The organism is Mycobacterium sp. (assembly GCF_046091765.1).
Lineage (GTDB): Bacteria > Actinomycetota > Actinomycetes > Mycobacteriales > Mycobacteriaceae > Mycobacterium.
Genome location: NZ_JBJTCF010000118.1, coordinates 1 through 41,497 on the forward strand (window position 1 = coordinate 1; position 41,497 = coordinate 41,497).

Genomic DNA, 41,497 nt, shown 5'->3' on the forward strand with positions numbered 1-41,497 from the left:
TCGCCGATGATGCGCTCGAGGAGCACGTAGCCTTCGCGGAAGTAGTGCTCGCGCTGCGCCTGGGTCAGCACGCGCGGCGGAATCTTGAGGATGGTCTCGGGCGTCATGGGTCTGCTCCTCCCTGCAAGAAGCCAAGTATAGCGGTCACTCAGTCGCCGCTGCGCGCGTTGACGCCCCACAGCAGCCGCCTGATGCTCGCGCCCAGTTTCGGTGCCCGGGACACGGGCTCGGGTTCTGCTTCCGACTCCGGCTCAGCCTCGGCTTCCGGCTCCGGCTCAGCCTCGGCTTCCGGCTCCGGCTCGACCTCGGCTTCCGGCTCCGGCTCGACCTCGGCTTCCAGCTCGGGCTCCGGCTCGACCTCGGCTTCCGGCTCAGCCTCCGCCTCGACCTCGCCGACCGGCTCCAGCACCTCGGTCGCTGCGGCCTGGGTGTCGGCGGCCTGGAATTCGGCCGCTTCGGCGAGGTTCGCGGCGTCCACGTCATCGAGCTCGACGTCGATCTGATCGTCGATCTGATCGTCGATCTGGTCATCGATCTGATCGTCGATCTGGTCACCCGGGGTGTCGGAGTCACCGACGGCGGCGGCATCCTCGGCTTCGTGCTCGCCGGCCACCATGACCGCGGCGAGGATGCCGCTGCCCTTGGCCGCACCCACCAACTCCTCGGCCAGTTCCTCCGCGAGTTCCTCGGCCCGGCCCTCCCGGGTCTCCTCGTCCTCGGTCGTGGCGTGCTCACCGCGCAGGGTGGCTGGATCCTCCCGGCCCTTCGGCGCCAACACCAGGTACACCACCGCGCCGATGAAGACGAAGGTGGCGGTGAAGACGTTGATCCGGATCCCGGCGATCTGGGTCGCGGTGTCGTCGCGCAGCAGCTCGACCCAGAACCTCCCGACGCAGTAGGACGCGACGTAGAGGGCGAAAAGCCGGCCGTGCCCGATCCGGTACCTGCGGTCGACGTAGAGCAGCAGGACGAAGACCAGGATGTTCCACAGCATCTCGTAGAGGAAAGTCGGGTGGACGACTGCGGCGACCTGGCCCGTGGAGACCCCGTCCAGGGAATGGACGTCCACCATGCCCGAGGCGTCGCGGCGGTAGAACACCTCCATCCCCCACGGCAGCGAGGTTTCCCGGCCGTAAAGCTCCTGATTGAAATAGTTGCCCAGCCGCCCGATCGCCTGCGCGAGCACGATTCCCGGCGCGATGGCGTCACCGAAAGCCGGCAGCGGAATCCCCCTGCGGCGGCACGCGATCCACGCGCCCACGCCGCCGAAGGCGACCGCGCCCCAGATACCCAGACCGCCCTCCCAGATCCGCAGCGCGGCGCCGAGGCCCGCACCTCCGTCACCGAAGTAGGTTTTCCAGTCGGTCATCAGGTGATAGAGCCGCCCGCCGATCAGCCCGAAAGGCACCGCCCACAGGGCGATGTCGTAGACGACGCCGCGCTCCCCGCCGCGCGCCTCCCACCGGCGGTCGCCGATCACCAGGGCGACGATGATGCCGACGATGATGCACAGCGCATACGCCCTGATCGGGACGGGGCCGAGGTACCAAACACCCTGCGGTGGGCTCGGGAAGGCAGCCAGCAGCGTTGTGGTCACGCCGTCCCGACCTTCTCCCGGACGCCCTCAGCCAGCGCCTCGGTGAGGTCGTGCACCGCGGTCAGGCCGGTCGACAGCGCCGACACGAGGGCCGATCCGACGATCACGCCGTCGGCATAGTCCGCGATCTCCGCAGCCTGCTCCCGCGAGCGCACGCCAAGGCCCACCCCGACAGGGATGTCGGAGATTGCCCGGACCCGGCGCACCAGATCCGGTGCGGCCTGCGACACCTCGTCGCGCTGACCCGTCACGCCCATCGTGGAGGCCGCGTAGACGAACCCCCGCGACGCGTTGACCGTGCGCGCCAGTCGTTCCGGCGTCGATGAGGGGGCCACCAGGAAGATCCGGTCGAGGTCGTGACTCTCGGCCGCCGCCAGCCAGTCACCGGCCTCATCGGGAATCAAGTCGGGTGTGATCATCCCCAGCCCGCCGGCCGCGGCCAGATCCCGCGCGAACGCGTCGACTCCGTAATGCAGAATCGGGTTCCAGTACGTCATCACCACGGCATTGCCGCCGGCGGCACTGATCTTCTCGACGGCGTGCAGTGTGTCGCGAACCCGCACCCCCGCCTGCAGCGCGGCCTCGGTCGCACTGGCAATCACCGGGCCATCCATGCCGGGATCGGAGTAGGGCACGCCTACCTCGATGATGTCGCAGTCGCCGCTCATCGCGACCATGGCCGCGATCGAGGTCTCGACGTCGGGATAGCCGGTCGGCAGGTAGCCGATCAGCGCGGCGCGCCCCTGCGCGCGGCAGGTCTCGAACAGCGGGCCCAGCCGGCCGGGCGGACTGTGGGCGACGGTCATGAGGCGTTCGGTCCCGCCCCGTCGAACAGTCCGAACCACCGCGCTGCCGTCTCGACGTCCTTGTCGCCACGGCCGGACAGATTGATCATCAGCAGCGAATCCGGGCCGAGTTCGGCGGCGAGATCCATGGTGCCTGCCACCGCATGTGCGGTTTCGATGGCCGGGATGATTCCCTCCAGTTGGCTGAGCGTCCGGAAGGCCTCCATCGCCTGGCTGTCGGTGATCGGCCGGTACTCGGTTCGGCCCAGTTCCTTGAGGAAGGCGTGCTCGGGCCCAACGCCCGGGTAGTCCAATCCGGCTGAGATCGAGTGGGATTCGATGGTCTGCCCGTCTTCGTTCTGCAGGAGGTAGGAGTATGAGCCCTGGAACGCTCCAGGAGAACCGCCGGAGAAGGTTGCCGCGTGCCGGCCGGTCTCGACCCCCTCGCCGGCCGCCTCGAATCCGACCAGGCGCACCCCGGGGTCGTCGATGAAGGCGTGGAAGATTCCGATCGCGTTCGATCCGCCACCCACACAGGCGGTCACCGCGTCGGGCAGCCGACCGGCCTGCTCGAGAATCTGGGCGCGCGCTTCCAGTCCGATGACGCGCTGGAAGTCGCGGACCATCATCGGGAAGGGATGCGGACCGGCCGCCGTGCCGAAGCAGTAGTAGGTGCGCTCGGCATTGGTCACCCAGTCGCGGAACGCCTCGTTGATGGCGTCTTTGAGGGTCTTTGATCCCGATTGCACCGCAACCACCCGGGCGCCCAGTAACCGCATCCGCGCCACGTTCAGCGCCTGTCGGGCGGTGTCGATCTCACCCATGTAGATGATGCACTCCAGGCCCAGTAGGGCGCAGGCGGTCGCGGTGGCGACTCCGTGCTGACCCGCACCGGTCTCGGCGATGACCCTGGTCTTACCCATCTGGCGGGCGAGCAGTGCCTGGCCGAGGACGTTGTTGATCTTGTGCGACCCGGTGTGGTTGAGATCTTCGCGCTTGAGGAAGATCCGTGCGCCCCCGACGTGATCGCTCAGCCGCGCGGCCTCGTACAACGGCGAGGGGCGGCCGGCGTAGTACGTCTGCAACCGGTCGAGCTCGTCGAGGAAGGTCTGGTCGGTGCGCGCCTTCTCGTAGGCGGCGGTGACCTCCTCGATGACCGCCATCAGCGCCTCGGGCACGTACCGGCCGCCGAAGACCCCGAAGTGGCCGCGAGCGTCCGGGTCGTGGCTCGTCGGATCGGCCAGCGCCGCACTGGCGCGGGGCAGGCTGGGGACGCTGGCAGAGCGGGTGTCGGGCATGTCTGCGCTCGGAGAACTCAGCGTGCCGGCTTCGGACACGACGGGTGCGCGCCGGCGGTGACCAGATCGGCGACGGCACCGCGCGGGTCGTCGCTGGTGACCAGACCCTCCCCGACGAGCACGGCGTCCGCGCCGGCGCCGGCGTAGGCGAGCAGGTCGGCGGGACCGCGCACCCCGGACTCGGCGACCCGGATCACCTCGGAGGGCAGACCCGGCGCGATCCGCCCGAAGCAATCGCGATCGATGGAGAGGGTCTTGAGATCGCGCGCGTTGACGCCGATCACTTTCGCGCCGGCCTGCAGGGCTCGGTCGGCCTCTTCCTCGGTGTGCACCTCGACCAGAGCCGTCATGCCCAGCGACTCCGTGCGCTCGAGCATCGACACCAGCGCCGGCTGATCGAGCGCGGCGACGATGAGCAGCAGCATGTCGGCACCGTGCGCGCGGGCTTCGTGGATCTGATAGGGCCGCACGATGAAGTCTTTGCGCAGGATCGGTATCGCGACGGCGCGGCGCACCGCATCGAGATCGTCGAGCGAACCCTGGAACCGTCGCTCCTCGGTCAGCACGCTGATCACCCGCGCGCCGCCGCCCTGATACGCCTTGGCGAGCGTGGCCGGATCGGAGATCGGCGCGAGCTGCCCGCGAGAGGGGCTGGCCCGCTTGACTTCGGCGATCACCCCGATGCCGGGTTCGCGCAGGACCGCCATCACGTCACGCGCGGGAGGGGCGGCCTCGGCGGCGGCCTTGACCTCGGCCATGCTCACCCGAGCTTCGCGAGCGGCGACGTCGGCACGGACTCCTTCGAGAATGGAGTCGAGCACGGTTGCCGAACTCATGACAGCCGGATCCCCTCTGCGGTGTCTGACAATCGCCGGTGTGGGTGAAAGGGTAGCCGCCCTGCGGGCGGAGCCCGTCACCGACCCTGGTTAGAGGGTCGGGTCACGGCCCTCGTCCAGCGCGTCCCAGATACCGCGCTCGGATACCGCCCCGACCTCGCTGTCCCCCGCCGCTCCCGGCGCGGCGTACCGGGCCGGAGCGCTCGCGCCCGACACTGCGGCGCGCATCAGCAACACCGCGGCCGCCAGCACACAGACCGCGGCGATCAGGGTGAGCACGGCACCGCCGATGTGGCGCTCGGCACCGACCAGCGTGACCACCGGCACCGCGGCCAGATCGGCGCCGCGCGGCCCGACGTCGGGCACGACGAACAGGCTGATTCCCAGATACCCCATCACCAGGCAGGCCAGCGCGGTCAGCGCGGCAACCCCCCGCAACGGCCAGCCCCGGACCGCCAGTGCCGCAACCGCGGTCGCCAGCAGCAGCACGGCCAGCGGAAGCAGGGCGTTGGACCACTGGGCCCCGCTGACCATCGATGTCTTCGGCTGACCCAGTCCGTCGGCGGAACGCACCGACACCCACGGAAGTCGTGACGCCACCCACAGCCCACCCGCCGAGACGACCAGCAGCAGCTGCGCCACCCGGATCACGGCGCCGCCAGGGTTTCGGCCGCCGCGATGGCGTTGAGCACGGCCCTGGCCTTGTTCACCGCCTCGGTGTACTCGTATGGCCCGTTGGAGTCGGCCACGACCCCGCCGCCGGCTTGGACGTAGGCGCTGCCCGCACGCATCAGCGCGGTGCGAATGGCGATGGCGAAGTCCGCGTTGCCGGCGAAGTCGAGGTAGCCGACCACGCCGCCGTAGAGACCGCGACGGGTGATCTCCACCTCCTCGATGAGCTCCATCGCCCGCACCTTCGGCGCTCCGGACAGCGTGCCCGCCGGGAAGCAGGCGGTGACCGCGTCCAGCGCGCTGCGCCCCTCGGTCAGCTGCCCGGTCACGGTGGACACCAGGTGCATGACGTGGCTGTAGCGCTCGATGTGGCTGTAGTCCTCGACCCGAACCGTTCCCGGCGCGCAGACCCGACCCAGATCGTTGCGCCCCAGATCGACGAGCATCAGGTGTTCGGCGAGTTCCTTCTCGTCGGACAACAGCTCCTTCTCCAGAAGCTGGTCCTCCTCCTCGGTGTGACCGCGCCACCGGGTGCCCGCGATGGGGTGTGTGGTCGCCCACCCATCGTGGACGGTGACCAGCGCCTCCGGACTGGATCCGACGATCGAAAACGCCGTTGCGCCGGCGCCGTCCGGAATCTGCAGCAGATACATGTAGGGACTGGGGTTGGAGACCCGCAGCATGCGGTAGACGTCGATCGGATCGGCGTCGGTCTCCATCGCGAACCGCTGCGACGGGACGACCTGGAAGGCTTCGCCCGCCTCGATCTCCTTGACCAGACGCTCGACCACTGCCCCGTACTCCTCGGGTGTGCGCTGCGGCCGGAAGTGCGGCTCGGGCCGGTCGAACGTCGCGACGGTCGACCCCAGCGGCTGCCCCAGCGCAGCCGTCATGGTGTCCAGGCGCCCGACGGCGTCGTCGTAGGCCAGATCGATGTGCTCCTCGCAGCCCGCCCAATGCACCGCGTTGGCGATCAGGGTGATGGTGCCCTCGTGGTGGTCGACCGCGGCGAGGTCGGTGGCCAGCAGCAGCAGCAGATCCGGCAGTCCGAGGTCGTCGTCCGCCAGGGCGGGCAGCCGCTCCAGTCGGCGCACGAAGTCGTAGGCGAAGAAACCCACCATGCCGCCCGACAGCGGCGGCATGTCCCCCGGCAGCGGACCGGCCGACAGCAGGTGCAGCGTGGCGTGCAGCACGTCCAGCGGGTCGCCCTCGGTCGGTGCGCCGCTGGGCACCGGGCCCAGCCACACCGCGCGCCCGTCCCGAACCGTCAGCGCTGTGGGGGCACCCGCGCCGATGAACGACCAGCGCGACCACGACCGCCCGTTTTCCGCCGACTCCAGCAGGAAGGTGCCGGGACGGTTGCCGGCCAGCTTGCGATAGGCCGACAGCGGGGTCTCGCTGTCGGCGAGCACTTTGCGGGTCACCGGAACCACGCGGTGCTCGGCAGCCAGGGCGCGGAACTGCTCCCGGCTGGTGGTCGCGGTGGATTGCACGGGGTACATCTTCCCAGACCAAATCCCAGACCAAATCCCAGACCAACTCCCAGACCAACTCCCAGACCAAATCCCAGACCAGCTCCCAGACCGGGGCGGGCCGACCGGCGTAGCGTTGCACCCATGAAACCTGGCGACCGCGTCCCCGACTTCGAACTCCCCGATCAGACTGGCACGATGCGCTCGCTGGCCGGTCTGCTCGCCGACGGCCCGATCGTGCTGTTCTTCTACCCGGCGGCAATGACCCCGGGCTGCACCAAGGAGGCCTGTCACTTTCGCGATCTGGCACCGGATTTCGCCGCGGTCGGCGCCGCCCGGGTCGGGATCAGCACCGACCCGGTGGCCAAGCAGGCGAAGTTCGCCGACTCCCAGCGCTTCGACTACCCGTTGCTCAGTGACTCCGACGGGAAGGTGGCCGAGATCTTCGGCGTCAAGCGCGGGCTTCTCGGCAAGTTCATGCCGGTCAAGCGCACCACCTTCGTCGTCGACACCGACCGCACGGTGCTCGACGTCATCGCCAGCGAGCTCAACATGGACACCCACGCCGACAAGGCGCTGGAGGTGCTGCGGGGACGCTAGTGCCCCGCTTCGGGCCCGAGCAGCAGGTCGGCGTCGAAACAGGTCTGCGCCCCGGTGTGGCAGGCCGGACCGGTCTGGTCGACGTCGAGCAGGATCGTGTCGCCGTCGCAGTCCAAGCGGACCGCGTGCACGTACTGGGTGTGCCCGGAGGTCTGGCCCTTGACCCAGTACTCGCCGCGCGAGCGTGAATAGTAGGTCGCCTGCCGGGTGGCCAGCGTGCGTGCCAGGGCCTCGTCGTCCATCCAGGCCACCATCAGCACCCGGCCGCTGCCGCGCTCCTGGGCCACCGCGGCGACCAGGCCGTCGGGGTTGCGCTTGAGACGCGCGGCGATCGTCGGGTCGAGCATCATCTGACGGTAATGCCCGCCGCGGCCATCGCGGCTTTCACCTCGCCGATGGTCAGCTCCCCGAAGTGGAAGACGCTGGCCGCCAGGACCGCATCGGCGCCGGCGCGCACCGCCGGTGCGAAGTGCTCCGCGGCGCCGGCCCCGCCGCTGGCGATCACCGGCACCCCGACAGCCGCCCGTACGGCCCGCAACATCGGCAGGTCGAACCCGGCTTTTGTCCCGTCGGCGTCCATCGAGTTGAGCAGAATCTCTCCGACACCGAGCTCCGCCCCGCGCGCCGCCCACGCGACGGCGTCGATCCCGGTGCCCCGCCGCCCGCCGTGGGTGGTGACTTCCCAGCCCGACCGGGTGGGCTCGCCAGCAGGGGGCACCGTGCGGGCGTCGACGGAGAGCACGATGCACTGGGACCCGAACTGGCGGGCCAGTTCGGCGAGCAGCTCCGGGCGTTCGATCGCCGCGGTGTTGACCGAGACCTTGTCCGCACCGGCGCGCAACAGCGCGTCGACATCCGCGACCGACCGCACGCCGCCGCCGACGGTCAGCGGGATGAACACCTGCTCGGCGGTGCGCCGGACCACGTCGAGCATGGTGGCACGGCCCGAGGACGACGCGGTGACGTCCAGAAAGCACAGTTCGTCGGCACCCGCCGCGTCGTAGGCCGCGGCCAGTTCCACCGGATCGCCGGCGTCGCGCAGGTTGGCGAAGTTGACGCCCTTCACCACCCGGCCGGCGTCCACGTCCAGACAGGGGATGATGCGCACCGCCAGTTGCGCGGGCGTACCCGTCACCGGTACTGCTCCGGCTGATCCAACTCGGACAGGATCTCCAGTACCTGCCGGTGCACACCCGGCGCGGCGGCGAGCGCCGAGCGCGAGGTCAGCGTCCAGGGCTCGCCGGTGAGGTCGGTGACGATACCCCCGGCCGTTCGCACCAGAGCGACCCCGGCGGCGTGATCCCAGACGTGGTGGCCGAAACTGATTGCCGCACCGAGTATCCCGGCGGACACGTAGGCGAGGTCGATACCGGTCGCGCCGTGCATCCGTATCTTCGCGCAGACCCGGCTGAGGGCCTCGAACACCGCCAGCCGGTAGCGGCCGGGGAACCGTCCGCCCCATCCCGCGTTGAAGGTGCCGACGCCGACCACCGACTGCGCCAGTTCGGCGCGCTGAAGCGACGGCTGCGCGACACCGTTGCACCACATCGGGCCACCGATCGCGGCGGTGTAGCGCTGGCCGACGAAAGGCAGCCACGTCAACCCCGCCACGGGTTCACCGTCACGCAGCAGGCCGAGCAGAATGGCCGCCATGGGCGATCCGGCCGCATAGTTGAAGGTGCCGTCGATGGGGTCGAGGACCCACACCAGCGGCTCGGTCAGGTCGGCACCACCGAATTCCTCGCCGTGCACGCCGATGCCGGTGGCGGCTTCCAGTTCGCCGACCACCTGCCGTTCGATCGCCAGGTCGATCTCAGTGGCGAAGTCGTTGCCGCGCTTGGCGACTGCCGAACCGGCCCGGTGACCGGCGACGAACGCCTCGGCCGCCCGGTCGAGGATCTTCGCCGCCTGCGCGACCAGTTCAGCGGGATCGCGCACGTTAACGGCGCACCGCCGCAAGCGCCTCGGGGAGGGTGAAGCGACCGGCGTAGAGGGCCTTGCCGACAATGGCCCCCTCCACCCCGCTGCCGGTGAGGGTGGCGATGGCCCGCAGATCATCCAGGCTGGAAACCCCACCGGAGGCGATCACCGGAGCGTCGGTGCATTCGGCCACGCCCTCGAGCAGGTCGAGGTTCGGACCCGTCAGGGTGCCGTCCTTGGTCACGTCGGTCACGACGAATCGCGAACAGCCCTCGCTGTCGAGCCGTTCCAGAACCTGCCAGAGGTCTCCGCCGTCGGTCTCCCAGCCGCGGCCGCGCAGGCGGTGCTCGCCGTCGACGATCTGCACGTCGAGCCCGACCGCCACCCGTTCGCCGTGCGCGCCGATCGCCCGGGCGCACCACTGCGGGTTCTCCAGAGCGGCGGTGCCGATGTTGACCCGGGCGCAGCCGGTGGCCAACGCGGCCCGCAGCGACTCGTCGTCGCGGATGCCGCCGGAGAGTTCCACGTTCACCGTGACCGCATCGACGATCTGGGCGAGCAGCTGGTGGTTGCTCCCCCGCCCGAAGGCGGCGTCGAGATCGACGAGGTGAATCCACTCGGCGCCGTCCCGCTGCCAGGTCAGCGCGGCGTCGAGGGCCGAGCCGTAGCCCGTCTCACTGCCGGCCTTGCCCTGCACCAGCCGCACGGCACGACCGTCGACCACGTCCACGGCGGGCAGCAGGATCAGCGGCACCGCCGGCGAGCCGGGGCTCACAGGCCCCCGACCCAGTTGGCGAGCAGTTCCGCGCCGGCATCACCGCTCTTCTCCGGATGAAACTGAGTCGCCGACAGCGCGCCGTCCTCGACCGCCGCGAGGAAACGGTCGAGGTGGACGGCCCAGGTCAGCAGCGCCCCGGGATCGCCCTCCCAGCGCTGGGCGGCGTAGGAGTGCACGAAGTAGAACCGGGTGCCGGGATCGATCCCCTTGAACAATCGGCTGCCCGCGGCGGCGTCGACCACGTTCCAGCCCATGTGCGGGACCACCGGGGCATCCAGGCGGGTGACCGAACCCGGCCACTGCCCGCACCCGCGGCTTTGCACGCCGAACTCCACACCGCGGGCGAAGAGGATCTGCATGCCGACGCACACCCCGAGCACCGCCCGGCCCGCGGCGATCCGCTCGGCGATGATCTGGTCGCCGCCGATACCCCGCAACCCGGCCATGCAGGCCTCGAACGCCCCGACACCGGGGACCACCAGCCCGTCGGCGGCCAGCGCAGCCGACCGGTCGGCGCTCACCGCGACCTCGGCACCGACACGTTGCAGTGCGCGCTGGGCGGAGCGGAGGTTTCCCGAGCCGTAGTCGAGCACGACGACGCGTGCTGTCACAGAACACCTTTGGTGGAGGGAATCCCGACCACCCGCGGGTCGGGTTCGACAGCCTGCCGCAGGGCCCGGGCCACCGCCTTGTACTGCGCCTCGGTGATGTGGTGCGGGTCGCGGCCGTAGATGACCCGCACGTGCAGCGCGATGCGCGCGTTGGCGGCCAGCGACTCGAAGACGTGGCGGTTGATCACGGTGTGATATGGCGCTCCGGTGCCGCCGATGGTGAACTCCTCCAGGTACGCGGGTTCTCCGGTGTGCACGAAGTACGGCCGCCCGGACACGTCGACGGCGGCGTGGGCCAGCGTCTCGTCCATCGGGATGTAGGCGTCGCCGAATCGCCGGATCCCCTTCTTGTCGCCGAGTGCCTCGGCGAGCGCGGCGCCCAGCACGATCGCGGTGTCCTCCACGGTGTGATGCGCCTCGATCTCCAGATCGCCGCGGGCGATCACCGACAGGTCGAAACCGGCGTGGCTGCCCAGTGCGGTGAGCATGTGGTCGAAGAACGGCACACCGGTCTGGATCTCGACCTGGCCGGTGCCATCGAGGTCGAGTTCGACCACGATGTCGGATTCCTTGGTCGTGCGTTCGATCCGGGCGTAGCGGGCGCGGCGGACGGAGGTGTCGGTCATGGTGCTCCTAGGGGCTGGGCCAACTCGGTGGCGGCCAGCGTGCGGCTGACGGCCAGGAAGGCGTCGTTCTCCTCCGCCAACCCGATGGTGACACGCAGGTGGCCGGGGATGCCGACGTCGCGGATCAGCACGCCGTCGTCGAGGTAGCGCTGCCACGCCTCGGCCGCGCCGCCGAAGGTCCCGAACAACACGAAATTGGCGTCGCTGGGGATCACCCGGAAACCCAGATCCCGCAACGCGGCGCTGACCCGCTCGCGTTCGGCCACCAGAGCCGCGACCGAGGCCAGCGTCTCCGCGCAGTGCCGCAGTGCGGCGCGGGCCGCGGCCTGCGTGATGACCGACAGGTGATAGGGCAGCCGCACCAGCAGCACCGCCTCGATGACCGCCGGTGTCGCCACCAGATAGCCGAGGCGGCCGCCGGCGAAGGCGAACGCCTTGCTCATGGTGCGGGTGACGATCAACCGTGCCGGGTAGTCGGCCAGCAGCGTGAGCGCACTCGGACGATCGCAGAACTCCCCGTAGGCCTCATCGACGATCATCACCCCACAGGTCATGGCATCGAGCAGCCGGCGCAGGTCTGCCGGCGGCACGCTCTGCCCGGTCGGATTGTTCGGGCTGGTGACGAAGACGACGTCGGGCTGCTGCGCGCGGATCGCCCCGATCGCCGCGTCGGTGTCGAGGGTGAAGTCGGATCCGCGGGCCACCTCGATCCACCCGGTCTGGGTGCCCTCGGCGATCAAAGGGTGCATCGAGTAGGACGGCACGAAACCCATCGCGCTGCGCCCCGGGCCGCCGAACGCCTGCAGCAGTTGCTGCAGGATCTCGTTGGATCCGTTCGCCGCCCAGATGTTCTCGACGCCCACCTCGACCCCGGTTCGGGCGGTGACGTAGGCGGCCAGATCGCTGCGCAGTGCGACGGCGTCGCGATCGGGGTAGCGGTGCAACCGCCCGGCCGCCTCGCGCACCGACTCAGCCACGTCGTCGACGAGGGCGGCGCTGGGCGGGTGCGGATTCTCGTTGGTGTTCAGCCGCACCCCGACATCGAGTTGCGGCGCTCCGTAGGGCGACTTGCCGCGCAGTTCCTCCCGCAGCGGCAGGTCGCCGAGGCGCACGCCGTCCCCGGCGCTCACCGCTCGAACCTCCGCCGTACCGCCTCGCCGTGCGCGGGCAGGTCCTCGGCGTTGGCCAGGGTGATGACATGCCCGGAGACATCCTTGAGCGCCGCCTCGGTGTAGTCCACGACGTGGATTCCGCGCAGGAAGGTCTGCACCGACAAACCGCCGGAATGCCGAGCGCAGCCGGCGGTGGGCAGCACGTGATTGGAGCCGGCGCAGTAGTCCCCAAGGCTGACCGGCGACCATGGGCCGACGAAAATCGCTCCGGCCGAACGGATCCGGGACGCGACGTCCGCCGCGTCGGCGGTCTGAATCTCCAGATGCTCGGCGGCGTAGGCGTTGACCACCCGGATTCCCTCGTCGATGTCGTCGACCAGCACGATGCCCGACTGCGGACCGGTCAGCGCCGCGGTGACCCGCTCGCGGTGCACGGTGGTCTGCAGCTGCGCGCTGAGTTCGGCGTCGGTGGCCTCGGCCAGTTCGACGCTGTCGGTGACCAGCACGCTGGCCGCCAGCACGTCATGCTCGGCCTGGCTGATCAGATCGGCGGCAACGTGCACCGGGTCGGCGGTGTGGTCGGCCAGGATGGCGATCTCGGTGGGACCCGCCTCGGAATCGATGCCTACGCGGGAGCGGCAGATCCGCTTGGCCGCGGTGACATAGATGTTTCCCGGACCGGTGATCATGTCGACCGGGTCCAGTTCGGCACCGTCGGTGTCGGTTCCGCCGAAGGCCAGCAATGCCACCGCCTGCGCTCCCCCGACCGCCCACACCTCGTCGACTCCCAGCAGCGCGGCCGCGGCCAGGATGGTCGGGTGCGGCAGCCCGCCGAAGTCGGCCTGCGGCGGACTGGCCACCACCAGCGAATCCACCCCGGCGGCCTGGGCCGGCACGACGTTCATCACCACGCTCGACGGGTACACCGCGGTGCCGCCGGGGACGTAGAGGCCGACCCGCTCCACCGGCACCCAGCGCTGCGTCACCGCCGCCCCGGAGCCGACCAGGGTGGTGGTGTCGGTGCGGCGCTGCTCGGCGTGTACCGCGCGGGTGCGGTCGATGGCCACCTCCAGGGCGGCGCGGACGTCGGGGCCCAGCCGGTCCAGCGCTGTTCGGGCGTGCGCCGGGGGAACCCGGACGGTGTCCGGTCGAACCCCGTCGAACCGGGCGCCGTACTCCAGGGCAGCAATCGCGCCCCGGCCGGCCACATCCTCGACGATCGGGCGGACATCGGGCACCACGGCGTCCACATCGACCCCGCCCCGGGGCAGCGCAACACGCAGCTGCGCGGCGGTCAGGGTCCGGCCGCGCAGGTCGGTCCGGGTCATGGCGAAGTGGCTCATCAGCCCAATTGTCGCCGATGGGCGTATCCGATGGAAAATCGTTTCCCCGTCGCCTGTGTCGTGACCGGGCAAGATGGTCCTGTGCGGACTCAGGATCACCCCAATAACGCCCCCGGCGTCCCGATGCGGTTTCCGGTCTGGCTGGAAAACTTCCAGCTCAGATACATCAACCCGGTGGCCGTGCCGATCGCCCGCTTCGTGCCCGGGATCACCGTCATCCGCCACCGCGGGCGCACATCGGGCCGGACCTACCAGACCGCGGTGTCGGTCTACCGCAGGGGCGACACCGCGGCGATCATGCTGGCCCACGGCAAGACCAACTGGGTGAAGAACGTGCTGGCCGCCGGCGAGGCCGATGTGCTGCTGCGCGGCCGCTTCGTGCATCTGGTCAATCCCAGGATCGTTCCGGCGGGCACCGGGGACCCTTCGCTGCCGTGGATGGCGCGGATGGCGGCGCGGCGCGGCATCGGCGTGTTCGTCGCCGATGCCACCACCTCCACCTGAGGGCGGGCGGACCGGCTAGCCCGGCGGGATCTGGCCCTCGGCAGCGCCGCGGTGGGCGGCATGAAAGGCGTACCCGAAGGGCAGCGCGACCAGGAACGCGCCGCCGATCATGTTGCCGATACCGACCGGGATGACGTTCCACTCCAGGGCCACCCGCCAGCCCGGACCGTCACCCTGGGCCGAGAGCAGTCCGAAGTAGGCCATGTTGGCCACGCTGTGCTGGAAGTTGGCCGCGCAGAACAGCGTCACGGCCAAGAACACCGAGATGTACTTGCTGATGATCGTTCGCGCCATGGTGGCGAAGAAGGCCGCCATGCCCACCATCCAGTTGGCCAGCACACCGGACAGCATCGCCTGGAACCAGGCTCCGGTCGTGCCCACCGAGTGGTAGTACATCTTCTTCGCGACGAACGCCGCCAGGGTGTCGTGCATCTCCGGCGGGTAGACCTGGGCGCGGCAGATCAGCCAGCTGGTGAGCACCGCCCCGATGAAGTTCCCGACCAGGGCCAGCACCCAGAACAGCACCAGCCGCCGCGCGAACACCCTGGGGTGCTGCAGCAGCAGAGTCGAGGGCAACACCACGTTGGCCTCGGTGAACAGAATGGCCCCGGACAGGATCACGAAGAAGAACCCGGCCGAGAAGCCGAGTCCCTGCAGCAGATACCGCGGGCCCTGGCTCTGCACCTGCTCGGACAGCAGCACCGAGAACAGCGCACCCATCGTGATGAAGCCGCCCGCCATCACCGAGAGCACCATGATCTGCGGCACCGTCGTGTCCCGGATGCGGCGGATGCCGTCGCGGGACAACTCCTCGATGACGTACTGGGAAGACAGGTACTGGGCCCGGGGTTGGGCGTCGGCGTCTGTCATGCGCGGGGCCTGTCGTTGGTGGTGGGCCGAAGCGTGTGCGGCTGCTGACGCTACCGTCCCGACAGGGCGGGCGTCACAGATCCAAGCCGACGTCGAGCACCCGCACCGAGTGGGTCAGCGCCCCGACCGCCAGGTAGTCCACGCCGGTTCCGGCGTACTGCGCCGCGGTTTCCAGGCTCAGCCCTCCGGAGGATTCCAGCTTGACCTCCGGTGCGCGGGCGTCGCGGCGCTGCACGGCGATCTGGGTCTGCCACACCGGGAAGTTGTCCAGCAGGATCAGTTGCACGTCCTCGCCGAGCACCTCGTCGAGTTGCTCGAGGGTGTCGACCTCGACCTCGCACGGCAGCTCGGGTGCGGCCGCGCGCACCGCGCGCAGCGCCGCCACCACCGAACCGGCCGCCGCGACGTGGTTGTCCTTGATCAGCGCGGCGTCCCCGAGACCCATCCGGTGATTCACCCCGCCGCCGATCCGCACCGCGTACTTCTGCATCGCCCGCAGCCCGGGCAGGGTCTTGCGGGTGTCCCGGATCTTTGTCGCGGTGCCCTCGACGGCATCCACCCACGCCGCGGTCGCCGTGGCGATACCGGAGAGGTGACAGACCAGGTTGAGCACGGTGCGCTCGGCGGTGAGCAAGCCGCGGGTGTCGGCCTGCAGCCGCAGCAGCGCCTGCCCGGGTTGGAGCCGGGTGCCGTCGCGGACCTGCTCGAGCACGCGATAGTTGTCCGGCCCGAGCACCTCGTCGAAGACCATCAGGGCGATGTCCACCCCGGCGGCGACCCCGGCTTCCCGCGCGACCAGTGCCGCGTCGGCGACCGACCCGGCCGGCACCGTGGCGATCGTGGTGACGTCGGGGCCATAGCGCAGGTCCTCCTCGAGACCGCGGCGAATGGCCGCCAACGCCTCGGCCCGCTCGTCGGCGGTGAGCGTCACAGCAGTGGCGCGGTCGCAGCCGGCTGCTCGTGAACGGTGCGGCTGACGGCCTGGGCCGGGTCGGTGTCGGGATAGTCACCGCGGTGGTGGCAGCCGCGGCTCTCGGTGCGGGCCAACGCTGCGGCGCAGACGACACGCGCGGTCGCCGTCAGGGCGACGTCCTCGAAGTCGGCCCGGGAGCGGATCTGCCGTACCGGGGCGTCGTGCAGCACGGCAGCGAGGTCGTGCAATCCGCCGTCGCGGACCACCGACGCCCATCGCGACATCGCCTGCTGGAGCTCCGGCCGGGCCAGCGAATCATGCTGGGCGGCATCGGCTTTGGCTGTCGGCGATCCGGCTGTGCGGGCGTGCCCGGCGGCCGCACGCCCGGCACGTGCGCCGACCACCAGTCCTTCCAGAAGACTGTTGGAGGCCAGCCGGTTGGCGCCGTGCATACCGGTTCGGGCCACCTCCCCGGCGGCCAACAGACCCGGCAGCGAGGTTCGGCCGAACACGTCGGTGCCCACCCCGCCGCAACTGTAGTGGGCACCCGGGACCACCGGGATGGGCTGGCGGGTCGGGTCGACACCAGCGGCACGGCAGGCGGCCGTCACCGTCGGGAAGCGCTGCGCCAATCGCTGCACGGATCGGGCGTCGAGGTAGACGCAGGCGTCGCCGGTGGCCCGCATCCGGGCATCGATCGCCGCGGCCACCACGTCGCGCGGTGCCAGGTCGCCGAGCGGGTGCACCCCGGCGGTGACTGATTCACCGCGGGCGTCACGCAGCACCGCACCCTCCCCGCGCAGCGCTTCGGTGATCAGCGGACGGCGGCCCGTGCCCCGCGGGTCGAACAGCATGGTCGGGTGGAACTGGATGAACTCGATGTCGGTGACACCGACGCCGGCCCACAGGGCCAGCGCGATGCCGTCGCCGGTGGAGCCCTCCGGATTGGTCGTCGCACTGTAGAGATGCCCCAGTCCGCCGGTGGCCAGGATCACCGAGGACGCGTGGATCACGCCGAGGCCGTCGGCGTTGCGGACCAGGACCCCGGTGACCGCCGAGTCGTCGTGCAGGATCTGCAGCGCGACATGGTTGCGGCGGATGTCCAGGGTGTCCGCGGCGTGGTCGAGTGCGCGCTGCACCTCCGCGCCGGTGGCATCCCCCCCGGCGTGCATGATGCGACGCCGCGAGTGGCCGCCTTCGCGGGTCAGCGCCCACTGGCCGGGAGCGCTCTCGTCGAAGCGGGCCCCGGCGGCGATCAGGTCGGAGACGGCCTTGAATCCGTCGGCGACGATCGAGCGCACCGCGTCGGGATCGCACAAGCCCGCACCGGCGGCCAGGGTGTCGGCGACGTGGGAGTCGATGGTGTCGTCGGTGAACGGCAGCACCACGGCGATCCCGCCCTGGGCGTAGAAGGTCGCGGTCTCCGGGGCCTTGCTCAGGATCACGGTGTGGGCACCGCTTCGGTGCGCGGCCAATCCGGCCGCCAGCCCGGCGACTCCGGTTCCGACCACCACCACGTCGGCGCGCTGCTGCCAGTTCATTCCCCACTCCCCGGCTGGCCGATCTCGATCATCCGCGCCACGCTCGCACGGGCGCGCCGTGCCGTGTCCGGGTCGACGTCGACCTCGTCGGCGCCGTCGACCAGACAGCGCAGCAGCGCCGCCGGCGTGATCATCTTCATGTACTTGCATGACGCCCGATCGTTGACCGCCTGGAAGTCCACGCCCGGGGCGGCCTTGCGCAACTGGTAGAGCATGCCGACCTCGGTGGCGACCAGCACCTGCGTGGCGTTCGAGGTCCGCGCGGCGTCGAGCATGCCGCCGGTGGACAGGATCTTCACCCGCTCCGCCGGAAACGCCCCCTCACCGGCCAGGTAGAGAGCCGACGTGGCGCAGCCGCATTCGGGGTGGACGTAGAGCTCGGCTTCGGGGTGGCTGCGGGCCTGGGCGGTCAGTTCATCGCCGTTGATGCCGGCGTGGACGTGACACTCGCCGGCCCAGACGTGCAGGTTCGTCCGCCCAGTCATCCGCCGCACGTGCGCACCGAGGAACTGATCCGGGCAGAACAACACCTCGCGGTCGGCCGGGATGGACTGGACCACTTCGACGGCGTTGGAGGAGGTGCAGCAGATGTCGGTCAGCGCCTTGACCGCGGCGGTGGTGTTGACGTAGGACACCACGACCGCGTCGGGGTGCTCGTCGCGCCAGGCGGCCAGATCCTCGGCGGTGATCGAATCCGCCAGCGAACAGCCGGCCCGCTGGTCGGGAATCAGCACCGTCTTGTCGGGAGAGAGGATCTTGGCGGTCTCCGCCATGAAGTGGACACCGCAGAACACGATGGTGTCCTCGGGCGCCTCGGCCGCGATGCGCGACAGTGCCAGCGAGTCGCCGACATGGTCGGCGACGTCCTGGATGGCCGGGACCTGGTAGTTGTGCGCCAGGATGGTGGCGTTGCGCAGCCGGGCCAGCCGGCGAACCTCGGCGGCCCACGCGGCGTCGGCGGCGACCCCGCCGTAGCCCGCCGGACCGTCGGTGATGCGGGCGGCCAAGACCGCCGCCGTGCCGTCGCCGGCCACGGTGTTCACCACCGCCTCCCGCTGCGGGGAGGTTTTCGACTTACAATCGAAAACATGACTCATACTAGCACCCAACACGAGGTGCTGGCGGTGGTATTCCAAGTCCGCGATCTGGCGGTCGGCAAACCCAGTCTGAACGTGCTGTTATGGCAGCGCGCCCTGGATCCCGAGCGGGGCAAATGGTCGCTGCCGGGCGGCCGGCTGCGCGACGCCGAGGACCTCATCAGCTCGGTCCGTCGCCAGCTCGCCGAGAAGGTGGACCTGCGCGAGATCGCCCACCTCGAACAACTCGCGGTGTTCTCCGAGCCGGCCCGGGTGCCCGGCGCGCGGGTCATCGCCTCGACCTTCCTGGGTCTGGTGCCCTCCCCCGCGACGCCCGCGCTGCCCCCGGACACCCGCTGGCATCCGGTGGCCCAGCTGCCGCCGATGGCCTTCGACCACGGGCCGATGGTCGACTACGCGCGCTCCCGGCTGGCCGCCAAGCTGTCCTACACCAATATCGGGTTTGCGCTGGCCCCCAGGGAATTCGCACTGTCGGCGCTGCGCGACATCTATGGCGCGGCGCTGGGCTACCAGGTCGATGCCACCAACCTGCAGCGGGTCCTCGCGCGACGCGGGGTGATCACCCGCACCGGGACCACGGTGCACCCCGGCCGCAGCGGCGGGCGCCCGGCGGCGCTGTACCGGTTCACCGAGTCGCGGCTGCGGATCACCGACGAGTTCGCGGCACTGCGCCCACCCGGCTGATGCCGCGAGTGGATTCTTAGACCTTTCTTAAGGCACAATGCACAGGTTATGACGAGCGCGCACGAGGCGGTCCGTCCGGAATGGATCGGCCGGGCCCCGCATGAGGAACTCGACCGGGGCCGGCCCGAGCTGCCCGCCCGGGATCCGTTCTACCGTCCACCGGCCGGTTTCCACCACGCCGCGGCGGGCACGGTGCTGCGATCGCGCGACGTCCAGCTGGGCTTTCTCGGGCTGATCCCGCAGCGGGTCCGGGCCGTGCAGTTGCTCTACCGCACCACCGACCGGCACGGGCAGCCGCACGTCACGGTCACCACCGTGCTCGTCCCGGCCGGCCATACGCCCCGGCAGACCCGCCACGTGGTGTCCTATCAGTGCGCGATCGACGCGGTGTCCTCGCGCTGCTTCCCCTCCTATGCGCTGCGCCGGCGGGCCCGGGCGGCCGGGGCACTGGCCCAGCTGGAGTATCTGCTCATCGCCGCCGCGCTGGCCGAGGGCTGGGTGGTCACCGTGCCCGACCACGAGGGCCCGGACGGCAGGTGGGGCACGCCGCACGAGCCGGGCTACCGCGTCCTCGACGGTGTGCGCGCCACCCTGGGGTTCGAACCGCTGGGTCTGGCGGCGGACAGCCGGGTGGGGCTGTGGGGCTACTCCGGCGGCGGACTGGCCAGCGCCTGGGCGGCGGAGGTGCACGCCGACTACGCCCCCGAACTCAACGTGGTCGGCGCGGTACTCGGCTCGCCGGTCGGTGACCTGGGCAACACCTTCCGCCGGCTCAACGGCACCTCCATGTCGGCACTGCCGGCGCTGGTGGTGTCGGCTCTGGCCGACGCCTACCCGGGTTTGCAGCGGGTGATCGACGAGCACGCCACCGACGAGGGACGAGCGCTGCTGCGACGTCTGCAGCGGATGACGACCGCCGAGGCGATCCTGCGGCTGCGCAAGACCGACATGGACCACCTGGTGCACCCCCCCTTGGAGGAGGTGTTGCAGATGGCCGAGGTCCGCGAGGTGTTCGACGCCATCCGGCTGGGCGGCGCCGTGCCGTCGCACCCGGTGCTGATCGTGCAGGCCGTCCACGATTCGGTGATCGCGGTGGGCGACATCGACGACCTCGCCCAGCGCTACACCGCCGGCGGCGCGCGGGTGACCTACCATCGCGACGCGTTCAGCGAGCACATGCTGTTACATCCGATGTCCGCACCGATGACACTGCGCTGGCTCACCGACAGATTCGCCGGTGCGCCCCTCGACGCCCACCGTGTGCGCACCACATGGCCCACCCTGTTCAACCCGATCACCTATGCGGGGATGTGGCGTCTGGGCCGCATCGTGGCCCGGGTCGTCCGGGGCGCCCGGGTTCCGTTCCGCCCGCTGTGAACCCGCGTGGTTGGATCGGCGCATGACTGCCGGCATGTCCCCCGACGATGCGCCCCGGCGGACCCGCACCGATCCGGCACGCCGGGAGGCGGCGGCGCTGAGACTCTCGGTCGTGGGGGCGCTCGTCCTGGCCGTCGTCGGGATCGTGTGGGGGCTGGTGGTGTCCTCCCAGGTCATCCTCTTCGACGGCCTGTACTCGGTGATCGGCTTCGTGCTGGCATGGCTGAGCCTGCGAGCCGCCGACCTCGTCGAGCGGGGTCCCACGCCCACCTACCCGTTCGGCCTGGAAGCCCTGGCACCCCTGGTCGTCGCGGTCCAGGCGCTGGTGCTGCTCGGCACCTTCGGCTACGCCGCCGTCGACGCGGTCGGCGTGCTGCTGCGCGGCGGGTCGCAGACGGAGTTGGGCCCCGCCCTGGCCTACGGAATCCTGTCCCTGGTCGCCTGCACCCTCGCCTACGTGGTGATGGTGCGCGCGCAGCACGACTCCGAACTGGTGGCCGCCGAGGCGATCCAGTGGCGGGCCGCGGTGGTCCTCGGCGCGGCGATGACGATCGGGTTCGGCATCGCGGTCGCGCTGACCAGGACCCGGTGGGCGGGAGCGGCCCCCTAGGCCGATCCCCTGCTCGTGCTCGTCGCGGCCGCACTGATCCTGCCCGCACCGGTGCGCATGCTGCGCCTGTCGTTCCGCGAGCTGCTCGAGGGCATCCCCGACGCCGAGGTCGCCGGCCCGATCAACGCCGCGATCGCCAAGGTCCACGCCGACTTCGGCCTGCCGGAACCCACGGCGCGGATGGGCAAGCTGGGCCGCAAGATTTATCTCGACCTCGACTTCCTGGTCGGTGAGGACGAGGGCTGGACGGTGGACCATGCCGACCAGGTACACCGACAGCTGCAAACCGAGCTTTCCGAGCCGGGCCGGCTGCTGTGGATCAACGTCGAGTTGCACACCGACCCGAACTGGGACGACTGAACCCACGTTCGCGTTCGCTGTACAGTCCCGGTATCCGTGTGCCCGACGCGCCTCAGGAGGCAGCGGCGTGATCGCTCTGAGTTTGTGCATGATCGTCAAAAACGAGCAGGACACCCTGGGGCGTTGCCTGGAATCGGTGGCCGGGGTCTTCGACGACATCGTGGTCGCCGACACCGGCTCCACCGACGACACCATCTCGGTCGCACCCCAATTCGGGGCGCGGGTGATCGACTTCGGATGGATCGACGACTTCGCTGCGGCGCGCAACTTCTGCTTCCGGCACGCCGCCCATGACCATGTCATGTGGCTGGATGCTGACGACGTGCTCGCGGCGCAGGACCGGGAGAAGCTGCTCGCACTCAAAGGCAGTCTCGACGCCGGGATCGATGCGGTGTCGATGCTCTATCACACCGAGTTCGACGCCGCGGGCAACGTCACCGCCAGCAACCGGCGGTTTCGCATCGTGCGCAGATCGAAGGGCTTCACCTGGGTCGGTGTGGTCCACGAGGATCTCGTGACGAACGAGAACTTCACCTACCACGACTCCGACATCGTGGTGACGCACCGCAAGCCTGCCGAGGAGTCCGGCCGGTCCCGGCGCAATCTGCTGATTCTGGAAAAACTGATCACCGAGGGCCGCGCGGTGCGACCGATCGACATCCTCAACTACGCCCGAGAACTGGAGATGCACAGGGAGTTCGACCGCGCGATCCCGTTCTACGAGCAGTTCCTCGCCAGCGCGGAGGGCACCGTCGACGTTCGGGTGTTCGCGCTGCACAAGTTGGCCACCTGCTACTACATGACCGGCAACCTGGACGGCGAATGGCAGTGCACCCTGCGGTCGCTCGAACTCGACGTTCCGCGGCCCGAGTTCAGCTGCCGCGTCGGCGAACGATTCCTGGCCCGCAACCAGTTCCGCCAGGCGGCCTTCTGGTACGAACTGGCGCTGCGCGAGGAGCACACCATCGGTGCCTGGTCGATCGACAGCCATCCGGTCCGGACGTGGCTGCCGCACAAGCAGCTGGGCCTGTGCTACTACCAACTCGGCGACTACCGGCGCTCGCTGCACCACAACCAGCAGGCCGCGCGTTATCTGCCCGACGACGCGGACGTCGCGACCAACATCGGCGTGCTGGAGGACCTGCTGCGCCAGACACCGACCGCGCCGCCCCGCTAGCAGCGGCGGAGGTGCCGGTGGGTCAGCCCAAGTCGTCCCGCGGGGTGGCCACCGTCAGCAGCGCGTAGACCAGCGCCGCCACCGCGGCCGGCAGCAGCAGCGTGACGCAGACCTGCAGCGGGCTGTGCCCGAAGAACACCGGCGGCGCCTCGGTGAAGTAGTGCACCCGGTTCTCCGGGCTCAGCGGCACCGCGCGGTCCGGGGTGCCGTAGCGCCGGTGCGCCAGCGCCGCTCCGATCCCGGCCGCCGTCGCTCCCGCGGCGATCTGACCGATCCACAGCGCGGTGGCCTGCAGTGGGCCGCGGTGCGTGCGCCACTGCCACACCGCCACCGCCGAGACCACCGCCAGCAGGGTGAGCAGGCCGAGCAGCATCGACGCGGCGACGAACAGGTTGTCGGCCTCGCGACCGAGGAAGCCGTCCACCCGCTCGCCGTCGCGCCGCAGCGCGACCAGGGTGTGGATGGGCGGGGCGATCTGCGCCCAGACCGCTCCCAGTGCGGCCCCGCACGCGGTCAGGCCCGCGACGGTGACCGCGCCGGCCCGCGCCGAGCGGTACGGGCGTCGCACCGGTGCAGCGGTCACCGGTGTTCCTCCACCTCGGCGGAGTCGATCCGGCCGTGCCGCGAGCACGCCGCCCACCACCCGTCGGGGCGCACCTGCACCACCATCCGCCGTCCGCACCCGGCACAGAACCGGGGCGGCTCCAGACCCAGCCGGGCCGCCGCGGGGGTGTCCCCGCCGGCCGGCTCACCGGTGTAGACGTTGAACATGCCGGCGCCGACCACCGCCGGCAGCTGATCCGCCATGTCCTACAGGGTCCTACAGGGTGGCGTTGAGGGCCTTGAGCGGCATCCTCAGATCGCTGAGCAGTTCCAGGTCGGCCTCGGCGGAGCGGCCCAGCGTGGTCAGGTAGTTGCCGACGATCACCGCGTTGATCCCGCCGAGGATGCCCCGCCGTGCGCCGAGATCGCCGAGGGTGAGCTCCCGCCCGCCGGCGAAGCGCAGCATGGTCCGCGGCAGCGCCAGCCGGAACGCGCCGACGGCCTTGAGCGCCTCGGCGGCCGGCATCACCTGGAGGTCGCCGAACGGCGTGCCGGGGCGGGGGTTGAGGAAGTTCAGCGGCACTTCGTGCGGATCGAGTTCGGCCAGTTCGGCGGCGAACTCAGCGCGCTGCTCCAGCGTCTCGCCCATGCCCAGGATGCCGCCGCAGCAGACCTCCATCCCGGCCTCGCGCACCAGGTGCAGGGTGTCCCAGCGCTCCTCCCACGTGTGGGTGGTCACCACCTCGGGGAAAAACGATCGCGCGGTCTCCAGGTTGTGGTTGTAGCGGTGCACGCCCATGCCGGCCAGCCGATCCACCTGCTCGGCGTCGAGCATCCCCAGCGAGCAGGCGATGTTGATCTCCACCTCGTCGCGGATGGCCTCGATGCCCGCGGCGACCTGAGCCAGCAGTCGCTCGTCGGGACCGCGCACCGCCGCGACGATGCAGAATTCGGTGGCACCGGATTTCGCGGTCTGTTTGGCGGCCTCGACCAGGCTGGGAACATCCAGCCAGGCGCTGCGCACCGGCGACGCGAACAGCCCGGACTGCGCACAGAAGTGACAGTCCTCCGGACAACCCCCGGTCTTGAGGCTGATGATGCCCTCGACCTCGACCTCGGGCCCGCACCAGCGCATCCGCACCTCGTGGGCCAGGCCCAGCAGGTCGTCGAGCCGCTCATCGGGCAGCCGCAGCACCTCGAGCACCTGCTCGCGGTCCAGTCCCCGGCCGGCCTCGAGTACCTGCCGGCGCGCCACGGTGAGGATGTCGGACTGTCCGGTGTCGCTGGTATCGCCGGTCACGGCCATCAGGTTAGTGCAGCAGATGATCGGTGCGCGCATCGCTGTCCCAGCGCCGCAGCTGCACGGCACCGCCCGCCAGTTCTGCGCCCTGCCCGTCGGTGACCGCGAGTGCGGCACCGATCTCGGTCTGGGCGAACCGCCGGCCCAGCGTGACGTGGGGAGTCCAGTGACCCGGCGCGCAGTGACCGAAGGGCGTGTCGGTCCACGGCAGACAGCGGCGGTACACCTCTTCGTGCAGCGTCAGCAGCGCCGCCGAGGGCACGACCAGCCGGGCCAGGGTCATCCGCGGCCCGCCGAACACCAGCGGGGCACCCAGCACGCACGGCAGCGGCAGCAGGTCGCGCAGGTCGCGCAGCGCGTCGTCGACGACGGGATCGAGGGAGCGCGCCGCCAGCAGGGTGAGGTGCGGCCGATTGGTCGACGACGTCACCCGCTGTTGGCTGGGCAGACCCGCGTCGTCCAGCGCCCGCCACTGTCGCCGGATCGCCGCATCGGTGTCGGCGTCGAGCAGCAACTCGATGGAGTGCGCCACCTCAGGTCAGCCCCGCAACCCACCCGGGATCGAAAACCCGACGGCTCATTTCGGCGAACTCCGGTGGCGTCAGCCCGCCTGATCCCGCGGGCAGCACGGCGCGCACCGGTGCGAACCGGCCCAGCGTCGCGCGGTTGTAGCTCTCGGCGGCGCCGGGAACCGGCGGCCAGGCACCGATCACCAGTCCGGCACAGCCCACCCGGTGGCGGGCAAGGGCTTCCACGGTCAGCGCGGTGTGGTTGAGGGTTCCCAGACCGGCCCGGCAGACCACCAGAACCGGGGCCCGCAGATCGTGGGCCACATCGCGCAGGGTCGCCCCGCCGGCGGCGATTTCGACGAGCAGCCCACCGGCACCCTCGACCAGGGTCAGCCGGCCGGGCCGGTCGACGGCCCGCACCGCCGCGACGAGTTCACCGAGACCGGGCAGCGGCTGGCCGTCGACCGCCGCGGCAGCGGCCGGTGCCAGCGGCTCGCGGTAGCTGGCCACCCCCACCAGCTCGCCCACCCCGGCCAGCCGGCCGATTTCGGCCAGATCGCCGTCGTCGCCGCCCGCGGTCACGCCGGTCTGCACCGGCTTGCACACCGCGACCTCCCCGCCGGCGGTCCGTACCGCGCTGGCCAGCGCGGCGGTGGCGATGGTCTTGCCGACACCGGTGTCGGTGCCGGTGACGACGAGGATGCTCACGCTTCGGCGGACGGCGCCCCGGAGAGCACCCCGGACAGCACCCGGCGAGCGAAGTCCAGCTCCCCGGCGGTGAGCGAGGCCCGGGCGGTCAGCCGCAGCCGCGAGGTGCCGGGCGGAACCGAGGGCGGACGGAAGCAGCCCACCAGGACACCGGCCTGCAGGCAGGCGGCGGCCGCCGCCACGGCGGCCTCGGGTGTGCCGCGGATCACCGAGACGACCGCCGACTGCGGTTCGGCGACACCGCACGCCTGTGCCAGGGCTGCGGCGTTGCCCAGCACGGCGGCCGCACGCCACGGCTCAGCGATCAGCACCTGCAGCGCGGCCAGCGCCGACCCGGCTGCCGCCGGAGCCAGCCCGGTGTCGAAGATGAATGGCCGCGCGGTGTTGATCAGATGGTCGCGCACCGGTTCGGGGCCCAGCACCGCACCGCCCTGGCTGCCCAGCGCCTTGGACAGCGTCGCCGTCATCACCACGTCGGGCGCGCCGGCCAGGCCCGCTTCGAGCAGCAGGCCGCGTCCGCCGGCACCGCGCACCCCCAGGCCGTGGGCTTCGTCGACCAGCAGGACCGCGCGGTGCTCCCGGCAGACCTCGTGCAGCCTGCGCAGCGGGGCCAGGGCGCCGTCGGTGCTGAAGACCGAATCGGTGACGACCACGGCGCGTTCCTCGCCGCGGGCGGCCAGAGCCGCTGCCACCGCGTCGGCGTCGCGGTGCGGGGTCACCACGACGCGGGCCCGCGACAACCGGCAGGCATCGACCAGTGAGGCATGGCAGGCGGCGTCGGACACCACCAGCGAGCCCGGACCGGACAGGCCGGCCACCGCGGCGAGATTGGCGGTGTAGCCCGACGAGAACACCAGGGCGGCTTCGGCCCCGACGAACCCGGCCAGCTCCGACTCGAGTCGCTGATGCAACTCGGTGTCGCCGGTCACCAGTCGCGATCCGGTCGAGCCCGCGCCCCAGGCGCGCAGCGCCCCGACCCCGGCTTCGACCACCGACGGATGCCCGGACAGGCCCAGATAGTCGTTGGAGGCCAGATCCAGCAGCCCGCGCTCCCCGTTCGCCGAGCGGGGCCGCAGCGAACGGCGCAATCCCGCCTGCGCTCGCTGCCGCCCGGCCGTCTCGAGCCAGGCCAGCGGCGAGGCGTCGGTGCCGGGTGTCACACCAGGGCTCATCGGTTCCCACCCTAGGGCACCCCGGACCCGATCCCGGCGGACTACCCCAGCGCCCGGGCGACCGCGACCATCGCGGCGGTGATCTGCCCGATCTCCCCCGGCGTACAGATGTAGGGGGGCATGGCGTAGATGAGGTTGCGGAACGGGCGCAACCACACGCCGTGGTCCAGCGCCACCGGGGTGGCGGCGCGCAGATCGACCGGCCCGCAGGTCTCGATCACCCCGATCGCCCCGCACACCCGCACGTCGCTGACGGCGGGAAGGGTGCGCGCCGGTTCCAGTCCCGCGGCCAGACCGTCGGCGATCGTCTCGACCCGGGCCCGCCAGTCCTCGCGCAGCAGCAGTTCCACCGAGGCCACCGACACCGCGCACGCCAGCGCGTTGGCCATGAAGGTGGGTCCGTGCATGAGGGCTCCGGCCTCGCCGCCGCTGATGGTCTCGGCGACGCCGCGCGTGCACAGTGTCGCCGCCAGGGTCAGGTAGCCCCCGGTGAGCGCCTTGCCGACGCACATGATGTCCGGACTCACCCCGGCGTGGTCGGCGGCGAACAATTCGCCGGTGCGGCCGAAGCCGGTGGCGATCTCGTCGAAGATCAACAACACGTCGTTGCGGTCGCAGACCGCGCGCAGCTCGGCCAGATAGCGCGGGTCGTGAAAACGCATCCCGCCCGCGCCCTGGACCACCGGCTCGACGATGACGGCGGCCAGCTCATCGGCGTGCGAGACGAGTTGGCGTTCGAACTCCGCGACGTAGCCCGGGTCGAAGGAGCGCGGCACGGGCGGGGCGAACACCTGCTCGGTCAGCACATCGCGCCACAGCGAGTGCATGCCCCCCTCGGGATCGCACACGCTCATCGGGGTGAACGTGTCGCCGTGGTAGCCGCCGCGCCACGTCATCAGTCGCCGTTTGCCGAAACGCCCCGTCGCCCGCCAGTACTGCAGCGCCATCTTGACCGCGACCTCGACGGCCACCGAACCGGAGTCGGTGAAGAACACGGTGTCCAGCCCGGCCGGGGTGATATCGACCAGAAGCTGCGCCAGCCGGGCCGCGGGCTCGTGGGTGAGCCCGCCGAACATCACGTGGTTCATCACCTGAAGCTGACGGCACAGCGCCGCGTCGAGCACCGGATGGCCGTGCCCGTGGATCGCCGTCCACCACGAGGCCATCGCGTCGAGTACCGCGACCTCCGCCCCGTCGCGGATCACCGTCAGCCACGCCCCGTGGGCGGCGACCGCCACGGTCGGCGGGACCGCGTGGGCGCCGACGCCGCTGTAGGGGTGCCAGAGGTGCGCGGCGTCGATCGCGGCGATCTGCTGCGGAGTCAACGCCGACACGCTGGTCAGCCTAGTGGCGGGCGGGAGTTGGGTAGATTGACGTTCCGATCATGTCGACACCCACCCTGATCCGGCCGCCGGCCGCCCCGGGCGAACTCGTGCCCGTGCCCGCGCCCGCGCCCGAGCCCGCACCCCCGCGGCCGACCCGCGACGCCGGCTACCGCCGTGACCTCGACGGGCTGCGGGGCGTGGCCATCGCCCTGGTGGCGATCTTTCACGTCTGGTTCGGGCGGGTCTCCGGCGGTGTCGACGTGTTCCTGGCCCTGTCCGGCTTCTTCTTCGGCAGCTCGCTGCTGCGCTCGGCGCTGAAACCCGGATCCTCGCTGTCGCCGTGGCCACACCTGCGGCGGCTGGCCCGGCGGCTGCTGCCGGCGCTGATCATCGTGCTCGCCGCGGCGAGCGTGCTGACCGTGCTCGTGCAGCCGCAGACCCGCTGGGAGGCGTTCGCCGATCAGGTGCTGGCCAGTTTGGGCTACTACCAGAACTGGGAACTCGCCGCCTCCGCGTCGGACTACCTGCGCGCCGGCGAGACGGTCTCGCCGCTGCAGCACATCTGGTCGATGTCGGTGCAGGGCCAGTTCTACGTCGCCTTCCTGGCGCTGGTGCTGGGGTTCGCCGTGCTGGCCCGGCGCCGGCTGGGTGCCCGGCTTCGGCCGGCCTTCGTCGTGGTCCTGGCGGCCCTGACGGTGGCGTCGTTCTGGTACGCGGTCCTCGCCCACCACGCCGACCAGGCCACCGCGTACTACAACAGCTTCGCCCGGGCCTGGGAGTTGCTGCTCGGAGTGCTGGTCGGCGCGCTGGTGCCCCGGGTCGGCTGGCCGATGTGGCTGCGGACGCTGCTGGCCGCCGTCGGCCTGGCGGCGATCCTGTCGTGCGGCGCGCTGATCGACGGGGTCCGACAGTTTCCCGGTCCCTGGGCGCTGGTGCCGGTGGGCGCCACCATGCTGCTGATCCTCGCCGCCGCCAACACCGGTGCCCGTCCCTCGACCCGCGACCGGGTGCCGCTGCCCAACCGGCTGCTGGCCACCGGCGCCCTGGTGACTCTCGGGGCGATGGCCTACTCGCTGTACCTGTGGCACTGGCCGCTGCTGATCTTCTGGCTGGCCTCCAGCGGCCGACCCCACGCCGGTTTCCTCGACGGGCTGGGCGTCCTGCTGGCCGCCGGGGTCCTGGCCTACCTGACCATGCGCTACATCGAGGAGCCGCTGCGCTACCGGCGCGGGGCGGCACCGGTACCCGCCGTGGCCTGGCGGACCCGGCTGCGTCGGCCGACCATCGTCGGCGGGACCGCGGTGGTGCTGCTGGGCGTGGCGCTGACCGCGACGTCCTTCACCTGGCGCGAACACGTCGCCGTGCAACGAGCCCACGGATCGGAACTGTCCAGCCTGGCCGGCGGGGACTACCCCGGCGCCCGAGCCCTGCTCGACGACGCCCGGGTGCCGCAGCTGCCGTTCCGCCCCACGGTCCTGGAAGCAGCCAAGGATCTGCCCGAGTCCACCAACGACGGCTGCATCAGCGACTTCGACAACGTCAGCGTCATCACCTGCACCTACGGTGACACCTCGGCCGGTCGCACCATCGCGCTGGCGGGCGGATCGCACGCCGAGCACTGGATCACCGCGCTGGACATGCTCGGCCGCCAGCATGGCTTCAAGGTCGTGACCTATCTGAAGATGGGCTGCCCGCTGACCACCGATCCGCTGCCGTTGGTGATGGGCGACAACCGCCCCTACCCGCAATGCCGGGAGTGGAACCGACGGGTGATGGCCAAGCTGATCTCCGATCGCCCGGACTACGTCTTCACCACATCGACGCGGCCCTGGAACATCAAGCCCGGCGACGTGATGCCCGCCACGTACCTAGGAGTATGGAAAGCTCTGACGGACAACAAGATTCCCGTTCTGGCGATGCGCGATACGCCGTGGCTGGTGCGAAACGGAAAGCCCTTCCAGCCGGCGGACTGCCTGGCCAAGGGCGGCGACGCGGAGTCCTGCGGAGTCAAACGCTCCATGGTGCTCTCGGCTCGTAACCAGACGCTGGACTTCGTGGGACGCTTCCCGCGACTGAAAGTCCTCGACATGAGTGACGCCGTGTGCCGCAAGGACATCTGCCGGGCCATCGAGGGAAATGTGCTGGTGTATCACGACGCCCACCATCTGTCGGCCACGTACATGCGCACGATGGCACCCGAACTCGGACGGCAGATCGGCGCGGCGACCGGCTGGTGGTGACAAACCACTCCCGGCGCCGCCCCGGTCGATAAGGTCGATTCCGTGGCGTCGACCGAACCCGCCCGGCTGGTCTGGCCGGGCACCCCCTATCCGCTCGGCGCGACCTACGACGGAGCGGGGACGAACTTCTCGCTGTTCTCCGAAGTGGCCGAGAAGGTCGAGCTGTGCCTTATCGACGGCGGCGCGGAGAGCCGGATCGACCTCGAGGAGGTCGACGGCTTCGTCTGGCACGCCTACCTGCCCAACATCAGCCCCGGGCAGCACTACGGATTCCGCGTGCACGGGCCGTGGGATCCGGCGGCCGGGCTGCGCTGCGACCCCAGCAAGCTGCTGCTCGACCCGTACGGCAAGTCCTTCCACGGCGACTTCGACTTCAGCCAGGCGCTCTATTCCTACGATCTGAACGCGGAGGATCCGGCGTCCGGTGGCACGCCGCCGATGGTGGACTCGCTGGGCCACACCATGACCAGTGTGGTGATCAATCCGTTCTTCGGCTGGGGCTCCGACCAGCCGCCGGGCACCCCCTACCACGAGACCATCATCTACGAGGCGCATGTCCGGGGCATGACCAAGACCCATCCGGGCATACCCGAACAGTTGCGCGGCACCTATGCCGGCCTGGCCCACCCGGCGGTCATCGATCACCTCACCGCACTGAACGTCACCGCCATCGAATTGATGCCGGTGCATCAGTTCATGCACGACAAGCGACTGCTGGACCTGGGACTGCGAAACTACTGGGGCTACAACACGTTCGGCTACCTGGCACCGCACTACCAGTACGCCGCATCTCACGAGCCGGGGACAGCCGTACCGGAGTTCAAGTCGATGGTTCGCGCCTTCCACGAGGCGGGCATCGAGGTGATCCTCGACGTCGTCTACAACCACACCGCCGAGGGTGACCACCTGGGCCCGACAGTCAATTTCCGCGGCATCGACAACGCCGCCTACTACCGATTACTCGACGGTGATCTTCGCCTGTACAAGGACTTCACCGGTACCGGCAACAGCCTCAACGCGCGACATCCGCACACCTTGCAGCTGATCATGGACTCGCTGCGCTACTGGGTGCTCGAGATGCACGTCGACGGGTTCCGGTTCGATCTGGCCGCCACCCTGGCCCGGGAGTTCTACGACGTCGACCGGCTGTCGGCATTCTTCGACCTGGTCCAGCAGGACCCGGTGATCAGCCAGGTCAAACTGATCGCCGAGCCGTGGGACATCGGCGAGGGCGGCTATCAGGTCGGCAACTTCCCCGGGCTGTGGACGGAGTGGAACGGCAAGTACCGCGACACCGTGCGCGACTACTGGCGCGGGGAACCGGCGACGCTGGGCGAGTTCGCCTCCCGGTTGACCGGCTCCTCGGATCTCTACGAGGCCACCGGCCGGCGGCCCGGTGCCAGCATCAACTTCGTCACCTGCCACGACGGGTTCACCCTGGCCGATCTGGTGTCCTACAACCACAAACACAACCAGGCCAACGGCGAGGACAACCGCGACGGCGAGAACCACAACCGGTCGTGGAACTGCGGCGCGGAGGGTCCGACCGACGACCCGGCCGTGATCGAGTTGCGGCACCGCCAGATGCGCAACATCATGGCCACCCTGATGGTCTCGCAGGGCACCCCGATGATCTCCCACGGCGATGAGATCGGACGGACCCAGCGCGGCAACAACAACAGCTACTGCCAGGACTCCGAGCTGTCCTGGATGGACTGGACGCTGGCGCTGGAGAGCTCCGGCGTCAACGCCGACATCCTGGCCTTCACCCGCAAGGTCGCCGCGCTGCGTACCGAGCACCCGGTGTTCCGCCGCCGCCGATTCTTCGAAGGGGCACCGATTCGCAGCGGTGACCAGGTGCGCGACATCGCCTGGTTGACACCCACCGGGCAGGAGATGACACCGGCGGACTGGGGCAGCGGATTCGGCAAGTGCGTCGCGGTGTTCCTCAACGGCGACGCCATCCCCGCCCCCGACTCCCGCGGGCGGCGGGTGGTCGACGACTCGTTCCTGCTGTGCTTCAACGCCCACGACCAGGCGGTGGACTTCGTGGCGCCGGATGCGAACTACGGCACGCGGTGGACAACGGTGATCGACACCGCCGACCCCGACGGGGAAGCCCGGTCGGTCGCCGCCGGCCAGCCGGTCACGGTCGTGGGGCGCTCAATGCTGGTGCTCCAACGGGACCCCTAGCCAGAACCGGTCCGTTGGTGTCCCCTCCGAGGTCCCCCGTCCTGTCGACATACCGGCTGCAGTTGCGCGGCAGTCCCGGGGAGGCGTTCACCTTCGCCGACGCCGAAGCGCTGCTGGACTATCTGGACGCGCTCGGCGTCAGCCACCTCTATCTGTCGCCGATTCTGACCGCCGCGCCCGGCTCGACACACGGCTACGACGTCACCGATCCCACCGCCGTGGCGGCCGAACTCGGCGGGCCCGGCGGACTGGCCCGCCTGGCCGGGGCTGCCCGATGCCGCGGAATGGGGCTGGTGGTCGACATCGTGCCCAATCACGGCGGGGTGGATCCGATCGCGCACGGCCCGTGGTGGTGGGACGTGCTGCGCTACGGCCGCGACTCCGCCTACGCGCACTTCTTCGACGTCGACTGGGCCGGCGATCCGGACGGCCGCATCGCGTTACCGATCCTCGGCGCCGAGGATCAGACGGCCGGGCTGGTCGTCGAGGGCGAGGCGCTGCGGCTGGGCGAGTTGGCCTTCCCGATCGCGCCGGGTACCGCCGACGACGGGGCGCCCGGCCCGGTCGTCCACGACCGCCAGCACTACCGGCTGGTCGACTGGCACACCGGGAGGTGCGGATACCGGCGGTTCGTCGCCGTCAGCGCGCTGGCGGCGATCCGCCAGGAGGACCCGGAGGTGTTCGCACACAGTCACGCCGAGGTCGCCCGCTGGTTCACCGAGGGCCTCGCCGACGGCGTCCGCGTGGACCACGTGGACGGCCTGGCCGACCCGACCGGCTACCTGGTCCGGTTGCGACGGCTGCTGGGGCCCACCGCCTGGATCGCGATCGAGAAGATCCTCGCCCCCGGCGAGGCCCTGGACCCCGCCCTGCCGGTCGACGGCACCTCCGGCTACGACGTCCTGCGCGAGATCGGCGGAGTGTTCATCGACCCCGCCGGGGCAGACGGCCTGACCGCGCTGGTCGAGTCCGCCGGCTTCCCCTACCGCCGCATGCCGGAGTTGCTGCGCGAGCTGAAGATCCGCGCCGTCAGCGGCGACCTCGGCAGCGAACTCGCCCGGCTGTGCCGTGCCGTCGAGCACGCCGCCGGGCGCCCCCACCCGGGACTGGCCGAGGCGGTGCCCGAGGTGCTGGCCGAGATCGGCGTGTACCGCTGCGACTATCCCGCGCAGACACAGGTCCTGCCGTCGGCGATGAGCCGCACCGCGGCGAGACGCCCCGATCTTCGCGGGGCGCTCGAGGTGCTCGCCGTCGGGCTCGCCGAGGACGTCGAGGTCTCGGCCCGTCTGCACCAGCTGAGCGCGGCGATGACGGCCAAAGCCGTCGAGGACTGCTACTTCTACCGCGACGCCCGACTGGTCGCGCTCAACGAGGTCGGAGGCGACCCGCAGCGGTTCGGCGTCAGCACCGCCGAGTTCCACCAGGCCGCCGCGGCGCGGGCCGAGCGGTGGCCGCACACCATGACCACGCTGTCCACCCACGACACCAAGCGCGGCGAGGATGTCCGCGCCCGTATCGGCGTGCTGTCCCAGGTGCCCGGGCTGTGGGCGGCGTTGGTGGCCCGCTGGCAACAGTGGGCTCCCCCGCCGGATCGGATGACCGGACTGTTTCTGTGGCAGAACATTTTCGGCGTCTGGCCCGCCGGCGGCGAGGTCACCGACGGGCTGCGGATACGGCTGCACGCCTACGCCGACAAGGCGATCCGCGAGGCGGGCCTGCACACCTGCTGGACCGATCCCGACCGGAACTTCGAGCGCTCCGTGCACCGCTGGCTCGACACCGTGCTGGACGGGCCGGTTGCGACAGGGTTGGCCGATCTAGTAAGCCGGCTGGACCCGCACGCGCGCAACGACGCCCTCGGCCAGAAGCTGCTGGCGCTCACCGTTCCCGGGATCCCCGACGTCTACCAGGGCACTGAGTTGTGGGAGGACAGCCTGGTCGATCCGGACAACCGGCGCCCGGTGGACTTCGCGGCGCTGCGCAGCGAACTGGCCCGGCAGCAGCATCCGAAGATGCGGGTGGTGAGCGCGGCACTGCACGCGCGCCGCGCTCACCCCGAGACCTTTCGCAACGGCGGGTACCACCCGATGCTCGGCCGCGGCACGGCCGCCGAGCACCTCGTCGCTTTCCGGCGCGGCGCGCAGGTCTCGGCCGAGGTCCTGGTGGCGGTGAGCCGCTGGACGGTGCGGCTGGCGCAGACCGGCTGGGGCGACACGGTCGTCGACCTCCCCGGCGGCGACTGGACCGACCGGCTCTCCGGTCGGCGCCATCGCGGACTGACCGCCGCGGCCGAGCTGTTCACCGAACTGCCGGTGGCTCTTCTCGAGCGGGCCCGGGGATGATCGCGGATGGCTGAGTTCGCGGTGTGGGCGCCGCTGCCGACGCGGGTGCGGCTCGATGTCGACGGCGCGCTGCATCCGATGACCCGCGACGACGACGGGTGGTGGCGCGGAACCGTCGACTGCGCGCCCGACGCCCGCTACGGATTCGTCCTCGACGACGACACGACCGTGCTGCCCGACCCCCGATCACCCCGCCAGCCCGACGGCGTCCACGGCCGTTCGCAGTTGTGGGACCCGAAGCGATTCGGGTGGACCGACGCCGGCTGGCCGGGCCGCACCGTCGAGGGTGCGGTGATCTACGAACTGCACACCGGCACCTTCACCCCGGAGGGCACCTTCGACGCGGCCATCGCCAAACTGGACTATCTGGCCGAACTCGGTGTCGACTTCGTCGAGCTGATGCCCGTCAACGCCTTCGACGGCGACCGCGGCTGGGGTTACGACGGGGTGCTGTGGTTCGCGGTGCACGAACCCTACGGCGGCCCCGACGGTCTGGCGCGCCTGGTCGATGCCTGTCACGCTCGCGGCCTGGGCCTGCTCATCGATGTCGTGTTCAACCACTTCGGCCCCTCCGGCAACTGCCTGCCGCGCTTCGGGCCCTACCTTTCGGCGGTGGCCAGCCCGTGGGGCGAAGGGGTCAACCTCAGCGGAACCGGCTCGGCCGAGGTTCGCCGGTATGTCCTGGACTGTGCGCTGCGCTGGATGCGCGACTTCCACGCCGACGGGCTGCGCCTGGATGCGGTGCACGCGCTGGCCGACACCGCCGCGGTGCACATCCTCGAAGAACTCGCCGCCGAGACCGCGGCGCTATCAGACGAGCTGGGCAGGCCGCTGTCGCTGATCGCCGAGAGCGACCTCAACGACCCCCGACTCATCACTCCCACAGATCTCGGCGGGCACGGCATGACCGCACAGTGGAACGACGACGTGCACCACGCGATCCACGCGGCGGTCACCGGCGAGCGGCAAGGCTACTACGTCGACTTCGGGTCGATGGCGACCCTCGCCGACGGCCTGCGCCGCGGCTATGTGCACACCGGGTCCTACTCGGCCTATCGCGGCCGCGCCCATGGCCGCCCGCTGGACACCGCCACCATCCCGGCCACCCGCCTGGTGGCCTACACCTGCACCCACGATCAGGTCGGCAACCGCGCGGCCGGTGACCGGCCGTCGCAGAACCTCGATCCGGGCCAACTGGCGATCAAGGCCGCACTCGTGCTGGCCTCGCCCTACACCGCGATGCTGTTCATGGGCGAGGAGTGGGGTTCGACGCGCCCGTTCCAGTACTTCACCTCCCATACCGACGCCCAGGTGGCGCACGCGACGGTCGAGGGTCGCCGGTCGGAGTTCGCCACCCACGGCTGGGACGCCGAGCAGGTGCCCGACCCGCAGGACCCCGAGACGTTCCTGCGGTCCACCCTCGACTGGGCCGAACACGACCGGCCGGGCCACGCGCAGCTGCGGGAGTTCTACCGCGCGCTGATCCGGCTGCGCCGCACCGAAACCGACCTCGCCGATCCGTGGCTGGGCCATCTGAGGGTCGACGTCGATGAGCAACGCCGCTGGATCCTCATGCACCGCGGCACTCTGGTCATCGCCTGCAATCTGGGCGCCGAACCGGTCAGCGTGCCCGCCGCCGGGACGGTGCTGCTGCAGTGGGGCGACGTCCAGCCCGGCGCGGACGCCACCGGGCTACCCGCGCACTCCGTCGCGGTGATCCGGTCGTCTCCGGTATCTCAGGTGAGATAGCGATAGGCCGGTGAACCCGGCTCCAGTGCCTCGACGTGCAGTCCGGAGGCGGCCATCCGCTCCCGCAGCCCGTCGTAGTCGGCGGCCGATCCCAGTTCGATGCCGACCAGCGCCTCCCCGGTCTCCCGGTTGTTGCGCTTGACGTACTCGAACAGCGTGATGTCGTCGTTGGGGCCCAGCACCTCATCGAGAAAGCGGCGCAGCGCACCGGGTTCCTGCGGGAAGTCCACCAGGAAGTAGTGCTTGAGACCCAGGTGTACCAGCGAGCGCTCCAGCACCTCGCCGTAGCGGGACACGTCGTTGTTGCCGCCGGAGATCAGACACACCACCGTCGAGTCCGGTTCGACGTCCGCCTCCAGCAGACCGGCCACCGACAGCGCGCCGGCGGGCTCGGCGATGATGCCCTCGTTCTGGTAGAGGTCAAGCATCGCCGTGCACACCGCGCCTTCGTCGACGGTGGTCACCGACACCACGTCGCCCGCGGCCGCAAGCGCCTGGAAGGTCAGCACCCCGGCCCGCCTGACCGCCGCCCCGTCAACGAACTGGTCGACGTGGTCGAGGTCCACCGGCTCGCCGGCGGCCAATGCGGCCATCATCGAGGCGGCCCCGGCGGGCTCGACCCCCAGCACCGATGTCTTCAGGGTGCACTGCGCCAGATAGCTGGTGACGCCGGCGATGCAGCCGCCGCCACCGATCCCGACGATCACCAGGTCGGGCTCGGTGTCGATCTGGTCGAGGATCTCCACCGCGATGGTGCCCTGACCGGCGATGGTGCGCGGGTCATCGTAGGGCGGCACCAGCGTCGCACCGGTGCGGGCCACGTCGGCGAGTGCCGCCATGGCGGCCTCGTCGTAGCTGCGCCCGCCGACGATCAATTCAATACAGTCCCCGCCGTGGTAGCGGATCCGGTCGCGCTTCTGCTTCGGGGTCTTTCCGGGGACGTAGACGCGGCCGCGCACCCCCAGCAGCCGGCAGGCCAACGCGAACCCCTGGGCGTGGTTGCCGGCCGACGAGCACACCACACCCGCGGCCAATTGGTCCGCGCTGAGCTGGGACAGCAGGTTGTAGGCACCGCGGATCTTGTAGGACCGCACGACCTGCAGGTCCTCGCGCTTGAGATACACGCGCGCCCCGGTGACCTCCGAGAGCCGGTCGCTGTACTGCAGCGGACTGCGCAGCACGACCGGGGCGATCCGCTCGGCGGCCGCAAAGATGTCGGCCGCCGATACGGGGGCCGACTGCGGGCTACGACTCAGTTCAGCGGACACCGCTCAATGGTGCCACCGGCGGGGCGAAATCAGCGAATCGGGGTCAGCACGAACACCGGAATGTCGCGATCGGTTTTCCGCTGGTAGTCGGCGTAATCGGGCCAGACTTCCAGGGCCCGCTGCCACCAGATCGCCTTCTCCTCGCCGGTGACCTCCCTGGCCTCGTAGTCGGCGGTCCGGGTGCCATCCTGCAGTTCCACATGCGGGTGGGCCTTGATGTTGTGGTACCAGACCGGGTGCTTGGGCGCGCCGCCCAGCGAGGCCACCACCGCATACTCGCCGTTGTGCTCGACCCGCATCAAAGGGGTCTTGCGGATCTTGCCGGTCTTAGCGCCGACGGTGGTCAGCAGCACCACCGGTTTGCCCTTCAACTCGGTGCCCTCGCGGCCGCCGGAGGCCATGTACAGCTCGGCGTTCTCCCGCGCCCAGTCCGAGGTGCTGGGTTCGTATTCTCCGGTCAGCGGCACGGTTCCTCCGTCGTCATCCTCGCCGCTATTGTCGCGGCAATTGCCCGGGCTTGCTCGTTTTCCGCCGCCGAGGTGACTCCGGCCGTCAGCCAGGACACGACCTGGCGCCATTCGTGTGGCAGGAGCCGATAGCGGTCATCGATCGCGGAGATCTCGCTCCAGTTCCCGCCGAACCGGCAGCTGTTCACCAGTTCGGTCATCATCGCTGGGTCGGCGTTGAGGACTAGGGGATCCGGTAGGTGGCAACCCAATGCCTTGGCGAGCACATCGGGTTCGGCGTGAAAGAAGACAGCGAATACCTCGCCGTCGAACTCATAGCTCAGCAGCCAGTCCCTGGTGCCACTGAGCAGCGTCAACTCCTTGCCTGCAGTCTGGGTGGTCCGATAGTCGCGAAAGAGCCGGAAGAAATGTGTGATCGGCCGCGTGAACGGACCCGCGGGTTCACAGGACAGCACCGCGTTGTCGATGCGGTGCGACAGGAACCAGTACGCTTCGGGACGAGGTTGAAGGAATGCCTCGATTCGGGAGTAGAGCGCCGGCACCGGATCCGACCCGGCGTGCAGTTGGGCAAGACTCCGATTGATCCAGTCCGACTCGTCGCCCATCGGGTAGTCGGAGAAAAGACGGCTCTTCCGGGAAGTCCGTGGGTCATGGTGTGGCCGGGCAGAGCTGGAGCCCGCCGAGGTGGAAGTAGATGGCGGTTTTGAAGTGCTCGCGGTTGCGGTAGCCGCGGGCGGAGACCCGGATGGCCTGGATGCGGGAGTTCAGGCCTTCAGCGCCGGCGTTGGTGATCGGGTGGGCGAAGTAGGACAGCAGCCCCGCTTCGTGGCGCTTCAACGTCTTGGCCGCGTCGATGATCGGTTGCAGTCGGCAGTGGGTGGCCCAGAAGTACCAGCGGGCGAAGTGCTTGGCCCCCCAGCCGCGGCGCCGGTAGGACCAGAAGTGGCGCAGGCTCTCCTTGATCGCCCAGGCGCGGGCGGTTTTCAGGTCGCCGGCCCGCAGGGCGGTGAAGCGGTCCTGGTGACGTTCGGGCAGGTTCTCCGCCGAGTACAGCCACAGGTATTTTGAGCCGGCCAGGCTCTTGTCACCGGCCGCGGCCAGGGCCCGGTTCTCCTGCTTGCGCACGGTGTCCACGGCCTTGGTGAGGTAGCCCATCAGGTGGTAGCGGTCGAAGACGATCTTGTCATCGGCGTCGCTCAGGTGCGTGCGTACCGAGGCGGCGAACGGCTCCCACATGTCCATCGCCACCGCGTGGATCTGTTCGAGCTGTTCGGCGGTGAACTTCTGGAAGTAGCCGTCCAGGCTGGCCTGTCGGCGCTCGTCAGCGATGTATTCTACCGTGCCGGCGTCGAGGTCACTGACCACGGTGATGTAGTCCTGGCCCTTGCCTGCCGCTTTCTCATCGACCCCGACATGGGCCGGCGCGCTGGGCGGTTTGATGGCCAGTCCGCGGGCCACGGCACGCTCCATCAGGTGCCACGCCTGGTCCCCCTCGGCTTTCCCCTGTCAGGGAGAGTCAACCGGCGCGATGTCCCGAGTGAAAGGACATCAGCAGTGCGCCGGCCACGGCCACTGATACCGGTTACCCGCGATGAGCGCCGGCCAAACCCCTCGGGTCCCTATCCGAGCGGGTTGAACGCGTTCCGAAGAGAAGGCCACCCTCGGGAATGGGGTTTCCGATCACGGTGTCGGTGGCGGTGTTGATCACCGACACGGTGTTGCTGACCCGGTGAAGCCAGCCCGGTCATGCCGCCGAGCGCCCCACCTATGCCCAGGGCGACGGCAAGGGCGCGTGATGCGGACCCGGGGTTCGGCAGCGCCGCGCACTGTGGTCTTCGATCACAGCGGGCTAAACGCGATTCCGCCTGCGACACCGGCGATAGGGATTTCGGTGACGGCGTTGTTGGCGGTGTTGATCACCGACACGATCCCGGAGCGCTCGCTCGTGACATAGACGCGGGTGCCTGCCGGGTTGACCGCCAACCACTGTGGCGCCACGAGTCCCGCAGGGGAGGAAATGTTCGTGACGTTGTTGTTGGCAGTGTTGATAACCGACACGGAGCTGTCGTTCAGGTTGGCGACGTAGACCCGGGTGTTGGCCACGTTGACCGCCACCCCCCACGGGCTATCCCCGACGGGGATATTGACCGATCCCCCGGCGCTGACTCTCATCACGGTGCCGTCGAAGTAGTTGGCAATGAACACGAAGTTGCCGAACGCAACAACCCCGATCGGGCGCTTGCCCACCGGGGCGGAGGTGATGTTGCCTGTCCTGGTGTTGATCGACGACACGGTGTCGGAGGTGCTGTTGGTGACATAGACGTTGGTGCCGGTCGGGTCGACTGCCACCCCGATCGGGTCGACCCCGACGGGGATCGGGTCACCGATGACCTGGTTGGTGGCTGTGTTGATCTCCGTAACGCTGTCGCTCACATAATTGGTGACGTAGACACGGGTGCCGGCCGGGTTGACCGCCACCCCGTACGGGCCGTTGCCGACGGGGATCGGGTCACCGATGACGAGTTTGTTGGTGTAAGCGCCACTGCCGCCACTGCCGCCGGTGCCGGCGGCGCCGGCCGCGGTGCCAGCAGTTCCGAGACTGCCCGGCAACGCACCTGTTGTGCTGGTGTCGATAACCGACACGCTGTCGCTGCCGTAGTTGGCGACATAGACGCGCCTGCCATCCGGGCTGACCGCCACTCCAAGTGCACCCGATGCCTGTTGCGGCGGACGGCCCCCGTCACCGCTTCGAAGTGACAGGGAGAATTCGACTTTCGGACTGGCGGCCGTCGAATCAATCACCGACAACCTGTTTTGTCCGGCGTTGAAAAAACTGCTGTTGGTGACATAGACGGCGCCGGCCGAGCCTTGGGTCAACCCGCCGCTGCCCCCGTCCCC

At 70.2% G+C, this 41,497-nt stretch carries 41 protein-coding genes; 11 read left to right on the forward strand and 30 right to left on the reverse strand.

The features are described from left to right. Positions 1–148: 148 nt before the first annotated feature. The 6 genes from ACKOB8_RS13590 to ACKOB8_RS13615 form a co-directional block, all read right to left on the reverse strand. The gene (locus ACKOB8_RS13590) at positions 149–1,597 is read right to left on the reverse strand and encodes a prolipoprotein diacylglyceryl transferase (protein WP_526378108.1); all 1,449 of its coding nucleotides are present in this window, start codon (positions 1,595–1,597) and stop codon (positions 149–151) included. After that, a complete protein-coding gene (gene trpA, locus ACKOB8_RS13595; RefSeq protein WP_526378110.1) occupies positions 1,594–2,403 on the reverse strand; it encodes a tryptophan synthase subunit alpha in 810 nt (269 codons plus the stop codon). Before trpA ends, ACKOB8_RS13590 begins: the two co-directional genes overlap by 4 nt. After that, the gene (gene trpB / locus ACKOB8_RS13600; RefSeq protein ID WP_526378112.1) at positions 2,400–3,680 is read right to left on the reverse strand and encodes a tryptophan synthase subunit beta; all 1,281 of its coding nucleotides are present in this window, start codon (positions 3,678–3,680) and stop codon (positions 2,400–2,402) included. The genes trpA and trpB overlap by 4 nt, the downstream gene beginning before the upstream one ends. Positions 3,681–3,697: 17 nt before the next feature. Then, on the reverse strand, positions 3,698–4,516 hold the full coding sequence (gene trpC / locus ACKOB8_RS13605; RefSeq protein ID WP_526378114.1) for an indole-3-glycerol phosphate synthase TrpC: 819 nt from the start codon (positions 4,514–4,516) through the stop codon (positions 3,698–3,700). A gap of 90 nt (positions 4,517–4,606) precedes the next feature. Then, entirely contained in the window at positions 4,607–5,167 is a 561-nt protein-coding gene (locus tag ACKOB8_RS13610; protein WP_526378116.1) for a TIGR02234 family membrane protein, read from the reverse strand. Next, a complete protein-coding gene (locus ACKOB8_RS13615; protein ID WP_526378118.1) occupies positions 5,164–6,681 on the reverse strand; it encodes an anthranilate synthase component I in 1,518 nt (505 codons plus the stop codon). The genes ACKOB8_RS13610 and ACKOB8_RS13615 overlap by 4 nt, the downstream gene beginning before the upstream one ends. A gap of 123 nt (positions 6,682–6,804) precedes the next feature. Between ACKOB8_RS13615 and ACKOB8_RS13620 the strand changes: the two genes are divergently transcribed. Further along, positions 6,805–7,260 carry a peroxiredoxin gene (locus ACKOB8_RS13620; RefSeq protein WP_526378120.1) on the forward strand — a complete coding sequence of 152 codons (456 nt, stop codon included), beginning with the start codon at positions 6,805–6,807 and terminating at the stop codon, positions 7,258–7,260. Here ACKOB8_RS13620 and hisI read toward each other — a convergent pair. From hisI to hisD, 8 genes are read right to left on the reverse strand one after another with little or no spacing between them, the layout of a single operon-like run. Beyond that, entirely contained in the window at positions 7,257–7,610 is a 354-nt protein-coding gene (gene hisI / locus ACKOB8_RS13625; protein ID WP_526378122.1) for a phosphoribosyl-AMP cyclohydrolase, read from the reverse strand. The genes ACKOB8_RS13620 and hisI overlap by 4 nt on opposite strands. Then, positions 7,607–8,395 carry an imidazole glycerol phosphate synthase subunit HisF gene (gene hisF / locus ACKOB8_RS13630; RefSeq protein WP_526378124.1) on the reverse strand — a complete coding sequence of 263 codons (789 nt, stop codon included), beginning with the start codon at positions 8,393–8,395 and terminating at the stop codon, positions 7,607–7,609. The genes hisI and hisF overlap by 4 nt, the downstream gene beginning before the upstream one ends. Next, positions 8,392–9,198, reverse strand: coding sequence for an inositol monophosphatase family protein (locus ACKOB8_RS13635; protein ID WP_526378126.1), 807 nt, complete (start codon positions 9,196–9,198; stop codon positions 8,392–8,394). Before ACKOB8_RS13635 ends, hisF begins: the two co-directional genes overlap by 4 nt. Before the next feature lies 1 nt (position 9,199). Beyond that, a complete protein-coding gene (priA, locus tag ACKOB8_RS13640; RefSeq protein WP_526378185.1) occupies positions 9,200–9,934 on the reverse strand; it encodes a bifunctional 1-(5-phosphoribosyl)-5-((5-phosphoribosylamino)methylideneamino)imidazole-4-carboxamide isomerase/phosphoribosylanthranilate isomerase PriA in 735 nt (244 codons plus the stop codon). Positions 9,935–9,951: 17 nt separating this feature from the next. Beyond that, positions 9,952–10,569, reverse strand: a complete 618-nt coding sequence (hisH, locus tag ACKOB8_RS13645) for an imidazole glycerol phosphate synthase subunit HisH (protein WP_526378128.1) — start codon at positions 10,567–10,569, stop codon at positions 9,952–9,954. Next, positions 10,566–11,195, reverse strand: a complete 630-nt coding sequence (gene hisB, locus ACKOB8_RS13650) for an imidazoleglycerol-phosphate dehydratase HisB (protein ID WP_526378130.1) — start codon at positions 11,193–11,195, stop codon at positions 10,566–10,568. The genes hisH and hisB overlap by 4 nt, the downstream gene beginning before the upstream one ends. After that, positions 11,192–12,325 (reverse strand): histidinol-phosphate transaminase, encoded by a 1,134-nt coding sequence (locus ACKOB8_RS13655; protein ID WP_526378132.1) that lies wholly within the window; start codon positions 12,323–12,325, stop codon positions 11,192–11,194. Before ACKOB8_RS13655 ends, hisB begins: the two co-directional genes overlap by 4 nt. Next, complete coding sequence (hisD, locus tag ACKOB8_RS13660) at positions 12,322–13,650, reverse strand: histidinol dehydrogenase (protein WP_526378134.1); 1,329 nt, start codon at positions 13,648–13,650, stop codon at positions 12,322–12,324. The genes ACKOB8_RS13655 and hisD overlap by 4 nt, the downstream gene beginning before the upstream one ends. 81 nt (positions 13,651–13,731) lie before the next feature. On the opposite strand from hisD, the gene ACKOB8_RS13665 reads away from it, so the two are divergent. After that, complete coding sequence (locus tag ACKOB8_RS13665) at positions 13,732–14,154, forward strand: nitroreductase family deazaflavin-dependent oxidoreductase (RefSeq protein ID WP_526378136.1); 423 nt, start codon at positions 13,732–13,734, stop codon at positions 14,152–14,154. Positions 14,155–14,169: 15 nt separating this feature from the next. Here ACKOB8_RS13665 and ACKOB8_RS13670 read toward each other — a convergent pair whose 3' ends face one another. The 4 genes from ACKOB8_RS13670 to nadA form a co-directional block, all read right to left on the reverse strand. Beyond that, positions 14,170–15,024 (reverse strand): formate/nitrite transporter family protein, encoded by an 855-nt coding sequence (locus ACKOB8_RS13670; protein WP_526378139.1) that lies wholly within the window; start codon positions 15,022–15,024, stop codon positions 14,170–14,172. A gap of 73 nt (positions 15,025–15,097) precedes the next feature. Next, positions 15,098–15,955 (reverse strand): carboxylating nicotinate-nucleotide diphosphorylase, encoded by an 858-nt coding sequence (nadC, locus tag ACKOB8_RS13675; RefSeq protein ID WP_526378141.1) that lies wholly within the window; start codon positions 15,953–15,955, stop codon positions 15,098–15,100. Beyond that, positions 15,952–17,478 carry an L-aspartate oxidase gene (locus ACKOB8_RS13680; protein WP_526378143.1) on the reverse strand — a complete coding sequence of 509 codons (1,527 nt, stop codon included), beginning with the start codon at positions 17,476–17,478 and terminating at the stop codon, positions 15,952–15,954. Before ACKOB8_RS13680 ends, nadC begins: the two co-directional genes overlap by 4 nt. Then, the gene (nadA, locus tag ACKOB8_RS13685) at positions 17,475–18,575 is read right to left on the reverse strand and encodes a quinolinate synthase NadA (RefSeq protein ID WP_526378145.1); all 1,101 of its coding nucleotides are present in this window, start codon (positions 18,573–18,575) and stop codon (positions 17,475–17,477) included. Before nadA ends, ACKOB8_RS13680 begins: the two co-directional genes overlap by 4 nt. Here nadA and ACKOB8_RS13690 point away from each other — a divergent pair. The 5 genes from ACKOB8_RS13690 (at position 18,567) to ACKOB8_RS13710 (ending at position 22,783) form a co-directional block, all read left to right on the forward strand. Then, positions 18,567–19,259, forward strand: coding sequence for an NUDIX domain-containing protein (locus ACKOB8_RS13690; RefSeq protein WP_526378147.1), 693 nt, complete (start codon positions 18,567–18,569; stop codon positions 19,257–19,259). The genes nadA and ACKOB8_RS13690 overlap by 9 nt on opposite strands. A 48-nt stretch (positions 19,260–19,307) precedes the next feature. Continuing rightward, positions 19,308–20,636, forward strand: a complete 1,329-nt coding sequence (locus tag ACKOB8_RS13695) for a lipase family protein (RefSeq protein WP_526378149.1) — start codon at positions 19,308–19,310, stop codon at positions 20,634–20,636. 22 nt (positions 20,637–20,658) lie between these two features. Further along, a complete protein-coding gene (locus tag ACKOB8_RS13700; RefSeq protein ID WP_526378151.1) occupies positions 20,659–21,246 on the forward strand; it encodes a cation efflux transmembrane domain-containing protein in 588 nt (195 codons plus the stop codon). A 15-nt stretch (positions 21,247–21,261) separates the two neighbouring features. After that, on the forward strand, positions 21,262–21,606 hold the full coding sequence (locus ACKOB8_RS13705; RefSeq protein ID WP_526378153.1) for a hypothetical protein: 345 nt from the start codon (positions 21,262–21,264) through the stop codon (positions 21,604–21,606). Positions 21,607–21,694: 88 nt separating this feature from the next. After that, positions 21,695–22,783: a tetratricopeptide repeat-containing glycosyltransferase family 2 protein gene (locus ACKOB8_RS13710; protein ID WP_526378155.1), complete on the forward strand. Its 1,089-nt coding sequence runs from the start codon at positions 21,695–21,697 to the stop codon at positions 22,781–22,783. A 22-nt stretch (positions 22,784–22,805) separates the two neighbouring features. Here ACKOB8_RS13710 and ACKOB8_RS13715 read toward each other — a convergent pair whose 3' ends face one another. From ACKOB8_RS13715 to bioA, 7 genes are read right to left on the reverse strand one after another with little or no spacing between them, the layout of a single operon-like run. Further along, positions 22,806–23,366, reverse strand: a complete 561-nt coding sequence (locus ACKOB8_RS13715) for a DUF2567 domain-containing protein (RefSeq protein ID WP_526378157.1) — start codon at positions 23,364–23,366, stop codon at positions 22,806–22,808. After that, on the reverse strand, positions 23,363–23,590 hold the full coding sequence (bsaP, locus tag ACKOB8_RS13720) for a biotin synthase auxiliary protein BsaP (protein ID WP_526378159.1): 228 nt from the start codon (positions 23,588–23,590) through the stop codon (positions 23,363–23,365). The genes ACKOB8_RS13715 and bsaP overlap by 4 nt, the downstream gene beginning before the upstream one ends. 13 nt (positions 23,591–23,603) lie before the next feature. Next, entirely contained in the window at positions 23,604–24,632 is a 1,029-nt protein-coding gene (bioB, locus tag ACKOB8_RS13725; protein WP_526378161.1) for a biotin synthase BioB, read from the reverse strand. Positions 24,633–24,636: 4 nt separating this feature from the next. Continuing rightward, complete coding sequence (locus tag ACKOB8_RS13730; protein WP_526378163.1) at positions 24,637–25,158, reverse strand: 2'-5' RNA ligase family protein; 522 nt, start codon at positions 25,156–25,158, stop codon at positions 24,637–24,639. Position 25,159: 1 nt separating this feature from the next. Continuing rightward, complete coding sequence (gene bioD / locus ACKOB8_RS13735) at positions 25,160–25,843, reverse strand: dethiobiotin synthase (protein WP_526378165.1); 684 nt, start codon at positions 25,841–25,843, stop codon at positions 25,160–25,162. Then, entirely contained in the window at positions 25,840–27,015 is a 1,176-nt protein-coding gene (bioF, locus tag ACKOB8_RS13740; RefSeq protein ID WP_526378167.1) for an 8-amino-7-oxononanoate synthase, read from the reverse strand. The genes bioD and bioF overlap by 4 nt, the downstream gene beginning before the upstream one ends. A gap of 41 nt (positions 27,016–27,056) precedes the next feature. Continuing rightward, positions 27,057–28,358, reverse strand: a complete 1,302-nt coding sequence (gene bioA / locus ACKOB8_RS13745; RefSeq protein ID WP_526378187.1) for an adenosylmethionine--8-amino-7-oxononanoate transaminase — start codon at positions 28,356–28,358, stop codon at positions 27,057–27,059. Between the two features lie 41 nt (positions 28,359–28,399). Here bioA and sucT point away from each other — a divergent pair, with 41 nt between their 5' ends. From sucT to treZ, 4 genes are read left to right on the forward strand one after another with little or no spacing between them, the layout of a single operon-like run. Continuing rightward, positions 28,400–30,580 carry an acetyltransferase SucT gene (sucT, locus tag ACKOB8_RS13750; protein WP_526378169.1) on the forward strand — a complete coding sequence of 727 codons (2,181 nt, stop codon included), beginning with the start codon at positions 28,400–28,402 and terminating at the stop codon, positions 30,578–30,580. A 42-nt stretch (positions 30,581–30,622) separates the two neighbouring features. Continuing rightward, positions 30,623–32,773 carry a glycogen debranching protein GlgX gene (glgX, locus tag ACKOB8_RS13755; RefSeq protein WP_526378171.1) on the forward strand — a complete coding sequence of 717 codons (2,151 nt, stop codon included), beginning with the start codon at positions 30,623–30,625 and terminating at the stop codon, positions 32,771–32,773. Positions 32,774–32,790: 17 nt separating this feature from the next. Next, a complete protein-coding gene (gene treY / locus ACKOB8_RS13760) occupies positions 32,791–35,115 on the forward strand; it encodes a malto-oligosyltrehalose synthase (RefSeq protein WP_526378173.1) in 2,325 nt (774 codons plus the stop codon). 6 nt (positions 35,116–35,121) lie between these two features. After that, positions 35,122–36,864 carry a malto-oligosyltrehalose trehalohydrolase gene (treZ, locus tag ACKOB8_RS13765; RefSeq protein WP_526378175.1) on the forward strand — a complete coding sequence of 581 codons (1,743 nt, stop codon included), beginning with the start codon at positions 35,122–35,124 and terminating at the stop codon, positions 36,862–36,864. On the opposite strand, the gene ilvA is transcribed toward treZ, so the two are convergent. The 5 genes from ilvA to ACKOB8_RS13790 form a co-directional block, all read right to left on the reverse strand. Next, positions 36,852–38,132 (reverse strand): threonine ammonia-lyase, encoded by a 1,281-nt coding sequence (gene ilvA, locus ACKOB8_RS13770; protein WP_526378177.1) that lies wholly within the window; start codon positions 38,130–38,132, stop codon positions 36,852–36,854. The two genes, treZ and ilvA, sit on opposite strands and share 13 nt — an antisense overlap. A gap of 29 nt (positions 38,133–38,161) precedes the next feature. Next, positions 38,162–38,599 carry a nitroreductase family deazaflavin-dependent oxidoreductase gene (locus tag ACKOB8_RS13775; protein ID WP_526378179.1) on the reverse strand — a complete coding sequence of 146 codons (438 nt, stop codon included), beginning with the start codon at positions 38,597–38,599 and terminating at the stop codon, positions 38,162–38,164. Then, on the reverse strand, positions 38,590–39,204 hold the full coding sequence (locus ACKOB8_RS13780) for a hypothetical protein (RefSeq protein WP_526378181.1): 615 nt from the start codon (positions 39,202–39,204) through the stop codon (positions 38,590–38,592). The genes ACKOB8_RS13775 and ACKOB8_RS13780 overlap by 10 nt, the downstream gene beginning before the upstream one ends. A gap of 43 nt (positions 39,205–39,247) precedes the next feature. Beyond that, entirely contained in the window at positions 39,248–40,072 is an 825-nt protein-coding gene (locus ACKOB8_RS13785) for an ISL3 family transposase (protein WP_526378189.1), read from the reverse strand. 366 nt (positions 40,073–40,438) lie between these two features. Continuing rightward, a partial coding sequence (locus tag ACKOB8_RS13790) for a YncE family protein (RefSeq protein WP_526378183.1) occupies positions 40,439–41,497 on the reverse strand: 1,059 nt, incomplete at its 5' end.

Excerpts from the sequence above, each read along its gene's own strand:
- trpA (WP_526378110.1), bottom strand. The coding sequence starts at position 2,403 with ATGACCGTCGCCCACAGTCCGCCCGGCCGGCTGGGCCCGCTGTTCGAG.
- ACKOB8_RS13680 (WP_526378143.1), bottom strand. The coding sequence starts at position 17,478 with ATGAACTGGCAGCAGCGCGCCGACGTGGTGGTGGTCGGAACCGGAGTC.
- treZ (WP_526378175.1), top strand. The coding sequence starts at position 35,122 with ATGGCTGAGTTCGCGGTGTGGGCGCCGCTGCCGACGCGGGTGCGGCTC.
- trpC (WP_526378114.1), bottom strand. The coding sequence starts at position 4,516 with ATGAGTTCGGCAACCGTGCTCGACTCCATTCTCGAAGGAGTCCGTGCC.
- bioF (WP_526378167.1), bottom strand. The coding sequence starts at position 27,015 with ATGAGCCCTGGTGTGACACCCGGCACCGACGCCTCGCCGCTGGCCTGG.
- hisD (WP_526378134.1), bottom strand. The coding sequence starts at position 13,650 with ATGAGCCACTTCGCCATGACCCGGACCGACCTGCGCGGCCGGACCCTG.
- ACKOB8_RS13700 (WP_526378151.1), top strand. The coding sequence starts at position 20,659 with ATGACTGCCGGCATGTCCCCCGACGATGCGCCCCGGCGGACCCGCACC.
- trpB (WP_526378112.1), bottom strand. The coding sequence starts at position 3,680 with ATGCCCGACACCCGCTCTGCCAGCGTCCCCAGCCTGCCCCGCGCCAGT.
- ACKOB8_RS13780 (WP_526378181.1), bottom strand. The coding sequence starts at position 39,204 with ATGGGCGACGAGTCGGACTGGATCAATCGGAGTCTTGCCCAACTGCAC.
- ACKOB8_RS13710 (WP_526378155.1), top strand. The coding sequence starts at position 21,695 with ATGATCGTCAAAAACGAGCAGGACACCCTGGGGCGTTGCCTGGAATCG.
- ACKOB8_RS13620 (WP_526378120.1), top strand. The coding sequence starts at position 6,805 with ATGAAACCTGGCGACCGCGTCCCCGACTTCGAACTCCCCGATCAGACT.
- ACKOB8_RS13690 (WP_526378147.1), top strand. The coding sequence starts at position 18,567 with ATGACTCATACTAGCACCCAACACGAGGTGCTGGCGGTGGTATTCCAA.
- ACKOB8_RS13695 (WP_526378149.1), top strand. The coding sequence starts at position 19,308 with ATGACGAGCGCGCACGAGGCGGTCCGTCCGGAATGGATCGGCCGGGCC.
- hisB (WP_526378130.1), bottom strand. The coding sequence starts at position 11,195 with ATGACCGACACCTCCGTCCGCCGCGCCCGCTACGCCCGGATCGAACGC.
- bsaP (WP_526378159.1), bottom strand. The coding sequence starts at position 23,590 with ATGGCGGATCAGCTGCCGGCGGTGGTCGGCGCCGGCATGTTCAACGTC.
- hisI (WP_526378122.1), bottom strand. The coding sequence starts at position 7,610 with ATGATGCTCGACCCGACGATCGCCGCGCGTCTCAAGCGCAACCCCGAC.
- ACKOB8_RS13670 (WP_526378139.1), bottom strand. The coding sequence starts at position 15,024 with ATGACAGACGCCGACGCCCAACCCCGGGCCCAGTACCTGTCTTCCCAG.
- bioB (WP_526378161.1), bottom strand. The coding sequence starts at position 24,632 with ATGGCCGTGACCGGCGATACCAGCGACACCGGACAGTCCGACATCCTC.
- sucT (WP_526378169.1), top strand. The coding sequence starts at position 28,400 with ATGTCGACACCCACCCTGATCCGGCCGCCGGCCGCCCCGGGCGAACTC.
- nadA (WP_526378145.1), bottom strand. The coding sequence starts at position 18,575 with ATGAGTCATGTTTTCGATTGTAAGTCGAAAACCTCCCCGCAGCGGGAG.